Annotated in this window: 48 protein-coding genes and 1 pseudogene (1 of these 49 only partly in view); 40 read left to right on the top strand and 9 right to left on the bottom strand. The window is 63.6% G+C overall.

What is annotated here, in order from left to right:
• Positions 1 to 146: the beginning of a carbon-nitrogen hydrolase gene (locus tag BTW08_RS04225; RefSeq protein ID WP_075561271.1), read on the bottom strand. The gene continues 754 nt to the left of window position 1, outside the view; the window shows 146 of its 900 coding nt (coding positions 1-146); it begins with the start codon at positions 144 to 146; the stop codon falls past the left edge of the window.
• A gap of 9 nt (positions 147 to 155) precedes the next feature.
• On the bottom strand, positions 156 to 1,208 hold the full coding sequence (locus tag BTW08_RS04230) for an agmatine deiminase family protein (RefSeq protein ID WP_075561272.1): 1,053 nt from the start codon (positions 1,206 to 1,208) through the stop codon (positions 156 to 158).
• 265 nt (positions 1,209 to 1,473) lie between these two features.
• Here BTW08_RS04230 and BTW08_RS04235 point away from each other — a divergent pair, with 265 nt between their 5' ends.
• Positions 1,474 to 2,715: a lipoprotein-releasing ABC transporter permease subunit gene (locus BTW08_RS04235; protein ID WP_075561273.1), complete on the top strand. Its 1,242-nt coding sequence runs from the start codon at positions 1,474 to 1,476 to the stop codon at positions 2,713 to 2,715.
• Positions 2,708 to 3,433: an ATP-binding cassette domain-containing protein gene (locus tag BTW08_RS04240; RefSeq protein ID WP_075561274.1), complete on the top strand. Its 726-nt coding sequence runs from the start codon at positions 2,708 to 2,710 to the stop codon at positions 3,431 to 3,433. Before BTW08_RS04235 ends, BTW08_RS04240 begins: the two co-directional genes overlap by 8 nt.
• Before the next feature lie 161 nt (positions 3,434 to 3,594).
• On the opposite strand, the gene BTW08_RS04245 is transcribed toward BTW08_RS04240, so the two are convergent.
• Complete coding sequence (locus BTW08_RS04245; protein ID WP_075561275.1) at positions 3,595 to 4,125, bottom strand: DUF2062 domain-containing protein; 531 nt, start codon at positions 4,123 to 4,125, stop codon at positions 3,595 to 3,597.
• Positions 4,126 to 4,224: 99 nt separating this feature from the next.
• Here BTW08_RS04245 and BTW08_RS04250 point away from each other — a divergent pair, with 99 nt between their 5' ends.
• The 7 genes from BTW08_RS04250 to murB all read left to right on the top strand — a co-directional run bounded on the left by BTW08_RS04250 (position 4,225) and on the right by murB (position 12,166).
• Positions 4,225 to 6,612: a DNA internalization-related competence protein ComEC/Rec2 gene (locus tag BTW08_RS04250; RefSeq protein ID WP_246837635.1), complete on the top strand. Its 2,388-nt coding sequence runs from the start codon at positions 4,225 to 4,227 to the stop codon at positions 6,610 to 6,612.
• A gap of 118 nt (positions 6,613 to 6,730) precedes the next feature.
• Entirely contained in the window at positions 6,731 to 8,470 is a 1,740-nt protein-coding gene (msbA, locus tag BTW08_RS04255) for a lipid A export permease/ATP-binding protein MsbA (protein WP_075561277.1), read from the top strand.
• Positions 8,467 to 9,486, top strand: coding sequence for a tetraacyldisaccharide 4'-kinase (lpxK, locus tag BTW08_RS04260; protein WP_075561278.1), 1,020 nt, complete (start codon positions 8,467 to 8,469; stop codon positions 9,484 to 9,486). The genes msbA and lpxK overlap by 4 nt, the downstream gene beginning before the upstream one ends.
• A gap of 145 nt (positions 9,487 to 9,631) precedes the next feature.
• On the top strand, positions 9,632 to 9,832 hold the full coding sequence (locus tag BTW08_RS04265) for a Trm112 family protein (RefSeq protein WP_075561279.1): 201 nt from the start codon (positions 9,632 to 9,634) through the stop codon (positions 9,830 to 9,832).
• Positions 9,829 to 10,602: a 3-deoxy-manno-octulosonate cytidylyltransferase gene (gene kdsB / locus BTW08_RS04270; protein WP_075561280.1), complete on the top strand. Its 774-nt coding sequence runs from the start codon at positions 9,829 to 9,831 to the stop codon at positions 10,600 to 10,602. Before BTW08_RS04265 ends, kdsB begins: the two co-directional genes overlap by 4 nt.
• On the top strand, positions 10,599 to 11,093 hold the full coding sequence (locus tag BTW08_RS04275) for a low molecular weight protein-tyrosine-phosphatase (protein ID WP_075561281.1): 495 nt from the start codon (positions 10,599 to 10,601) through the stop codon (positions 11,091 to 11,093). Before kdsB ends, BTW08_RS04275 begins: the two co-directional genes overlap by 4 nt.
• The gene (murB, locus tag BTW08_RS04280; RefSeq protein WP_075561282.1) at positions 11,093 to 12,166 is read left to right on the top strand and encodes a UDP-N-acetylmuramate dehydrogenase; all 1,074 of its coding nucleotides are present in this window, start codon (positions 11,093 to 11,095) and stop codon (positions 12,164 to 12,166) included. The genes BTW08_RS04275 and murB overlap by 1 nt, the downstream gene beginning before the upstream one ends.
• A gap of 237 nt (positions 12,167 to 12,403) precedes the next feature.
• Here the strand turns inward: murB and rne are convergent, their stop codons facing one another.
• Positions 12,404 to 16,057 (bottom strand): ribonuclease E, encoded by a 3,654-nt coding sequence (gene rne, locus BTW08_RS04285; protein WP_075561283.1) that lies wholly within the window; start codon positions 16,055 to 16,057, stop codon positions 12,404 to 12,406.
• Between the two features lie 787 nt (positions 16,058 to 16,844).
• Here rne and BTW08_RS04290 point away from each other — a divergent pair.
• Genes BTW08_RS04290 through sppA form a run of 3 tightly spaced genes read left to right on the top strand, consistent with a single transcriptional unit; the run spans position 16,845 to position 19,617 of the window.
• A complete protein-coding gene (locus tag BTW08_RS04290; protein ID WP_075561284.1) occupies positions 16,845 to 17,792 on the top strand; it encodes an RluA family pseudouridine synthase in 948 nt (315 codons plus the stop codon).
• A 1-nt stretch (position 17,793) separates the two neighbouring features.
• Complete coding sequence (locus BTW08_RS04295; RefSeq protein ID WP_075561327.1) at positions 17,794 to 18,495, top strand: HAD-IA family hydrolase; 702 nt, start codon at positions 17,794 to 17,796, stop codon at positions 18,493 to 18,495.
• 48 nt (positions 18,496 to 18,543) lie between these two features.
• Complete coding sequence (gene sppA / locus BTW08_RS04300; RefSeq protein WP_075561285.1) at positions 18,544 to 19,617, top strand: signal peptide peptidase SppA; 1,074 nt, start codon at positions 18,544 to 18,546, stop codon at positions 19,615 to 19,617.
• On the opposite strand, the gene BTW08_RS04305 is transcribed toward sppA, so the two are convergent.
• Entirely contained in the window at positions 19,605 to 20,213 is a 609-nt protein-coding gene (locus tag BTW08_RS04305; RefSeq protein ID WP_075561286.1) for a Maf family protein, read from the bottom strand. The genes sppA and BTW08_RS04305 overlap by 13 nt on opposite strands.
• Before the next feature lie 291 nt (positions 20,214 to 20,504).
• On the opposite strand from BTW08_RS04305, the gene BTW08_RS04310 reads away from it, so the two are divergent.
• The 15 genes from BTW08_RS04310 (at position 20,505) to BTW08_RS04380 (ending at position 34,257) form a co-directional block, all read left to right on the top strand.
• Entirely contained in the window at positions 20,505 to 21,032 is a 528-nt protein-coding gene (locus BTW08_RS04310; RefSeq protein ID WP_075561287.1) for a YceD family protein, read from the top strand.
• Positions 21,033 to 21,063: 31 nt separating this feature from the next.
• On the top strand, positions 21,064 to 21,234 hold the full coding sequence (gene rpmF / locus BTW08_RS04315) for a 50S ribosomal protein L32 (RefSeq protein WP_075561288.1): 171 nt from the start codon (positions 21,064 to 21,066) through the stop codon (positions 21,232 to 21,234).
• Between the two features lie 26 nt (positions 21,235 to 21,260).
• On the top strand, positions 21,261 to 22,379 hold the full coding sequence (gene plsX / locus BTW08_RS04320; protein ID WP_075561289.1) for a phosphate acyltransferase PlsX: 1,119 nt from the start codon (positions 21,261 to 21,263) through the stop codon (positions 22,377 to 22,379).
• A 5-nt stretch (positions 22,380 to 22,384) separates the two neighbouring features.
• Complete coding sequence (gene fabD / locus BTW08_RS04325; protein ID WP_075561290.1) at positions 22,385 to 23,353, top strand: ACP S-malonyltransferase; 969 nt, start codon at positions 22,385 to 22,387, stop codon at positions 23,351 to 23,353.
• A 1-nt stretch (position 23,354) separates the two neighbouring features.
• The gene (fabG, locus tag BTW08_RS04330) at positions 23,355 to 24,098 is read left to right on the top strand and encodes a 3-oxoacyl-ACP reductase FabG (RefSeq protein ID WP_139313573.1); all 744 of its coding nucleotides are present in this window, start codon (positions 23,355 to 23,357) and stop codon (positions 24,096 to 24,098) included.
• A 96-nt stretch (positions 24,099 to 24,194) separates the two neighbouring features.
• Positions 24,195 to 24,428 carry an acyl carrier protein gene (gene acpP, locus BTW08_RS04335; protein WP_075561292.1) on the top strand — a complete coding sequence of 78 codons (234 nt, stop codon included), beginning with the start codon at positions 24,195 to 24,197 and terminating at the stop codon, positions 24,426 to 24,428.
• A gap of 468 nt (positions 24,429 to 24,896) precedes the next feature.
• Positions 24,897 to 26,135, top strand: coding sequence for a beta-ketoacyl-ACP synthase II (gene fabF, locus BTW08_RS04340; RefSeq protein ID WP_075561293.1), 1,239 nt, complete (start codon positions 24,897 to 24,899; stop codon positions 26,133 to 26,135).
• 6 nt (positions 26,136 to 26,141) lie between these two features.
• Entirely contained in the window at positions 26,142 to 26,948 is an 807-nt protein-coding gene (pabC, locus tag BTW08_RS04345; RefSeq protein ID WP_075561294.1) for an aminodeoxychorismate lyase, read from the top strand.
• 57 nt (positions 26,949 to 27,005) lie between these two features.
• Positions 27,006 to 28,010: an endolytic transglycosylase MltG gene (gene mltG / locus BTW08_RS04350; protein WP_075561295.1), complete on the top strand. Its 1,005-nt coding sequence runs from the start codon at positions 27,006 to 27,008 to the stop codon at positions 28,008 to 28,010.
• Between the two features lie 54 nt (positions 28,011 to 28,064).
• On the top strand, positions 28,065 to 28,721 hold the full coding sequence (gene tmk, locus BTW08_RS04355) for a dTMP kinase (protein ID WP_075561296.1): 657 nt from the start codon (positions 28,065 to 28,067) through the stop codon (positions 28,719 to 28,721).
• A complete protein-coding gene (locus tag BTW08_RS04360) occupies positions 28,712 to 29,695 on the top strand; it encodes a DNA polymerase III subunit delta' (RefSeq protein WP_075561297.1) in 984 nt (327 codons plus the stop codon). The genes tmk and BTW08_RS04360 overlap by 10 nt, the downstream gene beginning before the upstream one ends.
• A 62-nt stretch (positions 29,696 to 29,757) precedes the next feature.
• Complete coding sequence (locus tag BTW08_RS04365; protein ID WP_075561298.1) at positions 29,758 to 30,579, top strand: TatD family hydrolase; 822 nt, start codon at positions 29,758 to 29,760, stop codon at positions 30,577 to 30,579.
• A gap of 43 nt (positions 30,580 to 30,622) precedes the next feature.
• Positions 30,623 to 31,156 (top strand): DUF1285 domain-containing protein, encoded by a 534-nt coding sequence (locus BTW08_RS04370; protein WP_075561299.1) that lies wholly within the window; start codon positions 30,623 to 30,625, stop codon positions 31,154 to 31,156.
• Positions 31,153 to 33,435, top strand: coding sequence for an ATP-dependent helicase (locus BTW08_RS04375; RefSeq protein WP_246837636.1), 2,283 nt, complete (start codon positions 31,153 to 31,155; stop codon positions 33,433 to 33,435). Before BTW08_RS04370 ends, BTW08_RS04375 begins: the two co-directional genes overlap by 4 nt.
• 3 nt (positions 33,436 to 33,438) lie before the next feature.
• Positions 33,439 to 34,257 (top strand): sulfurtransferase, encoded by an 819-nt coding sequence (locus BTW08_RS04380; RefSeq protein ID WP_075561300.1) that lies wholly within the window; start codon positions 33,439 to 33,441, stop codon positions 34,255 to 34,257.
• Positions 34,258 to 34,295: 38 nt separating this feature from the next.
• Here the strand turns inward: BTW08_RS04380 and BTW08_RS04385 are convergent, their stop codons facing one another.
• Positions 34,296 to 35,966 carry an electron transfer flavoprotein-ubiquinone oxidoreductase gene (locus tag BTW08_RS04385; protein ID WP_075561329.1) on the bottom strand — a complete coding sequence of 557 codons (1,671 nt, stop codon included), beginning with the start codon at positions 35,964 to 35,966 and terminating at the stop codon, positions 34,296 to 34,298.
• Between the two features lie 432 nt (positions 35,967 to 36,398).
• Between BTW08_RS04385 and BTW08_RS04390 the strand changes: the two genes are divergently transcribed.
• The 8 genes from BTW08_RS04390 (at position 36,399) to BTW08_RS04425 (ending at position 43,548) form a co-directional block, all read left to right on the top strand.
• Positions 36,399 to 37,160, top strand: coding sequence for an electron transfer flavoprotein subunit beta/FixA family protein (locus BTW08_RS04390; protein ID WP_075561301.1), 762 nt, complete (start codon positions 36,399 to 36,401; stop codon positions 37,158 to 37,160).
• A gap of 14 nt (positions 37,161 to 37,174) precedes the next feature.
• Positions 37,175 to 38,101, top strand: a complete 927-nt coding sequence (locus BTW08_RS04395) for an FAD-binding protein (protein WP_075561302.1) — start codon at positions 37,175 to 37,177, stop codon at positions 38,099 to 38,101.
• A gap of 297 nt (positions 38,102 to 38,398) precedes the next feature.
• Positions 38,399 to 39,238 (top strand): DUF3450 domain-containing protein, encoded by an 840-nt coding sequence (locus tag BTW08_RS04400; protein WP_246837637.1) that lies wholly within the window; start codon positions 38,399 to 38,401, stop codon positions 39,236 to 39,238.
• Entirely contained in the window at positions 39,235 to 40,638 is a 1,404-nt protein-coding gene (locus BTW08_RS04405; protein ID WP_075561303.1) for a MotA/TolQ/ExbB proton channel family protein, read from the top strand. The genes BTW08_RS04400 and BTW08_RS04405 overlap by 4 nt, the downstream gene beginning before the upstream one ends.
• Positions 40,622 to 41,155: a MotA/TolQ/ExbB proton channel family protein gene (locus BTW08_RS04410; RefSeq protein ID WP_110691896.1), complete on the top strand. Its 534-nt coding sequence runs from the start codon at positions 40,622 to 40,624 to the stop codon at positions 41,153 to 41,155. Before BTW08_RS04405 ends, BTW08_RS04410 begins: the two co-directional genes overlap by 17 nt.
• Entirely contained in the window at positions 41,148 to 41,555 is a 408-nt protein-coding gene (locus BTW08_RS04415; RefSeq protein WP_075561304.1) for a biopolymer transporter ExbD, read from the top strand. The genes BTW08_RS04410 and BTW08_RS04415 overlap by 8 nt, the downstream gene beginning before the upstream one ends.
• A complete protein-coding gene (locus BTW08_RS04420) occupies positions 41,555 to 42,337 on the top strand; it encodes an energy transducer TonB (RefSeq protein ID WP_075561305.1) in 783 nt (260 codons plus the stop codon). Before BTW08_RS04415 ends, BTW08_RS04420 begins: the two co-directional genes overlap by 1 nt.
• A gap of 2 nt (positions 42,338 to 42,339) precedes the next feature.
• A complete protein-coding gene (locus tag BTW08_RS04425; RefSeq protein WP_083627674.1) occupies positions 42,340 to 43,548 on the top strand; it encodes a hypothetical protein in 1,209 nt (402 codons plus the stop codon).
• A 131-nt stretch (positions 43,549 to 43,679) separates the two neighbouring features.
• Here BTW08_RS04425 and xthA read toward each other — a convergent pair whose 3' ends face one another.
• Positions 43,680 to 44,498 carry an exodeoxyribonuclease III gene (xthA, locus tag BTW08_RS04430; protein WP_075561306.1) on the bottom strand — a complete coding sequence of 273 codons (819 nt, stop codon included), beginning with the start codon at positions 44,496 to 44,498 and terminating at the stop codon, positions 43,680 to 43,682.
• The gene (locus tag BTW08_RS04435; RefSeq protein WP_075561307.1) at positions 44,498 to 44,749 is read right to left on the bottom strand and encodes a hypothetical protein; all 252 of its coding nucleotides are present in this window, start codon (positions 44,747 to 44,749) and stop codon (positions 44,498 to 44,500) included. The genes xthA and BTW08_RS04435 overlap by 1 nt, the downstream gene beginning before the upstream one ends.
• 515 nt (positions 44,750 to 45,264) lie before the next feature.
• Between BTW08_RS04435 and rhlB the strand changes: the two genes are divergently transcribed.
• Both rhlB and dinG read left to right on the top strand, forming a co-directional pair.
• Positions 45,265 to 46,554: an ATP-dependent RNA helicase RhlB gene (gene rhlB, locus BTW08_RS04440; protein ID WP_075561308.1), complete on the top strand. Its 1,290-nt coding sequence runs from the start codon at positions 45,265 to 45,267 to the stop codon at positions 46,552 to 46,554.
• Positions 46,555 to 46,673: 119 nt separating this feature from the next.
• Positions 46,674 to 48,827 carry an ATP-dependent DNA helicase DinG gene (gene dinG, locus BTW08_RS04445; RefSeq protein ID WP_075561309.1) on the top strand — a complete coding sequence of 718 codons (2,154 nt, stop codon included), beginning with the start codon at positions 46,674 to 46,676 and terminating at the stop codon, positions 48,825 to 48,827.
• A 108-nt stretch (positions 48,828 to 48,935) separates the two neighbouring features.
• Here dinG and BTW08_RS04450 read toward each other — a convergent pair whose 3' ends face one another.
• The gene (locus BTW08_RS04450; protein ID WP_075561310.1) at positions 48,936 to 50,018 is read right to left on the bottom strand and encodes a 3-deoxy-7-phosphoheptulonate synthase; all 1,083 of its coding nucleotides are present in this window, start codon (positions 50,016 to 50,018) and stop codon (positions 48,936 to 48,938) included.
• A 360-nt stretch (positions 50,019 to 50,378) separates the two neighbouring features.
• On the opposite strand from BTW08_RS04450, the gene rpoE reads away from it, so the two are divergent.
• The 3 genes and pseudogenes from rpoE to BTW08_RS04465 all read left to right on the top strand — a co-directional run.
• On the top strand, positions 50,379 to 50,984 hold the full coding sequence (gene rpoE / locus BTW08_RS04455) for an RNA polymerase sigma factor RpoE (protein WP_075561311.1): 606 nt from the start codon (positions 50,379 to 50,381) through the stop codon (positions 50,982 to 50,984).
• A 375-nt stretch (positions 50,985 to 51,359) separates the two neighbouring features.
• A complete protein-coding gene (locus BTW08_RS04460) occupies positions 51,360 to 52,148 on the top strand; it encodes a sigma-E factor negative regulatory protein (RefSeq protein WP_075561312.1) in 789 nt (262 codons plus the stop codon).
• Positions 52,148 to 52,543, top strand: a pseudogene (locus BTW08_RS04465) (hypothetical protein); the annotation flags it as partial. The gene BTW08_RS04460 and the pseudogene BTW08_RS04465, both read left to right, overlap by 1 nt.

The raw sequence follows: 52,543 nt of genomic DNA on the forward strand, positions 1-52,543 counted from the left end.
TGGGTAGCGTGCAGTTCCTGCAGCAGTACCAGTTCGGCGCCCTGGGCGGCGAGCTCGCGGATACCGGCTTCGCTGGCTTCGAGGCTACGCTGTTTTTCCGGCCAGGCCTGCTGTTGTACCAGACCGACCTTGAGTGTCTTGGACATCGTCTCTCCTTAATCCTGGAACGGCGCGGGGTTCAGCGCACCGCGCGGCAGCTGCATGGTCAGGCAATGGAGGCTGCCATGCTGACGAATGACGGCGCGGCAGTCGATCGGTATCACCTCGCGATCCGGGAAGGCGCTGGCGAGTACCTGCAGCGCCCGGAAATCGGCCGCGTCAGCGTAGGTGGGCACGAGCACGGCGCCGTTGATGATGAGAAAGTTGGCATAGGTCGCCGGCAGCCGATGGCCGTCGTCCGGATCGAAACACGCCCGGGGCCAAGGCAGTGGCAGCAGGCGGTAGGGCGAACCATCCTCGCGCCGGAAAGCCTTGAGTTCGGCTTCCATCGCGCAGAGCGCCTCGTAATGCGGGTCCCGAGGGTCGTCGCAACGAACGTAGGCGATCGTCGCCGGATCGCAGAACCGCGCCAGCGTGTCGATGTGGCTATCGGTATCGTCGCCCTCCAGATGGCCGTGCTCGAGCCACAGCACACGGGATATACCCAGTCGTTGTGCGAGGTGGTCTTCGATGGCCTCGCGGTCCAGGCTCGGGTTGCGATTGGGATTGAGCAGGCAGGCGCTGGTGGTGAGCAGCGTACCTTCGCCATCGGTGTCGATGGCGCCCCCTTCGAGTATCAAGTCCTGAGAGACTACCGGCGCGGCGAAGACCTGCTGCGCGGCGAGTGCCCGGGTCAGGGCATCGTCGCGCGCGGCGGCGAACTTGCCGCCCCAGCCGGTGAAGACGTAGTCGAGCAGTTCGATCGAGCCGTTGCGCTCGATGGCGATCGGGCCATGATCCCGCGCCCAGGTATCATCGCTTGCCACCACCACCAGATGGCGCCGCTCGGCCTCGACACCGAGCGCTTGAAAACGCGCGCTCAGACGTTCGTGCTGCGCTTCGTCGTGCACGCCGATCAGCACCGGCTGATAGCGGGTGATCGCCACGACCATCGCTTCAAGCGTCGCCTCGATATGCTCGAGCAGCGGCGCCCAGTCACTGGTCGGGGTCGGCCAGGTCAGTTGAATGGCGTCTTGCGGGTGCCATTCGGGGAACAGACGCAGGGTCATGGTGTCTCCATTGCGCATAAGGGCCGGTGTGCGCCAGGGCCGATGGCGAGGACGCGGCATTGTAGGGCCTGGTTGCGGCAATGCAAGCCAGCGTTCGGTGCCGTTCTACAGCGGTTTCGAGGCCCGCCCGTCGCCGATTTCCGTTGGTCGCCAGTGTAGCGTGGCTCTGCCGGCTGGCAAGCAGCGAGTGACCCGGCAAACTAGCGTTTTCGGGAATCGCCAAAAACCCGTAACATGAGCCGCTGCTGACAAGGAACCAAACCTGATGCTCGACCGTTTACCCTTTCTGGTGGGCCTGCGATACGTCCGGGCCAAACGACGTAATCACTTCATATCCTTCATTTCACTGACCTCGATGCTGGGTCTGGCTCTGGGCGTGGCCGTACTGATACTGGTGCTATCGGTCATGAACGGCTTCGACCACGAGCTGCGGACTCGCGTGCTGGGGATGGTGCCGCATACCCGTATCGAACAGCAGGGCGGCATGCAGGACTGGAAAGCGCTGGCCGAGAAGGTCGATCAGCACAAGGACGTGATCGCCTCGGCACCCTACGTGCAGCAGCAGGGCATGTTCTCGGCGAGCGGGCGTACCCAGGGCGCCATGGTCACCGGGGTGCAGCCGGAGTACGAACGCCATGTCTCGATTATCGACCAGCACATGCAGGCGGGCACGCTCGATGAGCTTTCTCCCGGCAGCTGGCATGTGGTGCTGGGTTCGCTGCTGGCGCGCAACCTGGGTGTCGGCGTGGGCGATCGCGTGACGCTGCTGGTGCCGGAAGCCTCGATCACGCCGGGTGGCGTCTTCCCGCGCTTGAAGCGCTTTACTGTCAGCGGGATCTTCAAGGTCGGTGCCGATCTGGACGCCAATCTGGCGTATGCCAACATCGAGGACATGCAGACGCTGGCGCGCCTCGGCGACAAGGTCGACGGACTGCGTCTGGAGCTCGACGATCTGTTCAAGGCGGGGCCGGTGACCCGGGATATCGTCTCGAATCTGGGGTCGGGCTACCGGGGAATGGACTGGACCTATACCCACGGCAATCTGTTTCAGGCGATCCAGATGGAAAAGCACATGATCGGCCTGTTGCTGATGGTGATCGTGGCGGTGGCGGCGTTCAATATCGTCTCGACGCTGGTGATGGTGGTCACCGACAAGCATGCGGATATCGCCATCCTGCGCACGATCGGCGCCAAGCCGAAATCGATCATGGGCATCTTCGTGGTTCAGGGGCTGGCGATCGGCATCATCGGAATCGTGATCGGCGTCGTTGCCGGGGTGATTCTGGCGCTGACGGTATCCGATATCATTGCCTGGGTGCAGGCGGTCACCGGGATTCAGTTCCTCGATCCCAACGTCTATTTCATCAGCTATCTGCCGTCGCGGCTCGAGATGAGCGATCTGGGTGTCATCATCTCCAGTGCGTTCGGGCTGACCTTCCTGTCGACGCTCTATCCGGCCTGGCGAGCGGCGCGTATCCAGCCGGCCGAGGTGCTGCGTTATGAGTGAAGTCAAATTCCGGTCATCGTCCGCCAGCGGAGACAACGTCATGCTCGACTGCCGCCAGCTCACGCGAACCTACAGCGAAGGGCCGCAGGATCTCACGGTGCTGGACCATCTGGATATGCAGGTGCGGGCGGGAGAGCGGGTAGCCGTCGTCGGCAGCTCCGGTTCCGGCAAGACCACGCTGCTCAATCTGCTGGGCGGCCTCGACCGTCCCAGCGGCGGCGAGGTCATCATCGGCGGGCAGTCGCTGGCCGGGCTGGGTGAGGCGGCGCTGGGCAGTTTCCGCAACCGCTATATCGGTTTCGTCTACCAGTTCCACCATCTGCTGGCGGAGTTCACCGCGGCGGAGAACGTCGCTCTGCCGCTGATCATTCGCGGCCAGAGCCGCAAGGTCGCCGTCGACAAGGCCCAGCAGCTGCTGGATCGCGTCGGGATGGCACCGCGGGGCGCGCACAAGCCGGGTGAACTGTCTGGCGGCGAGCGCCAGCGCGTCGCCATCGCCAGAGCGCTGGTCACCGATCCGAGCCTGGTGCTGATGGATGAGCCGACGGGCAACCTTGACCAGACCACCGCAGGCAACATTCTGGCGATGATGGACGAACTGGCAGCGACCACCGACTGCGCCTTCGTGGTAGTCACCCATGACATGTCGTTGGCGGCCCATCAGGATCGCATGATGCGTCTCGACAAGGGTCAGTTGACCGCTGTCGACGCGGTGTGAACCAGCGCCGATAATTTCGACAGCCGCTAAAGCTGACGCCGCCCTGGACGATCAACAGTCCAGGGCGGCATTTTTTTGCGTTCCCGCCATGCGTCGAAATGGTGCTCGACAGGAAGAAGGCAGAGGAGCCGTGGCTCGGGGGAAGGTCGAACTCGATGAAATCACGGTTTCTGGCGGCGCTGGCGTCGTTTCGCCCGGCGGCGCCAGCTGCGGGAGATCTGTAAGCGCCAGATCAGCCGTACCAGCACGTTGCTGGCGATGGCCAGCACCAGGCCGACGACGACCGAGCCGACGGCCAGCGGCAGAATGATGTTGGCCATCTGTTCGGCAATCCACATCGTGGTGATGTGGTCCGGTACCTGGCGCGCCGGGTAGTTCAGGATCCAGGCCCCGACCCGGTAATTGAAGTAGAACACCACCGGCATCGTCAGCGGGTTGGTCAACCAGACCAGACTGACGGACAGCGGGAGATTGCCGCGAAAGCAGTAGGCACCGAAAGCGGCCAGCAGCATCTGACAGGGGATCGGCAGCATGGCCGCGAACAGACCGACCATGCAGGCGTTGGCAACGCTGCGACGCGAGAGTATCCACATCGCCGGATCGTCCAGCATGGGTTGCATGAAACGCAGAGAGCGAGTGCGCTGCAGCCTCTCCTGGCTGGGAATGTAGCGTTGTAACCATCGACGAGACATGAGGCCGCTCGCTGAACGAAGAAGGCCCATTATCCATACAACTCCAAGGCCCCGCCATGTTAAGTCCGTCGTTAGATCGCCATCCCGAGACTTCACTCGTTGGCGGCCGCTAATGTTCGGCGCTTGATCGAAGCGCTACCGGGACGCCTGGGCTGGGGGATGCCGCTGGCCATGGCGGCGATAGGCGGGTCTTTCCTGGGCTCACGTCTCGGTTCTCCCGTCGGCCATCCTGGCGGTGATGCCAGCACTTTAGGGTGGAGCGTGTACGGCGGCGCCGTCCTACTGTTGGCAATCTCGGCATGGCGACGTTCGCTATGGGCGGGCGCCGTGATGCTGGCACTGCTGGCCTGTGCTCATGGCGTTGGCCAGCAGCGTGAGGGAGTGTTGCCATCGGCACTTGCCGGGCACGAATTCACGCTGTCCGGTCGAATTCAGACGCTGGACGTCGATGCGCGGCGGGCCCGCTTTCGATTCCAGATCGATGACTGTCGCCCCCGAAGGGCTGGTGACAGCTGTCCCGATAGTCACAGGGTCAGGCTCTCGTGGTACGGCGCCCCCGAACTCGAGCGGGGAGAGCGTTGGGAGCTCACCGCGCGGCTACGCCAGCCGATAGGGTTCGCCAATCCCGAGACGTTCGATTATGGGGCCTGGCTGTGGCGCGAGGGCATCCAGGCGCTCGGCTATGTTCGCGACGATGCGCCGCGACGACTCTCCGGGGCGCCATTTTCCCTTCGTCAGTCGGCGCTCGCGCGGCTGGACGCGGTGGACATCTCCCCGCTTGGCAAACGCTGGCTGAGCGCCTTGACCCTGGGCGCCGGTGACCGCCTTGACGATGATGACTGGCAACTGCTGAATGCCACCGGGACGACGCATCTGATGGTCATCTCCGGCCTGCATATCGGACTGATTGCCGCGCTGTTTCTGTGGCTTCTGAGGCGGCTGTCGCGCTGGCTTCAACCCCTGGCCTGGCGGATGACGATCTGGCCCTGGCTGGGCGCCGGCGCGGCCGCTTTTGCCTATGCGGGCCTTGCCGGCTTCGAGCCGCCCGCCGTACGCGCCGCGATCATGGTCGCGGTGGGATTGTGGGCGGCGAGCGGGCGTCATGCGCCGGGGTGGTGGCAAGCCTGGTGGCTGGCCTTGGCACTGGTGGTGATCTGTGACCCTCTGGCGCCGTGGCGACCTGGACTGTGGCTCTCGTTCGCCGCGGTGGCGGTGCTGATCCTGGCCTGGTCGGGGCGCCCAAGGCCTATCGGGTGGCGAGGTGGCGGCATCGCGCTGCTTCGCAGTCAGTGGCTGCTGGCACCGATCATGGCTGCTGCGGTCCTGCTTGCTTTCGGACGCCTGTCGCCGTTGGCGCCGGTGATCAACCTGTTTGCCGTTCCGCTGGTCGGTAGCGTCATGGTACCGCTCGGCTTTCTGGGATGGCTGTTCGCGCCCTGGCCGACCCTGGCCAGCTGGGCCTGGTGGCCTTTCGATCACCTTGCCAACATCCTGGCGTTCCTGCTGGCCGGCGCGTCCGATCTCCTGCCGCTATGGACGCCCGACTCCTGGTGGCGATGGCCGGTCTCTCTCGCCCTGCTGCTGTGGGGCATGATCTGGCTGCTGCCGGGCGTGGAGCGTACGACGCGGCTATGGGGTTGCCTGCTGCTGGCGCTGCTCGTATCGCTGCTTCACCGCCCTGAACTGGATGAGGGTCAGTTGATCGTCACCGTCTACGACGTCGGTCAGGGCCAGCTGGTCCAGCTCGAGACCCGGGATCGCCGAGTACTGATGGATACCGGTCCTCGTTTTGCGTCGGGCTTCATGCCGGCAGCGCTGCTTTGGTCGCCGGGGCAACGATTCGACGACGTGATCGTCACCCACAGCGATACCGATCACGCGGGCGGTATCGCCGCGCTACGCCAGGACCATCGCGTCGAGCACTGGTGGGCGCCTCGGGGAAACGAGCTGGCGCTACCGTCGCGTCCTTGCGAGGCGGGCGACGAGTGGCATGATGGCAGCGTCACCTGGCGGTTTCTGTCGCCACCAGCGGGTGACGTCGCGGCGAATCGCAACGATCGATCCTGCGTATTGCTGGTGACCTCGGGCGAGCGGCGGGTATTGATTACCGGCGATGCCAGCGCGGATCGCGAACGCGCGTTCGCGGGGGCGTTGACGCAGGGGCCGCTGGGCGCGCGGCCCGTCGACGTGCTGGTGGCAGGCCATCACGGCAGTGCAACGAGTTCATCCCGGGCGTTGATCGCCGCCGCCCATCCTGACGACGTGATCTTCAGCAGCGGGCGCGGTAATCCGTTCGGCCATCCGGCGCCAGCGGTCGTGCAGCGCTTCATCGATGCCGGCAGTCGAGTCTGGAATACCGCCTACGACGGCGCCGTGCGGATCACGCTGTCGTCCTCCGGCGTCGTGGTTCATGCCCAGCGGCATCCGGGATGGTCGCGGCGGTCGGCTGTCGACCGCGAGCATGTTGGGGTAGAATCCAGCCCCTGAATGCGCCCGAGCCGCGTGGCGGAACCGCATGGCCGCGAGCGTCCGCCCGGCCTTGCGCTGTCTGGCTGTCGCTACGCCCGCGTCGGGTCTCGGTCTTTCCCAGTCGAACGGAGTCAACGTGTCACAAGCTTCCAGTTGGGAACTCTATCGACGTCTTCTCGAATACGTCCGCGTCGAGTGGCGCTCATTCGCCCTGGCGGTGGTCGGCTACGCGATCTATGCGGCCTCTAGCACCGCATTGGCAGAGATGATGAAGCGGCTGATCGACGGCATACAGAATCCCGACGCCTCGTTTCGCCTTTTTTTGCCGCTGTTCGTGATCGTGATGTTCGCTGCCCGCGGTGTGGGTACCTTTCTTGGCACTTACTTTATGAGCAACGTGTCTCGAAACGTCGTGCACCGGCTGCGCTGCAACGTCTTCAATCACATGTTGCATATGCCGGGACGATTCTTCGACATGCACTCCAGCGGACACCTGATTTCGCGAGTGACCTATCACGTCGAGCAGGTCACCGGAGCGGCCACCAATGCGGTGACCACCATCCTGCGAGAAGGCCTGTTCGTGATCGGCCTGATTGGCTATCTGTTCTGGACCAACTGGCTGCTGACACTAATCTTCATGGGCGTCACGCCGCTGATCGGACTGGTAGTGCGCTACACCAGCAAGCGCTTCCGCAAGATTTCCGGACGCATTCAGAACTCGATGGGCGAGGTGACGCATGTCGCGTCCGAGGCCCTGAGCGGCTACCGAGTGGTGCGCACTCACGGTGCGGAAGAGTACGAGAAGAAACGCTTCGAGGCGGCAAGCAACTACAACCGCGAGCAGAGCATCAAGGAGGCGATGACCAAGGCGACCAGTACGCCGATCATCCAGCTGCTGGTGGCACTGGCACTCGCCGGGCTCGTGTGGCTGGCGATGGCGCCGGAGCTGATGAACGCGATGACGCCAGGCGAATTCGTGGCATTCATCACCGCGGCATCGCTGATGGCCAAGCCAATCCGATCGCTGACCGACGTCAACAGCATCATCCAGAAAGGGCTGTCGGCATCCCAGGAGCTGTTCGGTCTGCTGAGCCAGCCGACGGAGCGCGACGAAGGGACGCGCCTGCCCCAGCGGCTGGCAGGGGGCGTGCGCTTTGAAGATGTGCGGTTTGCCTACGGCGACGACCAGCCCGAGGTGCTCAAGGGTATCGACCTCGAGGTCCCGGCCGGGCAGATGGTGGCCATCGTGGGGCGTTCGGGAAGCGGGAAGTCGACGCTGATGGGGCTTTTGCCGAGATTCTATCGGCCTACCGCGGGCCGCATTCTGGTCGATGATATCGATATTCAGGAGTATCAGTTGTCACCGTTGCGCCAGCAGATCGCGCTGGTCTCTCAGCAAGTCACGCTGTTCAACACCACCATCGCCGACAACATCGCCTACGGCGTGCCCGAGGCCGGCCGGGAACAGGTCGAGTCCGCGGCGCGAGCGGCCTACGCCCATGAGTTCATCGAGCAGCTGCCGAACGGCTACGACACTGTGGTCGGCGATAACGGTGTCATGCTCTCCGGCGGCCAGCGCCAGCGCCTGGCAATTGCCCGCGCCATCTTCAAGGATGCACCGGTGCTGATTCTGGACGAGGCGACCTCGGCGCTGGATACCGAATCCGAGCGTTACATTCAGCGCGCGCTGGAGGTCGTGTGCCGCGGTCGTACCACGTTCGTCATCGCTCACCGGCTGTCGACCATCGAGCGCGCCGATCGCATCGTGGTCATGGAGCAGGGTAATCTGATCGAGAACGGCACGCACGCCGAGCTGCTGGCCAAGGGCGGCGCTTATGCCTCGCTCTATCAGCTGCAGTTCCAGGAGCAGGCGTGACGCCGATCGAGCGCGCCTGGTATCGGGGGGCGCGCTGGCTGAGTCTGCTCGGCCCGCTCGAGGCCCTTTACCGCCGTATGGTGACGCGACGACGCGAGGCCTACCGCTCCGGCCGCCGAGAGGTATGGCAGCCGCCGGTACCGGTGGTCGTGGTGGGCAATCTATCGGTCGGCGGCACGGGCAAATCACCGTTGGTGGCCTGGTTGGTGCGCTGGCTCGAGGCGGACGGCTGGCGGCCGGGCATCGTGTCGCGAGGCTACGGTGGCAAGGCCGGCGCCTATCCGCTGTCGGTCTCTTCAGAGACGCCGGTCGTGCAGAGCGGTGACGAACCGCTGATGCTGGCTCAGCAGACCGGGGCGCCCGTGGCCGTCGATCCCGATCGTCCAAAAGCGGCGCGCTGGCTTCTCGAGCATGCTCGTTGCGATATCCTGATTGCCGACGATGGCCTGCAGCACTACGCGCTGGGAAGGGCGCTGGAACTGGTGGTGATCGACGGGAAGCGAGGGTTCGGAAACCGTCACTGTCTTCCGCGGGGGCCGCTGCGCGAGCCGCTTGAGCGTCTGACGGAGGTCGACGCGCTGATCGGTAACGGCGGGTTCCAATCGCTGTCGGCTGCCGACGCAAAAGGCGTTCCGCGGTTCACGATGACGATTTCGCCCAAGGTCTGGCGTCACCTGAGCAGTGGTGCCCGCTACCCCGTCGACTCGGCGCCTTTTGCGCTGGATACCCCCGTCGCGGCGGTGGCCGGCATCGGTCACCCGCAACGCTTTTTTACCACTCTCGATGCTTTGGGAATTCCTCATACGGAGCATGCCTTCGGCGACCATCACCGCTTTTCGGCCACCGATCTGCCTGCTGCGCCGACGATCGTGGTCATGACGGCCAAGGATGCGGTGAAGTGTGCCGGTTTCGCGGATGACCGCTGCTGGGTGCTGGATGTCGAGGCGTCGCCGGAAGCCGCGTTCGTCGATTGGTGGCGTGCGCGGGTCGAGCAGTGGAGGCCGCGCTCGCAGTAGGGCGTCTCGCTCCGGCTTCGTTCTGCGCGGATTTCGTTCTGCTCTAGAATAACAGCGGTGATGGCGCGATCATGGCGCCAGACTGTCGCGTCGGTTCATCGGACGCATCAATGGCATAAATAGGAATTGTCGAGGAGAAGTGGCCATGGATAAGGAATTGATAGCGATGCTGATCTGTCCGGTCAGTCACAGCGAACTGACTTATGATCGCGAGCGCAAGGAGCTCAAGAGCTCGGTCAGCGGGCTGGCCTATCCGGTTCGAGACGGCATCCCCGTGATGCTGGAGAACGAAGCTCGGGTCATGCCCACCGAGGAAAAACTCGGCAAGGCAGCGCCGGCGCCATGAGTGATTTCGTCGTCGTGATTCCGGCTCGCTACGGCTCCAGCCGGCTTCCGGGCAAGCCGCTGATGGAGATCGATGGCTTGCCGATGGTTCAGCATGTCTGGCTGCGGGCCAAGGAAAGTGGCGCGTCCCGGATCGTGATCGCCACCGACGACGTCCGGATCGAGCGCGCCGCCCAGGCTTTTGGGGCCGAAGTGGTGATGACGCGTAGCGATCACCCCTCCGGCACCGATCGGCTGGCTGAAGTCGCCGAAGCGTTGCAGCTGGCGGCGGAGACCATCGTGGTCAATGTCCAGGGTGACGAGCCACTGCTGCCCGCCAGCGCGATCGACCGCGTGGCCGAGCGACTGGCTTCCGATGCGCAGGCCTCCATTTCGACGCTCGCCGAACCGATCCATGATGTCGATACGCTGTTCAATCCCAACGTGGTCAAGGTCGTTACCGATCTGACGGGGCGCGCGCTCTATTTCTCGCGGGCGCCGATCCCGTGGGATCGCAATGCCTGGAAAACGCAGCCGCCGACCCTGCTCGAGACCGATGCGTGGCTACGCCATATCGGCCTTTACGCTTATCGCGTCGGCTTTCTGGCCGACTACGTCAGCTGGCTGCCGGCCCCGCTCGAACAGCTCGAACAGCTCGAACAGCTACGGGCGCTTCAGCACGGCCATCTCATTCAGGTGGCGACCGTCTCCTCGTCGCTGCCTGGCGGCGTCGACACGCTGGAGGACCTGGAACGCGTACGCCGACATTTTCTACAGCGGAGCGAGGCATGAATCAGTCGCGATTCGAATGGCGAATTCTGTTCGTGTGCATGGGCAACATCTGCCGCTCACCGACGGCGGAAGGCATGCTGAGAAAGCGTCTCGATGAGGCGGGGCTCGCGGATCGCGTCGAGGTCGACTCCTGTGGAACGGGCGACTGGCACGTCGGCGCTCCCCCGGACAGTCGCGCCATCCAGGCCGCCGCCGATCGAGGTGTCGATCTTGGCGGCCTCCGCGGGCGCCAGCTGGCCCTCGAGGACTTCACCTATTTCGACGAGATTCTGGTGATGGATGCCGACAATCTCGAGCGGGTACTCGATCGGGAACCGGCCGGCAGTCGTGCGCAGGTGGCCCGCCTGCTTCACTATGCCGGCCAGCCGGGTCAGGATGTGCCGGATCCCTATTTCGGCGGCGAGGCGGGCTTCCAGCAAGTGCTGGATCAACTGGAGCTCGGGGTGGAAGGGCTGCTGGCCTCGTTGCGGCAACGTCTGGGCATGGCCTGATGTCGACAGGGCTGGACGTGGCTGACGGGCTCGCGATCGATCGTGATCTCTCCCACGCCAATACGCTGGCGTTGCCGAGCCGGGCGGAGCGCTTCTGGCACGCCCGCTCCGAATCGGATGTCGTCGACGGGTTGCAACTGGCCAATGCACACGGCTGGCCGATCACGGTCCTGGGTGGCGGCAGCAACCTGCTGTTGCCGCCGGCGGTCGGCGGACTCACGTTGCGGGCGGATATCGAGGGTGTGACGTTTCGCCAGGGGCTCGGCGACACGGTCCACGTGGAGGTCGGAGCCGGCGTCGGCTGGCATGCGCTGGTCGAGGCCTGCGTCGCGCGTGAACTGTGGGGAATCGAGAATCTGGCGCTGATCCCCGGTCTGGCCGGTGCCGCTCCGATCCAGAACATCGGTGCGTACGGCGTCGAGCTGGCCGACGTGATCGACTGGGTCGAGCTGGTGGATCGGCGTGATGCCCGTGTGCAGCGGCTGGATCGAGACGCCTGCGGTCTGGGCTACCGCGACAGCGTGTTCAAACGGGAATTGGCCGATCAGGTCGTCATCACGCGGCTGGGACTGACGCTGTCGACGCGCCCGCGTCCGCAGCTCGATTACGGAATCCTGCGGGAGCGCGTGTCGGCTTCGCCGAGTGCGCGGGACGTGTTCGAGGCGGTCTGCGCCATCCGCCGGGAGAAACTTCCCGATCCGATTCGGACGCCCAACGCGGGCAGCTTCTTCAAGAATCCGCTGGTCACCGCGGCGGTCGCTGCCCGGTTACTGGAGCAGTCGCCGTCCATGCCGCACTATCCGCAGCCCGATGGGCAGGTCAAACTGGCCGCCGGTTGGCTGATCGATCAGTGCGGGCTGAAAGGGCACCGTGAGGGCGCCTTCGGCGTACATGATCGTCAGGCTCTGGTGCTGGTTCACTTCGGGGGCGGGACGCTCGAAGGGTTGCTGGCATTCGCTGACACGCTGGTCGCTGCCGTTCAGGCGCGTTTCGGCGTGGTGCTCGAGCGCGAGCCTCGTTGTGTCGAGGCACCTGGCATCGACACTTCAAAGAGCGAAGCGTCGGATGGGTAGCGGCTGATTCGATTCCAGACCACGAATAGTCAGCCGACAGTGGCGAACCGTTGGTCAAACTTAACGGTGGATCGAACCGTCAAGGGCATACCGCAAAGGGCAGTGGATCGAACCGGCGCTAGTAACCCGAAACGGCAACCAGAGCCGTTAACCAAGAGCCAGCAGCCAAATCAGTAGACAAGAAAAAGCCCAGACAACTGTCTGGGCTTTTCGTTTGTGGGACGTCGCGTCGGCCGATCAGCTGTCGCTCTGACCGCCTTCACGACGACGCTTTTCACGCGGGTCGTTGTGAGCCCGACGCCGTGGCCGGCTCGGCTCACCATCGCTTTCGGCAGTGGTGGTCGTGGCCTGGCCCGTGGCCTGGTTTGTTGACTCCGTCGTTGACTCGGCCTTCTGCGCTTCCGACGTCGGCACTGCCGATGTCTTGTCGCTGGACTCGACGCTGGCGGGTTCCGGCGAATGCTCACTGACGTCGCTTGGGCGAGTCTGCTCGGCCGTCGCGTGCTCCGCCTTCGGTGCGACTTCGGTCTGCGGGGCAGGCGTCGCTTCCGGCGTTACGCTCTCCGCCATCGGCTCGGTCTTGGCATCCTGCGTGGCAGAAGGCTTGTCGGTCATCGGCGAAGAGGCGATACCGGCGGCGGGCGACGATGCCTGGTCAGCGGCCAACGTTTCGTCGCTGGAGACATCAGCCGTTGACGCCTTCACCGATGACGAAGCGGCGGCGGCGGGCGTGGCGCTCGGGGTCGCCTCATCGCTGATCGGCGTCTCGTTGATCGAGGACTCGCTGACTGGCGCTTCGGCGGGACGCTCGGCAGACGCGGCGGTCGCTTCGACGACCTGGCTTTCCTCGACCGATGGTTCGGCCGGTTTCGGCGTCGGTTGAGCCACGTCCGCGGCAGCAGGCGCCGAGCTGTCCACGTCGGTCTGACGGCCGCTTCTATCGTCCTGAGACGGAGTAGACGGTACATCAGGCTTCTTGACGCTATCGTCGGTCGCCGTTGCAGGCGTTGAAGTCGGCTTGTCCTGCTCCGCCTTCTTCGGCGCTGTCTCGGACTTGTCCACCTTCGCTTTGCCCGTTTTCGCCTCGGCGGCTTTGACTTCAGAGCTGCTGGTTTCGGAGGCCCCGGCTTCCGCCGGCTTCGCTTCAGACCGCTTGGCTTCGGACTGCTTGGCTTCGGACGGCTTGGTTTCAGACGGCTTGGTTTCAGACGGCTTGGCTGCGGTCGCTGGCGTATCAACCGATCCGGTCTCGGAGGGCTTGGTGCTTTCGCCAGTCTGAGGGGCAGTCGTTACGCTATCGGCATCAGCATCGATAGCCGTTGTCGCTGCGTCCGTTTCCTGGGCTGTCGCCGTCTGCAGCCGCTGCTGCTCTTCGGCCGCCTTCGGGTTCAGGGCGTGCTTGCGTGAGCGGTTACGCGGATTGTTGCGCGTCCGCTTCGGCTTGCTGTCGACGTTCTCTTTCGAAGCGCTCTCGTTCGAAGCGCTTTGGGTCGCGACGGTCTCTTTGGCTACGGACGGCGTATCGGCAGCGTCGGAACGTGACGGCTTGTTATTGCCGGGCTGGCTAACGCTGTCAGACTTGGTCGGTTCCTGACTGGCGTCATTCCCGGCCTTGTCCGCCTTGCCGTTACGATTGTCCTGACGCGGCTGACGGTTCTGGCTCTGACGATTGTCGCCACGCGAATCACTGCCGTTCTGACGATCATCCTGGCCTCGACGGCGACGATTATTGCCCTGACGGTTGCCGTTATCGCCTCGCGCATTGTTGTCGCCACGAGAACCGCCGTCGCTACGAGAACCGCTGTCGCCGCGAGAACTGCTGTCGCTGCCGTTACGCGGGCCGCCGTCGTTACGCGCATTGCTGTCCGCGGAACGCGCGTTGCCATCGTTACGCTTGGCGCCGGCGTCGCTACGCTGACTGTTGCGCTGAGACGAGGAGCGTGACGAACGCGAGTTGCCGGAACCGTTGCCCCCGCCATTGCCGTTGCGGGATTCACCTGTCGACGAATTGCCGTTGCCACTGTCTTGACCACGTTGGCTGGGCGTCGTGCTCGGCTGCGGCACTTCTTCATCGGCCCGCCGGCGTCCGAACAGCCCTCGGAAGAGCTGCATCAGTCCGCCGTTGGCATGGGACTGCTGAGCTGCGGCGGGTGTCGCCGGCTTGGCGCTGGACGAATTGGCCTGGCCGGGCTGACGCGCCTGACCGGAGCCGGTGCTGGAGCTAGGTTCTGCTGCGGGCGCCGGCGCGGGTTTTTCAGGTTCCTGATGCAGCGAGTCCGGCGCGGGGGCCGTGTGCTGAACGGTCTGTACCGCGGCCTGGGTGCGCTGGATCGGTTTGGCGAGCGTCGTCTCCGGTTCCTTGAGCAACTCGCTGTCGACGGAGATCTCGAAACTCGACTTGATTTCGTCGCCATCTTCGGAGACATGGTCGTCGCGGAAGCGCAGCACCTCGTAGTGCGGCGTATCCATCTCGGGGTTCGGCAGCAGCAGCACCTTGACACCCTGGCGACGCTCGACGTCGGAGAGCACGTTGCGCTTTTCATTGAGCAGATAGGTCGCCACCGGTACCGGCAGAATGGCGCGAATCTGGGCGCTGCGTTCCTTCATCGCCTCTTCTTCGATCAGGCGCAGGATCGACAGAGCGATCGAGCGCACGTCGCGAATGGTGCCCTGGCCGTCACAGCGCGGGCAGACGACACCGCTGGTTTCGCCGAGAGAAGGGCGCAGACGCTGGCGCGACATTTCCATCAGACCGAAACGGGAGATTCGACCGATCTGGACGCGAGCGCGATCGAGCTTGAGCGCATCGCGCACCCGATTCTCGACATCGCGCTGATTGCGCGCCGGTGACATGTCGATGAAGTCGATGACCACCAGCCCGCCGATGTCGCGCAGACGCAGCTGGCGGGCGATCTCGTCGGCCGCTTCCAGATTGGTCTGCAGCGCGGTCTCTTCGATATCGGCGCCGCGGGTGGCACGTGCCGAGTTGATGTCGATCGAAACCAGAGCTTCGGTGTGGTCGATGACCACCGAGCCGCCGGAGGGCAGCTTGACCTCACGCTGGTACGCCGTCTCGATCTGGGACTCGATCTGAAAGCGCGAGAACAGCGGTACATCGTCAGTGTAGAGCTTGATCTTCTGCTGGTAGGAGGGCATCACCTGGCGGATGAAGCTCAGGGCCTCCTCGTGCACGTCCTTGCTGTCGATCAGGACTTCGCCGATGTCCTGACGCAGGTAGTCGCGCATGGCGCGAATGATGACGTTGGACTCGCGATAGATCAAAAACGGGGCAGGGCGCTTGACCGCTTCGGTGGTGATCGCTTCCCACACCTGCACGAGGTAGTCGAGATCCCACTGCAGTTCTTCCGGCGAACGGCCGATACCCGCGGTGCGCACGATCACGCCCATCTTGTCGGGCAGGGTCAATTGACCCATGGCTTCCTTGAGCTGGCTGCGCTCTTCACCTTCGATGCGGCGAGAGATACCGCCCGCGCGAGGGTTGTTGGGCATCAGTACCAGAAAGCGCCCGGCCAGGCTGACGAAGGTGGTCAGCGCCGCGCCCTTGTTACCGCGCTCTTCTTTGTCCACCTGGACGATGACTTCCTGGCCTTCCTTCAGGACTTCCTTGATGTTCGGTCGACCTGACGGATCCTTGGAGAAGTATTCGCGGGAGATTTCCTTGAGCGGCAGAAAACCGTGACGCTCGGCACCGAAGTCGACGAAAGCGGCCTCGAGGCTGGGTTCGACCCGGGTGATCTTGCCCCGGTAGATGTTGGCCTTTTTCTGTTCCCGAGCACCGGATTCGATGTCCAGATCGTAAAGGCGTTGTCCTTCGACGAGTGCGACACGCAGCTCTTCCGGCTGTGTCGCATTGATGAGCATTCTTTTCATACGGTCTCGCTAATTGAGCGTGCCGGTGGAAGGCGTGCTGCAATTGGCGACGACGAACCGCTAGCGGTCGTGCTGTGCTCGCGCACATGGATGAAGCGACCCGGCAGGATAGACCAGCGTGGCGTGTACCGTAACGAACTCAGCGTGAAACACGTGCGAGAACCGCGTCCGGGACTCGAGGGAAATCTGCGAAAATCGCGTATCGCAGGGCCTGAAACGGCCATCGATACGCGTTCCGGTCGACGCTCGTCGGGCCCAGTGGCGTGCCTGTTCGTTACTATCTACATCGTTGCTTTCAAGACCTGCTTTTTTACGGGTGCTACACGAACATGGGTTGAGTACGAAACGGTGGCAGGACATGTCACGGTGCGCTTTCGTCGACGCATCCGGTCCTGCAGACTGCCGTCTATATCACTTGGCATTGTTCGGTTCGGCGACGCCTTCCACTGGTACCTGTGGATTTCCCGCGAGCAGAACGCTGTGGGTAACAGTCGTGCTCTCGATTCGGGGCCTGGCGTTCCAAACGTGTTTTGATCATTCCAGCAGCCGTGAGCGGTTGGCTTCATTAACTCTCTGGAAGATCGAGACATTTATTCACTTTGGCCAGCATAGTCAGTGGCTGGCGCCTGAATGGGCATTCGCCCATCGAGTGAGTTCGCAATATAACAGTAATGCCGAGGCAGCGGCAATTGAGCTCGCGCTGCCGGTTCCGTGCGTTAGAATGGCCGCCGCAGCGGCGTGGAAGGCGCCGCTGCGTTTCCGAGTCGCGCCATCCAGGGAGTCGAGCATGGCCGAAGGCCAGGAAGTTCAGTTTATCGAGGTCAGCGAGTCGCAGCAGGGGCAGCGCATCGACAATTTCTTGCGTACCCGGCTCAAGGGTGCGCCGAAATCGCTGATCTACCGTATCGTTCGCAAGGGCGAAGTGCGGGTCAACAAGAAACGGATCAAGGCGGACTATCGCGTCCAGGCCGGCGATCTGGTGCGGGTGCCGCCATTGCGGCTGGCCCCCGAGAGTGCGGTCAAGGAGGCCAGCGAGGGTCTGCGCAATCTGCTGGCCGGCAGCGTCGTCATCGAAGGCCCGGACTGGCTGGTCATCAACAAGCCGTCCGGGTTGGCGGTGCACGGGGGGAGCGGTGTCAAGATCGGATTGATCGAGGCGCTGCGTCAGGTGCGCGAGGATCTGGATTTTCTCGAGCTGGTGCATCGACTTGATCGGGATACCTCCGGCTGCCTGCTGCTGGCCAAGAATCGGGACTCGCTCCTCTCTCTCAATACCGCGTTGCGCGAGCGTCGGGTGGATAAAGGCTATCTGGCGCTGGTGCAGGGCCGGTGGCCGGCGCGGCGCGACTATGTCAGCGCGCGGCTGGATCGCTACGATGCCGGCAACGGTGAGCGCCGTGTCCGGGTGGACGATAACGGCAAGGTCTCGCGGACCCGATTCGCGGTGCGTGAAACCTTTCCCAAAGTGACGCTGATCGAGGCGGAGCCGGTCACCGGCCGAACTCACCAGATTCGGGTGCACGCCGCCCACGCCGGTCACGCCCTGCTGGGCGACGACAAGTATGGCACCGCGGAAGGCGGTTACCTGGCGCGATCGCTGGGTCTCGACCGGCTGTTTCTGCATGCCTTGACGCTGACGTTCCCCGATCCCAAGAGCGGGCGTCCCGTGCAGGTAAGGGCGCCGCTGGAGCCGGGGCTGGAAAAGGTGCTGGAGCGTGCTCGCCGTGGCCAGTGAGATGACGAAGGCAGAGGCAAGCGCCGATCGTCGGGGGCTGGCAGTCCCTCGCTGTCGTTACCGGTTGGTCATCTTCGACTGGGACGGCACTCTGATGGACTCGGCGGAGCGGATCGTTGCCTGCATGCAGACGGCCGCGCGGGAGCTGCAGTGGGGCGTGCCGAGTGCCGCCGCGGTACGCGATATCATCGGCCTGGGGCTGCCCGAGGCGATGGACCGGCTCTTCCCGGGGATCACCTCCGACGAGCAGGATCGCCTACGCGAGACCTACGGTCATCAGTTCCGTCTGGCCGATCGTATCCCGGCGCCATTTTTCCCCGGCGTCGTCCAGGGGATCGAACGCCTGCGGCTGGACCCGACTTGCCGCTTGGCGGTGGCCACCGGGAAGAGTCGTCGAGGTCTGGATCGCGCTCTGAATCACGACGCCTGCGGCGAGTGGTTCGTTGCCAGCCGGACCGCCGATCTCACACGTTCGAAACCGCATCCGCAGATGCTCGAAGAGTTGCTGGTCGAATGTGAAGTGACGGCGGAGGAGGCGGTGATGATTGGCGATACCGAATATGATCTGGAAATGGCCCGGGCGATCGGCATGGATCGTGTCGCGGTGACCTATGGGGTGCACGAGCGGGAGCGCCTGTTACGCAGTGAGCCGCGTCTCGTTGCCGAGGACTTCCCCTCTCTCGTCGAATGGCTGTTGGACTGACGGTTCGTGGGCAGACCCTGAGTGTTGAAAATCAGCAAGGAGAGGGTGGTGAGCGACGATAGACGCGATGACTGGACCCGAGGGCCTGAGCTGACACGGGAAAACGCCGAGCGGCAAAAGGCGGCGCACTCTGGTGACGGCGAATCAATCGGTGCTGATAGCGATCCCGATACGGTGCGCTTGGCTGAAGTGCGGATGATGGATCGTTGGATCGGCGGGGTGCTGGCCGAGCAGCGGCGTTCCCGGCGCTGGAAAATTTTCTTCCGCCTGCTGTTCGCACTGCTCGTGATTGCCGGGCTCTGCCTTAGCGCCTATACCCTGTTCCTGGCCCAGGGCGACGGGATGTCGGCCGGCAAGCGCCATCTTGGCGTCGTCGATGTCAGCGGGCCCATCGATGCGAACGGTCAGGCCAACGCCGAGCGCATCATCGAAGGCCTGCAGCAGGCGTGGCAGGATCCGGGCGCGGATGCAGTGGTGCTGCATATCAATAGCCCCGGAGGCAGTCCGGTGCAGTCGCAGCGTGTCTACGACGAGATTCGCTATCTGCAAGAGCAGGGCGACAAGCCGATTCTGGCGGTGATCGAGGATATCGGTGCCAGCGGCGCCTACTATATGGCGTCGGCGGCAGACCGCATCTACGCCTCGCCGGCGAGTCTGGTCGGATCCATCGGCGTCATCAGTGCGGGCTTCGGCCTGGAGGGCGCGATCGACAAGGTCGGCGTGAAGCGACGTGTTTTCACGGCAGGCGAGAACAAGGCGTTCATGGATCCGTTCTCCGAGATTCCCCCGTCGCAGCGGGCGTTCTGGCAGTCGGTCCTGAATACCACGCATCGCCAGTTCATCGATGCGGTCAAGGCCGGGCGCGGAGATCGTCTCAGCGACGATCCCGAGCTGTTTTCCGGGCTGATCTGGACCGGCGAGCAGGCGAAGTCGCTGGGCCTGATCGATGACATCAGCAATCTCGAGCAGCTGTCGAGAGCGCGTCTCGGGGAAGTGAGTCTCAGAGATTACACGCCGTCGCTGGATCCCTGGTCGCTGGTCTCCAACAAGCTCACCAGCGCGGCGGCCCACTGGCTGGGACTGAGTAGCCCCGCATCGCCGGTGCGCTATCAGCTACCTTGACCGTTTCCCTGATGGGTTGCCAACGGATTCATGCCTGCCTCTCTCAGTAGCTCGCACAGCTTGATGAGAGGTAGGCCGATCAGGGTGTTGGGATCATCGCCTTCGAAACGTTCGAACAGGGCAATGCCCAGGCCCTCCATGCGAAAGCTTCCCGAGCTGTCGTAGGGGCGGTCGCGCGATACGTAGCTCTCGATCTCGGCGTCGCTCAGTTCCCGGAATCGAACGTGATAAGTCTCGTGAACGACCCGATGGCGCCCCGCCCCGGTGTCGATCAGCGCAAGGCCGGTCATGAAGCTTACCCGGTGGCCCGAGAATCGGCGCAGGTTGGCGCAGGCGGTCTCGAAGTCGCCGGGTTTGCCCAGGATGTCGCCGTCGAACAGCGCCAGCTGGTCGGAGCCGATGACGAGATGATCGGGATAGTCTGCAGACACCGCCTGCGCTTTTGAGAGCGCGAGGCGGTGAGCCAGAGTGACGGCGTCTTCTCCCTCGCGTCGGCTCTCGTCGATCTCGGGGGCGGCCCATTGGTAGGGAATTTCCAGGCGATCCAGCAGCTGTCGCCGGTAGCGGGAGCTTGAGGCAAGTACCAGTCGAGACATGGACATCCTTATCTTGTCGGTCAGTGAAAGCCGGTCTTTTCGGGCAGTGACGCCGGCAGTTCGAGTACGGTATGTGGCATGGCCCGTGTGAGACTCGAGTCAGAACCCGTCGGAGCCTGGCCCGATGCCGGTTCGAGCCGGGGTTCTTGAACATGGCCCTGAGCCTGGTTTTCGAGCTCGGCTTTTGAGCCTGAATTTAAACACGGGTTTTAAGCCTGCCTTTTAAACAATAGGATAGCGCGATCCAAGCGCTTTGACAGGGACCCGGCAAATCCCTATGATGTCGCGCCTATGTTGACCAGACGACTTCCCCCGACCGTCGAGCCCTACCGGGCAGCGGCAAACCAAGAAACCATCGAGGGTCTCGTTGACCTCGAGAAATTGACGCGCCTGAAAGACGAGATTGGGCCGCAGCAGGGCAGTGCAATCGTCAAGCTGCAGTTCGATGTCGATACGCAGCGTCGTCATCTCATCGATGGGGAGCTGGAGGCGGATCTCATGGTCCCTTGCAGGCGCTGCCTGCAGCCCATGCCGGTGTCCGTTACGAGCCACTTCAAGCTCGCGGTCGTCAGCGATGACGCCTTGGCGGCGGAAGTGCCCAGCGACTATGAGCCGGTGCTGGTCAACAACGAACAGCTGGACCTGCTGGGGGCGGTGGAGGATGAGTTGATTCTCGGCCTGCCCCAAGTGGTCTATCACGATGAAGCCGATTGCGCGGTTTCTCGTGAGCAGATGAGCAGCGGTGACGCTTCGATCGAAAAAGCGGCCCGCCCTGACAATCCCTTCGACGTCCTCAAGTCGTTGAAGGGAAAAATTTGAACCTGAAAGACATTGACGTTGGAGTCATATCATGGCCGTTCAAAAAAACCGTAAGACCCGTTCCAAGCGTGGCATGCGTCGCGCTCACGATGCCCTGACCTCACCGGCTCTGTCCAAGGATCCGGAAACCGGTACTACGCACCTTCGTCACCACGTGGCGCCGGACGGTTATTACCGTGGCCGCAAGGTCGTCGAAGTTTAACGAAACCTCAGGCGTTTCGTCAGGCAGTGCGCATCGCCATCGATGCCATGGGCGGGGACTTCGGTCCCCGCGCCACTATTGGCGGATTGCTGTTGGCGCTGGCCCGTCATCCCGAGCTGGAGCCGCTGGTCTTCGGGCCGCGAGAAGAGCTCGAAACGCTGATCGGGGAGCTGGCTCGTGCCCCGCAGGAAGCTGCCAGCGTCAAGCGCATCACGATCGTCGACGCGCCACGGGTGGTGCTGCAATCCACTCCGCCCATGGAAGTTTACGAGGATCCGACGGCAACCAGCCTCTACGGCATGCTGGAAGCGGTGCGCGAGCAGCGGGCTGTCGCCGGCATTACCTGCGGCAATACCGGCGCGCTGGTCGCGCTGGCTCGGCGTGAGCTGGGCAGTGTTCCGGGTATCTCGCGCCCGGCGATCAGTTCGGCAGTGCCGACCCGCAAGGGTGGGCGCTGCTATCTGCTCGATCTCGGTGCCAGCGTCGACGTCCATGCCCGGCATCTGGTCGATTTCGCCCACATGGGGGCGCTGATGGCGCGTGTGGTCGATGGCGTGGCGGTGCCGCGCGTCGCGCTGCTCAACATGGGTGTCGAGGCGAACAAGGGTGTCGCTCGCGTGCGCGAGGCGGATGCTCTGTTGAGAGCGCGGGGCAGTAGCGACTTCGAATATATCGGCTATCTCGAAGGAGATGGAATCTTCTCCGGGCAGGCCGATGTCGTCGTCTGCGACGGCTTCGTCGGTAACGCCGTGCTCAAGGCAAGCGAGGGGGTGGCTCAGATGCTGCTCAAGCGGTTGCAGGCGAACTTCGACTCTCACTGGTCGACGCGTCTGGTCACGATGCTGGCACGACCCGCGCTGATGCGTTTCAAGGCGCAGCTCGACCCCGTGCGTCATAATGGCGCGAGCCTGCTCGGGCTCAATCGTATCGTGGTCAAAAGCCACGGCAACGCCGGGGCGCAGGCTTTTGCCTTTGCCATCGATCGCGCAGTGCGTGAAGTGGAAGTCGGGCTGCCGGAGCATTTTCGCGCTGCATGGTCTCAGGACGCAGCGACGCCCGTTATCTCGTCGACCGTCAGCGACGGCCGAGTGGATAGCGGGTCTCGTGATTCGACGAGATCCGACGATTCATCACTTCAAGGGTGAGCGCGATGACGCAATCACTGGCTTTGGTCTTTCCGGGGCAGGGCTCGCAGCAGATCGGCATGCTGCGAGAGCTGGCCGAACGTTACAGTGTCGTACGCACGACCTTCGATGAAGCATCGGAGGCATTGGGCTACGACCTCTGGCATGTCGTCCAGGAAGGACCCGAAGAAGAGCTCAACTCGACGGCTTGTACGCAACCTGCGCTGCTGACTTCGAGCGTCGCGATCTGGCGTGTCTGGCAGGAGCTCGAGGGGCCTCGCCCTGGCATGATGGCGGGGCACAGCCTGGGCGAGTACAGCGCGATGGTCTGTTCCGGCGCACTCGGCTTTGCCGAAGGCGTGCGACTGGTTCGCCTGCGTGGCGAAGCGATGCAGCAGGCGGTGCCGGCCGGCGTCGGGGCGATGGCGGCGATTCTGGGGCTGGACGATGCCACGGTCGAAATGGCCTGTCGCGACGCCGCTCAGTCGGAAGTGGTCTCTGCGGTCAATTACAACTCTCCCGGGCAAGTCGTGATCGCAGGCAACCAGCGCGCCGTCGATCGCGCCATTGCCCTTTGCCAGGAAGCGGGAGCCAAACGGGCTCTGCCGTTGCCGGTCTCGGTGCCGTCTCACTGCGCACTGATGCAGCCTGCCGCCGAGCGGGTCGATGCCGCCATGGCAGAGCTTGAGTTCAAGCTGCCGCGTTACGCTGTCTACCAAAACGTCAACGCAAAGGTTGCCGAGACCACTGAGGTGCTGCAGCAGCGACTGGTCGAGCAGCTTTACCAGCCGGTCCGCTGGACCGACTGCGTCAACGCGATGTTCGAGGATGGCGCCTCCGTCTTCATCGAGTGCGGGCCGGGGAAAGTGCTGACCGGCTTGAACAAACGCATTCAGCGTCAGGCGAGAGGGATCGCGGTCAACGATCCCGATACCTTGTCTTCGGCGCTCGAGCTGGCGCGTGATGCGCTGGACGTCCAAGAGCCCAAGGGGTGAAATCATGACCGAACGTAGAGTGGCGCTGGTCACCGGAGCGAGCCGGGGTATCGGCCGTGCCGTGGCGCGCGAGTTGGGGCGTCAGGGGCGCATCGTCGTGGCCACGGCCACCAGCGAAGCCGGCGCTGCCAGAATCGACGACGATCTCAAGGCCGAGGGTATCGAAGGGTTGGGTCTGGCGCTGGACGTGACCGATCAGAACAGTGTCGATGCGGTGTTCAAGCGTATTACCGATGCCTTCGGTGCGCCGACCATTCTGGTCAACAACGCCGGCATTACCCGCGACAATCTCTTGATGCGGATGAAGGAAGACGAGTGGGACGCGGTACTCGATACCAATCTCAAGTCGGTCTATCGTGTCTCCAAGGCTGGCCTCAAGGGGATGACGCGAGCTCGCTTCGGCCGTATCGTCAATGTCAGCTCCGTCGTCGCGATGATGGGGAATCTGGGACAGGTCAACTATGCTGCTGCCAAGGCGGGTATGGAAGGCTTCACCCGGGCCCTAGCACGCGAAGTGTCGTCGCGGGCGATCACGGTCAATGCCGTGGCGCCGGGCTTCATCGATACGGATATGACGCAGTCTCTACCGGAAGCGCAGCGTGATGCGCTTCTGAAACAGATTCCGTTGGCGCGACTGGGCCAGCCGGAGGAGATCGCCGCCGCGATTGCTTTTCTCGCCAGCGATGCAGCCGGGTATATTACCGGGGAAACGCTGCAGGTTAACGGTGGCATGAACATGCGGTAATCCTCCCGCGACGCGGGTTGCGTCGTCTGGGGGCGGTCTATAAACTACCCGCAGCTTTTTAGCTGGCGGATTCGTACCACTAGGAGTAACGACATAATGAGCACCATCGAAGAGCGCGTGAAGAAGGTTGTTGCCGAACGCCTGAACGTCAAGGAAGAGGACATCCAGAACTCCTCATCCTTCACCGAAGACCTCGGCGCGGATTCGCTGGATACCGTCGAACTGGTGATGGCGCTCGAAGAGGAATTCGACACCGAAATTCCCGACGAAGAAGCTGAAAAGATCACGACCGTTCAGGAAGCGATCGATTACATCGTCTCTCATCAGTAAGCCTGTCGTCTCCCGCTGAGGCGAGAGAAGCCAAGCTGCTAGATAGTATCGATGACAGTATCGATGTTCGGAAAGCCGCTCTCAATGAGAGCGGCTTTCTGCATTCTGAATGACCCACACGGGAAGCGCTGTCATGAAACGGGATATGAAACGGGAGTGCTCCACCCGGTGGTCAGGCATCGTGGCCGGAAGGCCCGGGTGGAAGGCCGGCCAGGATAGAAGGCTTGGCGGCGGCTTGGCGATGAGTTGGTGTTCCAAATCAGGGTGGCGGAAATTGAAGGGCTCGAGTGCCCGCGAGGTGTCATGCCAAAGTCCCGGCTTACGACGCCCATCTCTCGGGTTGTTCAGGTATAATTCGCGCCAGTCGGGCCGAGGTCGAGGTGGCAATCCGGCGGGACGATGACAGTCGAAGGATCGTCCTTCATGAGCCGCGCCTAAATGGCCATCAGGAAGTTCGGAGGAGATTAGATGCCGCGCAGAAGAGTGGTGGTGACCGGAATGGGGCTGGTAACGCCAGTCGGCAACACGGTCGAGGAGAGCTGGAAAAGCCTTCTTTCAGGGACGAGTGGCATCACGCCGATCGAGCATTTCGACACGACCGGTTTCAATACGCGGTTCGGTGGTGCGATCAAGAATTTCGATATCGGCGAGTATCTCAATCCCAAGGATGCTCGCAAGATGGACCTGTTCATTCAGTACGGAGTGGCCGCGGCCACGCAGGCGTTGCGTCATTCCGGAATCGAATGTACCGAGGCCAACGCCCATCGCATCGGGGTTGCCATCGGCTCGGGTATCGGTGGTCTTCCGATGATCGAGCGTAACCACGACTCTCTGCGCAAGGGCGGCGCGCGCCGGATCTCGCCGTTTTTTGTGCCGGGGTCGATCATCAACATGATCTCCGGCAGCCTGGCCATTCAGCATGGCTTCAAGGGCCCGAACATCGCCATCACGACTGCCTGTACGACGGGCACGCACAACATCGGCTACAGCGCTCGCACGATCGCCTATGGTGATGCCGACGTGATGTTCTGCGGCGGAGCCGAAATGGCGACCACGCCGCTGGGTCTTGGCGGATTCTCGGCTGCCAGAGCGCTTTCCACCCGCAACGACGATCCGCAGGCCGCTAGCCGTCCCTGGGATCGCGATCGCGACGGCTTCGTGCTGTCCGACGGGGCCGGGGTGATGGTGCTCGAGGAGTACGAACATGCCAAACGCCGTGGCGCGACCATTCATGCGGAGCTGACCGGCTTCGGCATGAGCGATGACGCCTTCCACATGACCTCGCCGCCGGAAGATGGCAGCGGCGCGGCGGCGGCGATGGCCAACGCGATTCGCGACGCCGGCATCGATTCCTCGGCCATCGATTACATCAATGCGCATGGCACCTCCACCTCGGCTGGCGACGTGGCGGAAAGTCGTGCGGTCGAGCAGGTCATGGGGGATCGCGCTCGTCAGGTGGCGGTCAGTTCGACCAAGTCGATGGTTGGGCACCTGTTGGGGGCTGCCGGTGCCGTCGAGGCGATCTTCTGCGTGCTGGCGATTCGCGATCAGGTCGCGCCGCCGACCATCAATCTCGACAACCCGGATGAGAACTGCGTGCTGGATTACGTGCCCCACACCGCACGCGATATGCCGATTCGCACGACACTGTCGAACTCCTTCGGGTTCGGCGGGACCAATGGTTCACTGATCTTTACTCAGGTCTAGTCGGCGATGCGCGACGCAACACTGCCGATCGACGATCGCGGTCTGGCCTATGGCGACGGTCTGTTCGAAACGGTACTGGTTCGGGATGGACAGCCGTTGCTGTGGGACTACCACATGGCGCGTCTCGAGCGGGGGATCGATCGGCTGGCCTTGCCGCGGCCGGACTTCGCCGCGTTCCATGCGCTACCGGCGCAATGCGGGCCGGGTCTTCGGGTTCTCAAGCTGATATTGACGCGAGGTAGCGGTGGCCGGGGTTATCGCCCGCCTGAAGCGCCCGACCTGCGGTGGCGCTGGAAGGATTCGCCCTTCAAGCCGTCGCCCGGACGCTGGTTCGAAGGCGTCGCGGTACGCTGTTGCGAGCTTCGCCTGGGCATTCAGCCGCGGCTGGCCGGTATCAAGCATCTGGCCCGACTGGAAAACGTGCTGGCGCGACAGGAGTGGCAGGACGACGCGATCGCCGAAGGGTTGCTCTGTGATAGCCAGGGCCATCTGGTCGAAGCCACGGCGATGAATCTGGTCTGGCGTCGGGCGGGGCGGCTCGAGACACCGTTGCTCGATCGTTGCGGTGTCGACGGTACGCTGTTGAGCGCGCTGGACGAGGTCGTCGATCTCGATCGGGTACGCGTCGGGCTCGATACCTTGCTGACGGCTGACGCCGCTTGGCTGATCAACAGCGTTCAGGGCGTGTGGCCCATTCGCCGGCTCGATGATAGCGCCGGCAACGCGCTCAAGCAGTGGTCGCTCGAATCGAACGATACTTTCCGTCACGCTGCCCATCGGCAGTTGGGTTATCCGCTGAACCCCGGCGATTGACGCCCGTATCATGCCCAAAAGTCGCCTCTGCGCGGCTTCCGGCGATTAAGGAACAACATGCGTGTCCTCAAAATTCTGATCGTGCTGCTGGTGGTGGCGACGATTGCGGTCTTTGGCGGGTTTCACTACTGGCAGAAACAGCTCGATGCACCGATCGCGATCGACCAATCGACGATCTACGAGGTGCCTCGCGGCGCCGCTTACACCCAGGTCGTGCATGACCTCGCGAGCCGCGGCATCATCGATGCGGCGTGGCCCTATCAGCTGCTCGCGCGCATCGCGCCCCAGGCTACCCAGGGGTTACGTGCCGGGGAGTTCGAACTCGAGCCAGGGATGAACGGCCGTCAGCTCATCGCCCATCTCTCCAGCGATCAGGTCGTGACCTATCGGCTGACGATTCCGGAAGGCTGGACCTTCAAGCAGATGCGCCGCCTGCTGGATCAGGCACCCAAGCTCGATCACCGTACCCAGGACATGAGTGACGACGAGGTGATGGCGGCGCTGGGACATGCAAAGACTCACCCCGAAGGCCAGTTCTTTCCCGACACCTATCGCTATCACAAGGGGGTGACGGATACCGAGATTCTTCGCCGCGCCTACGATCGTATGCAGCAGACCCTGGCCAGCGTCTGGGACGAGCGCGATGAGGGTCTGCCCATCGACTCACCCTACCAGGCGCTGATTCTCGCCTCGCTAATCGAACGGGAAACCGGCGTACCCGACGAGCGCGAAGAGATCGCCGGCGTGTTCGTGCGCCGCCTACAGAAGGGGATGCGGCTGCAGACCGATCCTACTGTCATCTACGGCATGGGTGACAGCTACATCGGCAACATCACTCGCGCCGATCTTCAGCGCCAGAACGCCTACAATACCTACGTCATCGAAGGCCTACCGCCGACGCCGATCGCGATGCCGGGGTTGGGCTCGTTGAAAGCGGCCGTTCACCCGGCAGAGGGCGATTCGCTCTATTTCGTGGCGAAAGGCGATGGCTCGCACCAGTTTTCCAGGACGCTTCAGGAGCACAATGCTGCCGTCCGCCGTTACATTCTGAATCGCGATTGAGATCGCGGCGCCAGCAGATCCACGACCCCGACCACAGCGACGAGACGACAGCGCATGAGTGCAGGCGATATCGAACAGCGGAGCGGCCGCTTCATCACGTTGGAAGGCGGCGAGGGCGTCGGCAAGACGACCAACGTCACCTTCGTCTGTGACTGGCTGACGGCGCGAGGGATCGAGGTGGTGCGTACCCGCGAGCCCGGCGGCACGCCCGGCGCCGAAGCGATCCGCGAACTGCTGCTGGACCCGACGCGTGAAGAGGCCTGGAGCGACGACGCCGAGCTGCTGCTGGTCTTCGCGGCTCGCGCCCAGCATCTCGCCGAGCGTATCCGCCCGGCGCTCGACCGGGGCGCCTGGGTCGTCTGTGATCGTTTCACTGACGCCACTTTTGCCTACCAGGGCGGGGGCCGCGGGGTGGATCTCGAGCGCATTCGCACCCTGGAAACACTGGTCCAGAACGGCTTGCAGCCCGATCTCACGCTGCTGCTCGATGTTCCACTGAGCGTCGCCGCGCAGCGTGTGGCAGGACGTGGCGCGCAGCTGGACCGTTTCGAGCGCGAGCGGGATACGTTCTTCGAAGCCGTGCGCGCTACCTATCGGTCGCGGGCCGAAGCCGACGCGCGCTTCGCGATTATCGACGCCTCGCCCTCGTTGGAGCGCGTCCAGTGCGCCATCGCACAGTCTCTGGAACAGAGGGTGGCGCCATGGCTATGACGCCACTGCCGTGGCAGCACGATCGCTGGCGTAAGCTGATCGAGCTCCAGGATAGCGGTCGTCTCCCGCATGCCTTGCTGCTGTCGGGGCCGCGCGGTATTGGCAAGCAGCCGCTGGTCGAGGCGTTGATCGCACGCACCCTGTGCCGGGCGCCGGGCGACGTCGCCTGCGGCGAATGTCACGGTTGCCGGATGCTGGGAGCGGGCTATCATCCCGACCTTCTCAGCGTGGGGCTGGTGGAAAAATCCCGTCAGATACGCGTCGATGCGATTCGCAAGGTCAACGGTTTCGTCGCCCAGACGGCGCAGCAAGGCGGCTATCGCGTGATCCGGATCGAACCGGCCGAGGCGATGAATGTCGCCGCCTCGAACGCGCTGCTGAAAAGCCTAGAGGAGCCGGGCGAGCGGACCCTGTTCATTCTGGTCTCCGATACCCCCTCGCGGCTGTTGCCGACGATTCGCTCGCGCTGTCAGCACTGGAACCTGGTGGCGCCGCGGCCGGAGGAGGCCGAACCCTGGCTGCGAGATCGTCTGGGCGACGGCGGCGAAGCGCGTTTCTGGCTGCGTGTCGCCGGCGGCTTGCCGCTGCTGGCCGAAGAGCTGGCCGGCGCCGACGCTCGCCAGCTGCGCCAGGATATGCGCGAACTCTTCGATGCGCTGGTCCGCGGCGGGGAGCCTGTCGGTGAAGCCGCAAGGCTCGATGCGCAGTCACTCGATCGCATACTATGGTATGGCATCGGCTGGCTCGAAGATCTGATTCGCCTCGGCCTGTCGGGCGATCCGCAGCAGGTGCGCAACAGCGATTTGCTGCCGCTCTATCGTCAGGCGGCCAAGAACGCCCGGGTCCGCGACTGGTTCCGACTGCTCGATTACGCCCGCGAGCAGCGCCGTCTGGTGGCGGCCGGTGGCAATCCGAATCCGCAGCTGGTGCTCGAAGCCTGGCTGGTTCGGTGGTCGGCCCTGCTGCGATCCTGAGCGCGCCGACGTCGTCGATCTTGCCGCCGGCACCCTCGTCATTACCCACTCTGGAAATTTGCATGTTCGTCGATTCTCACTGCCATCTCGATCGCCTCGACCTGACGCCCTACGACGGCGACCTCGATCTGGCGCTGGAGGCCGCCCGGGCCCGCGGCGTCCATCGCTTTCTGGCGATCTCGACTTCGCTGGATGGCGCCCCGAACCTGGCCGAGATCGCGAGACGTCATGACGATGTCGATATCAGCATCGGTCTGCATCCGCTTCACGAGGTGGCTGTAGAATCCGGTGGAGTGGAGCCCGACAGCAAGACGATTCAGGAGTGCGCGGACCGTTACGGTGCGGTGGCCATCGGCGAGACCGGGCTCGACTTCCACTACGACAGCGTGCCGCGGGACGTTCAGCGTCGACGATTCGTTGCCCATCTGGAGGCCGCGCACGAACTCGAACTGCCGGTGGTCGTTCATACTCGCGAGGCACGGGACGAGACCCTGGCGCTGATCCGCGAATACATCGATCCCAAGGTGGGCGGCGTACTTCACTGCTTTACCGAGGATCTCGACATGGCGCGGGAGGCGGTGAGATCTGGGTTTTATATCTCGCTGTCGGGGATCGTGACGTTCGCCAGTGCCGAGGCGCTGCGAGACGTCGCACGCCAGGTGCCGCTGGACCGGCTGTTGATCGAGACCGATAGCCCGTTTCTCGCCCCCGTTCCCCATCGCGGCAAGCCCAACGAGCCGCAGTGGGTGGTCGAGGTCGCCGAATGCATCGCGCGGGAGCGGGGTATTACCGCCGACGAAGTGGCGATGCAGACCCGCGCCAACTTCTATCGGCTATTCTCCGCCACTGCGCCTGACGCTCAGCGTGACAATCCATTCGGGTGACGGAGTTTCATCCACGTGAAGACGTCATGATCCGGAGGCCACGATGAAACTCGATACACTGTTCCAGCAGTTCGACGGGCAAACCATACCGCCGCTCGAGCAGTGGGATCCGCCTTCGTGCGGCGACATGGATCTGGTGATCATGGCCAACGGTGACTGGGTGCACGAGGGCACGCCGATCCGGCGCCCGGCGCTGGTCAGCTTGCTGAGCCGCGTGCTTCGGCGCGAAGCCGACGGCGACTATTTCCTGGTGACGCCGGGGGAGAAGCTGCGCATCCGTGTCGAGGATCTACCGCTGCTGGTGACGGACGCCGACCCCGTGGGGGCGGACTGGATGGCGACAACCGCCTGTGGGGATCGTGTGGTGCTGGATGGCGCCCATCGATTGTCGCTGTCGCTGACACCGGGCGGGGAGTCCTTACCCGCGCTGCCCATTCGTCACGGGCTGCAGGCCCGCCTGCACCGCAATCTGTTCTATCGCTGGGTCGAAACCGCCGAGCAGGATGGCGACGAGATCGGGCTGTGGAGCGGTGGCATCTGGCACTGTCTCGGCCGCACCGACGACGTGACGCCATGAGCGATTCGATGAGCGCGGCGACTCCCGCCGCCGCACCCAACGACGAGTTGACGGCGGAACAGCGTGCGGTGATCGGCCATCTCGAGGGGCATGCCCGCGTGGCTGCCGTCGCCGGGGCCGGCAAGACCACGACCCTGGTCCGGCGCGTACTTCATCTGCTCGCCGGCGGTGAAAACCCGCGGCGCATTCTGGTATTGATGTTCAACCGTGCGGCGCGCGACGACTTTCGCGCCAAGCTGGCGCGGGAGGCGCCCGCGGGTGTCGCTTTACCGGAAGTGCGCACTTTTCACTCGATCGGCCATCGCTTGACCCAGAGCCTGACCCGCTGGGGCTATCTACCGCCGCGTCAACTGCTGCAGGCGGAATGGCAGCGGGAGCGTCTATTGCGTCAGGCGGTGATGCAGAGTCTGGAATCGACCGACAGCGAAACCCGCGAGGCGGCACTCGATGCGGACCGACTCGAGGCTTTCGGTCAGTTCTGTGATCTGGTCAAGGCCGAGGTCGCCACGCCGTCCGAGCTGTTCGAGAAGCTCGGCTACACCGGCAGCGAACGCCACTTCATCGATGCCTTCGATGTGGCCGAGTCGTTGCTGGAATCTGCCGGACAGATGACCTATGCGGATCTGCTCTATCGTCCGCTGCGATGTCTCGAGGCGCACGCGGAGGCGCGTCGCCGCGTCGAGGGATTTCTCGGCCACGTCATCGTCGATGAGTACCAGGACATCAATGAAGCCCAGCTGCGGCTGCTCAAGTTACTGTCCGGCGATGCGGCACAGGTGATGGCAGTCGGCGACGCCAATCAGTGCATCTATGAATGGCGGGGCGCGCGGCCCGACGCGATGCTGGCGCGCTTCGATGGTCTGTTCGGTCGGGCCAGCGAGTATCCGCTTTCTTACACGTTTCGCCACGGCCATGCCTTGGCGCTGGCGGCCAATCATGCCATTCGCGGCAATCGCCAGCGCTGGGATCAGCTCTGTCTGGCGGCGCCCGGCAATCCATTGACTCGATTACAGGCGGGCGCCGGGGCCGCCAAGCTGCTCGAGGCGCTGCAGCGCTGGCATGCCGATGGCCGGCGCAGTGACGAAGCCTGCGTACTGGTCCGCAGCTGGTCGTTGTCGGTCTCGGTGCAACTTCAGCTGCTGCGGGCCGGCATACCGTTCCGTCTCGCTCAGGAAGAGCGCTTCGTGTTCCGGCTGCCGTTGGTACAGGCGCTGGCGGGCTATCTCCAGCTGGCGCGTGAACCTCGGCGGCTACACGATCCGGGCCATCTGGTTCTGCTGTTCTCCCAGCCCACGACCTTCGTCGCCCAGGATCGCGTGCGCCGTCTGGTCGAGGAATTGGCCCGGACTCAGCAGTGGCCTGCTCGCGATGCGCCGGTGCTGGCGGGTCTCAAACCCGGCCAGCGTCGCCATCTCAAGCGGCGTTGGCAGCTGCTCTGCGAGCTTCCCAAGTTGGCGACGTGGCCGCCGGCCAAGCTGCTCGAGCATGTCGTCGATGCCATCGACGCCGAAAAGATCCTGCGGCGCTCGGCCGCACGGCGGGAGAAGGGCGACGACGACGTTCGACTGCTGGATGTGTTGATCGAACAGGCCGGCGAGTTGGCCAACGACCCCGAGGCGTTCATCGAGCTGCTGCGCAATCCGGTAGAGAACCGGCCGGATGGCGTGCTGATCAGTACCGTTCACGGTGCCAAGGGCCTCGAGTGGCCGCTGGTTGTCGTATGGGGGCTCAATGAAGAGGATTTTCCCCATTTCAGTCGCGACAATCCGCTCTCGCCGGAACGGCTGGAAGAGGAGCGACGGCTCTACTATGTCGCCATCACCCGCGCCCGGGAGCACTTGCTGCTGATCCATGACGGTGGCGATCATCGGCCGAGCCGCTTCCTCGAGGAGACCGCGCTGGAGGATTGCTCCCGCGTCGACCGGGCGATCCAGGCCGGTGCCGAAACCGCCGTCGCGGTGCGCGAGCCGGAGATGATCGGGACTTATCTGACGCGCATCGGCCTGGAGCGCGGCGGTCAGTGGGTGACACTCGAGGCCCGGGAGTCGCCGACGCCGACTCTCGACCCCGGCAGAGGCGCCGCCGTCGAGAGCGGCACCAACGCGTCGTGGCAGGTCGGAGATCGCTTGCAGCACGCAAACTTCGGCGAGGGCGAAATACTAGTGGTCGAGGGCAACGCCGCCAACCCGGTGATCGATGTGCGTTTCGAGACGGCCGGCCGGCGGCGTCTGATCGCGACCCGAGCGCCAGTGACCAAATTGTCCGGAAACGGGAGATGAACCATGAATGCATCCGTTCTTGTCACACCAGAAGCGCTGCGCGATAGCCTCGCCGGTGAGAGACCACCGCTGGTTCTGGACTGCCGCGTTTTTCGCGGCGATGAAAAGCCCGGAGATCGCCGCTACCTTCCTCAAAGTCTGTCTCTGGATCTCGAGCGAGATCTATCGGCGGATCCGGGCGAGGGTGGTCGACATCCGTTGCCTTCCCAGAGTGATTTCACGGCAACACTTCAAGCCTTGGGCGTCACGCCGGAGCGTCCGGTCGTTGTTTATGATGACAGTGGCGGGCAGCTGGCCGCCGCTCGGGCCTGGTGGATGATCGCTTGCTGGGCAGGTCATCCCGACGCTCATCTATTGGATGGCGGGCTTGCTGGCTGGCAAATGATTGGTGGCGAACTGGTGAAAGTCCCTGTCGAGCCCGCAAATCAGAGCCGCTGGACTCCGTCATTCAACGATGACGTGCTGGTTTCAGTAGAAGTGCTTTTAGAGCAGGGTGGCCAGTTGGTGGATGCCAGAGCCGCGACACGTTTTCGAGGGGACGAAGAGCCTTTGGATTCGATTGCGGGTCACATTCCGGGAGCCATGTGCCGTCCCTGCACGCAAAACCTTGAGACCTCCGGTCGTTTCAAGAGTCCTGGCCAGCTAGCCGACGAGCTTCCGAAAGGAGAGGCTCTGACGGCGTACTGTGGCTCGGGCGTTACCGCTTGCCACAACATCCTCTCCTACGCCGTCGCGGGTTTGCCGCTGCCTCGGCTTTATGCCGGTTCCTGGAGCGAGTGGATTCGCGACCCGGCACGGCCGATCGCGACCGGCGATGCCTGACACCGCCGGTCACGGAAGCGTGCGTTCGCTGTGACGGACTACATATTCGGGTAGTTGGGCCCGCCGCCACCCTCGGGTGCTACCCAGGTAATGTTCTGGGACGGATCCTTGATGTCGCAGGTCTTGCAGTGAATGCAGTTCTGGAAGTTGATCCGGAACTGCGGCTCGCCCGCTTCCTCGACCACTTCGTAGACCCCGACCGGGCAGTAACGCTGCGCGGGTTCCGCGTATTCCGGCAGATTCTTCGCGATCGGAATGGCCTGATCGCTCAGCTTCAGGTGGCAGGGCTGGTTCTCGTCGTGGTTGGTATTCGACAGAAAGACCGACGAGGGCTTGTCGAACGACAGCTTGCCGTCGGGTTTGGGGTAGTCGATCGGCGCCGACTCTGATGCCTTCTTCAACTGATGATCCGGTGTGGTATCGCGCTGTAGCGGTAGCTTGCCGCCGAGCCACTGATCGACGAAGTTGAATGCGCCGCCGCCCACGGTACCGAACTTGTGAATGGCCGGGCCGAAGCTGCGACTGGCCTGCAGTTCCTGCCACGCCCAGCTCGACTCCCAGGCGTTGGTGAAATCGCTGAGTTCCTTGCCGCCTTCATCACCGGCGGCGATTGCCGCGAATACCGTTTCGGCGGCGATCAGTCCCGACTTCATCGCGGTATGAATACCCTTGATCTTGGCGAAGTTGAGCGTGCCGGCATCGCAGCCCAACAGCAGGGCGCCGGGCATCGTCATCTTGGGCAGGCAGTTGGCGCCGCCCTTGGTGATCGCGCGTGCGCCGTAGGCGACGCGTTTCCCGCCCTCGAGATGACGCTTCAGCAGCGGATGGTGCTTCATGCGCTGGAATTCATCGAACGGCGAGAGATAAGGATTGCGGTACGCCAGGTCGACGATCAGTCCTACCATCACCTGCTGGTCATCGCCGTGATAGAGAAACCAGCCGCCGTGGCTGTCGCCGCCATGGTCCTTGTCATCCAGGGGCCAGCCGGAACCGTGCAGCACCAGCCCCGGCTCGTGCTGCTCGGCGGGGACGTCCCAGAGCTCCTTGAAGCCGATGGCGTAATGCTGGGGATCGCGACCCGCGTCGAGCTCGAAGCGTGAGATCAACTGTTTGCCGATATGCCCCCTCGCCCCCTCGCAGAACAGCGTGTACTTGGCGCGCAGCTCCATGCCGGGCATGTAATTGGCGGTTTCGCTGCCGTCGGCGGCGACGCCCATGTCTCCGGTGAGAATGCCGCGAACGACGCCCGCGTCATCGACGATCGCTTCCTGCGCGGCGAAGCCGGGGAAGATCTCGACGCCCAGCGCTTCGGCCTGCTCGCCCAGCCAGCGGCACAGGTTGCCGGCGCTGATGACGTAGTTTTGATCCCTGGCACCGGTCGAACCGGCGTGGCCGGTATTGTGCATCGACTTGGGCACCAGCGCATTGGGCAGTTTCTGCGCCTTGGCGGTGTCCTTCAGCAGGTAGAGCTCATCGCGCAGCACCGGCGTATTCAGCGGCGCGCCCCGCTCGGCCCAATCGGGGAATAGCTCGGTCAGGGCGCGCGGCTCGAATACGGCGCCGGATAGGATATGGGCCCCGACTTCCGAACCCTTCTCGACCACGCAGACCGAAAGCTCTTGCCCGGTCTCGTTAGCCTGCTGCATCAGACGACATGCCGCCGACAGACCGCTGGGGCCTGCACCCACGATCACGACGTCGAAATCCATGGATTCACGTTCCAAACCCGATCTCCTTGCTGGCTAGCGGGCGCTGGCGAATACGGTAGCCGTGCACGCCCGCTCGGTCTGTTTCGTCGACGGCTGCTGCCACCGTTTTTTATAGCCTAACGTCAGTCAGGTGCCTCATGTTATGCCTGAGTGCGCTTTTCTTATGCGAAGGTGCTGCTTCGGCAGTACCCCGTTGATGCGCTATCATCGCATTTTCGCCCGTCGATGTCCCCGGCGATGCACCATGCTGGAGCGGAAGACGGGCCCCGAGTTGACCTTGGCCGACGTCGACGTGATTCTATATGCGCCGACGTTTTTGCTGTCTGGCATCACGTCAAAAGGGTGGTCGTGACATATCGATCACCGACGTCGACCAGCGCCCGCCGGGTCGGTCTATCAATAGCCTGCGAGGACAACCATGCGAGGCCACTCATGAAAGTACTCGTCGCGGTCAAACGCGTCATCGATTACAACGTCAAGATCCGGGTCAAGGCGGATCACTCCGACGTCGATCTGACCAACGTCAAGATGGCCATGAATCCGTTCTGCGAAATCGCGGTGGAAGAGGCCGTTCGTCTGAAAGAGAAAGGCGTCGCCTCGGAAATCGTTGCCGTCACGGTGGGCCCCAAGGCCGCTCAGGAACAGCTGCGCACGGCGCTGGCGCTGGGTGCCGATCGCGCCATTCACGTCGAGACCGACGAACGTGTCGAGTCGTTGACGGTGGCCAAGCTGCTCAAGGGTGTGGTCGACGAAGAGAAGCCCGATCTGGTGATCCTGGGTAAGCAGGCGATCGATACCGACAACAACCAGACCGGCCAGATGCTGGCGGCGTTGACCGATATGGGGCAGGGCACCTTTGCCTCCGAGGTCGCTTTCGGCGAGGGCGTCGAAGCCGGTGAAGTTCGCGTCACTCGCGAGATCGACGGCGGCCTGCAGACCGTCGCGCTCAAGCTGCCTGCCGTGGTGACGACCGACCTGCGCCTGAACGAGCCGCGCTACGCCAAGCTGCCGGATATCATGAAGGCCAAGAAGAAGCCGCTGGAAACCAAGACACCGGAAGCGCTGGGTGTGGCCGTGTCTAGCGGGCTCACGCTGCTCAAGGTCGAGACGCCTGCCGAGCGCAAGGGCGGCGTCAAGGTAGGCTCCGTGGATGAGCTGATCGACAAACTCAAGAATGAAGCCAAAGTGCTTTGATAGGAGCTGATCGCATGAGCATTCTGGTTCTGGCCGAACACCACAACGGCCAACTGGCCGCCGGCACCGCGCATGTCGTCGGTGCCGCGCGAGCCATCGGTGGCGACATCGATCTTCTGGTCGCGGGTGAGAACGTTGGCGGTGTCGCGGAAGCTGCCGCCAGACTCGACGGCGTCGCCCGCGTGCGGGTGGCCGACAATCCGGCGTACGCCCACCAGCTGCCCGAGCCGCTGGCGGATTTGCTGGTCGCGCTGGCCGATGAATACAGCCACGTACTGGCCGCGGCTTCGACCGAGGGCAAGAACGTGCTGCCGCGATTGGCCGCGCTCAAGGATGTCTCGCAGATTTCCGAGATTCTGGGCGTCGAGAGCGCCGATACCTTCACGCGTCCGATTTACGCCGGCAACGCCATCGCCACGGTGCAGTCGAGCGATCCGCTCAAGGTGATCACCGTGCGCACCACGGCATTCGATGCGGTGAGCGAAGGAGGCGCAGCGTCCATCGAAGCGCTCGATTACATTGCCGACAGCGCGCGTTCGCGTTTTATCGGCGAAGAGCTTGCCCAGAGCGAGCGTCCGGAGCTGGGCGGTGCTCGAGTCGTGATTTCCGGCGGCCGTGGCATGGGTAATGGCGACAATTTCAAACTGCTCGACGGAATCGCCGACAAGCTGGGCGCTGCCGTCGGCGCGTCGCGGGCGGCGGTCGATGCCGGTTTCGTGCCCAACGATATGCAGGTCGGCCAGACCGGCAAGATCGTCGCTCCCGACCTCTACATTGCCGTGGGTATCAGCGGCGCGATTCAGCACCTGGCGGGGATGAAGGACTCCAAGGTGATCGTGGCGATCAACAAGGACGACGACGCGCCGATCTTCCAGGTCGCGGATTACGGTCTGGTGGGTGATCTGTTCGAGATCCTGCCCGAGCTGGAACAGAAGCTTTAGGGGCTGTTGCTGTTCGCGCCTGCAAGCCGCGTTCGACCCAACCGGTGCCTGAGGGCACCGGTTTTTTTATGGCGGTGTCTTTTTTAAGGCGGTGTCTTGTTGATGAGAGGCGTCGACCCGGCGACATGCTCGCCAGCGAAATCATGGGCGATAACGCCGAGAAAACGAGACGATATCATGCGGATTGATAATTGTTCTTGTTTGTATTAGCGTATCGCATCGAATTCAGCGGCGTTACATCGCCGGTCCGGTGATGCTCGTCACCGGCTGCTGACTGCTCATACGCAAGGAGATAGCGTGGTGCATGATTTCTCGCGCAGGCGAGGCCAGAGGCGTCTGTTGGCGTTCTGCCTCGCCGCCATGAGCCTGGCCGCGGCCGGCCCGGCATCGGCTCAGGACTCGCTCAGCCAGTCCAGCATCCAGGCTCAGCAGACCCAGGCCGAACTTCAAAGCCGTATCGATGAAGCTGACGACGCCACGCGCGACGCGCTGGAGCGTCTGCGTCAGGCCAACCAGCAGGCCGACCGACTGGAGAGTTACAACGCCGAGCTGGCGCCGATCGTCGACAACCAGGCCAAGCGAATCGCTTCCGAGCAAAAGGCACTGGCGCAGATTTCGGTGACGCGTGAAGCGTTGCCGGGGGAGCTGCGCCAGATGGTCGAGCAGTTGCGCGCAATGATCGAGGCGGATATGCCGTTCCTGCGCGACGAGCGTCTGGCACGCGTCGACGATCTGGAGCAGATGCTGGCCCGCGACGACGACTCCCAGGCGGACAAGTTGCAGCGAATCTTTTCCGTGTGGCGCACCGAGCTCGACTACGGCCGCGAGATGGATCAGTGGAGCGGTTCGCTCGACGGTTCCCAGTCCGAAGCGGCAAGCCAGGGTAGCCAAATGGCGCGGGAAGTCGACTATCTGCGTGTAGGACGCACTGGCTGGTACTACGTCACGCCGGACGACCGCGCGGGCGGTGTCTGGAGCGTGGCCAACGGCGAGTGGGAAGCGCTCGACGGCGATCAGATCGACGAGGTTCGCCGCGGCATCCGCATCGCTCAGGATCAGAGCGCGCCAGCGCTGCTGAACCTGCCGGCCTCACTGACCGTCGAGAACGGTCGGGCATCGACGGAGGACCAATCATGAAGCGTCACGCATGGTGGTTGGCAGTGCCTCTCGTCGCCACGCTTCTCACCCCGAGTATTGCCGTTGCCCAGTCCAACGCAGGAAGCGACACGACGCCGTCGATGCAGCAGGTGCTTCAATCCTTTCGCGCCGACAGCCAGGCCGCCGAACAGCGCGACAGCCAGCGGCTCGAGACGTTGCTGGACGACCGCCAGGCGCTGCAGCAGGCCGTTTCCGATGCCGAGCAGCGGCTGCAGCAGGCTCAGGCCCGACGCCAACAGCTGGACGATCGTCAGTCCGCGCAGCAACAGCAGCTGGCGGAACTCCAGCAGCAGCGATCGGATCAGGCCGGGGATATCGGCGAGATTTCCGGCATCGTCAAGCAGCAGGCCGGCGAGTTGCGAGATGCTCTCGGCGAGAGCTGGCTGACCGTGGGCGGTGACGCTCGACTGCCGCCGCGGCTGGACGATCATGGGCTGGTCGATCGACAGACGTTCGATCAGGTACGTCAGGCTCTCGCCGGCCTGGTCGCGGAAAGCGGCCGTGGCGTGCGCTTTCAGGCGCCGGTAGCGGGCAAGGATGGCGATGTCGCCGAGCGCGAGGTAGTGCGCCTGGGTGACACCATCGCCTTCAGCAACGGCGAACTGCTGCAACGCATCGGCGAGGACGGAAGGCTGGCGGTGTACCCGGTAACGCCCGGCGATGCCCGGCAGTCGTTACAGGCCTTTCAGCAAGGTGATGGCAACCAGATCGTGGTCGATCCCACCGATGGCGACGTTCTCGACGCGCTCTCCCGGCAGCCCAGTCTGTGGCAGCGCTTTCAGCAGGGCGGCTATGTCGGCTACGTGATCGTCGCGCTGGGGATCGTCGGTCTGCTGATAGCCCTGGCGCAGTATGTCTATCTCGTGATCGTCAGTGGCCGGATGCGCCGCCAGATGCAGGCGCCGGATACGCTGCAAGACGACAACCCGCTGGGCCGGGTGCTCAAGCGCTTCGCAGCACTGGGGCGCGATCATGCGCCGGAAGCACTGGAGGCTCGGCTCGACGAAGCTCTGCTGGCGGAGCAGCCTCGGCTGGAGCGCGGTCAGCCGATCGTCAAGCTGATCGCCGCAGTGGCGCCGCTGCTGGGTCTGCTGGGTACCGTGACCGGGATGATCGTCACTTTCCAGTCGATCACCGTGTTCGGCACCGGCGATCCGCAGTTGATGGCGGGCGGGATCAGTCAGGCGCTGGTCACCACCGTGCTGGGCCTGATCACGGCCGTGCCGCTGCTGTTCGTCAATACCGCCTTGAGCAGCCGTAGCCGGCGGTTGATCGGTCTGCTGGAAGGCCGGGCCAGCGCCGTGCTCGCCGAGCATCTCGAAGCCGAGACCGCTGCTGCCGCCCACGCCGAGGAGCGCCGTCATGGTGCCCACGCTTGAGCCGATCCGCTGGCTGATCAGTTCCGGCGGCGAAGTGCTGGTATTGATCATGCTGGTGGCAATGGCGTTGTTCGCGATTTCGCTGGAGCGATTGTTCTACTGGCGATTCACCCATCGGCGTGCGCGCCGGGTGCTGATCGACGCCTGGATCCGGCGCCGTGATCACTCGAGCTGGAGCGCGCTGACGCTGCGCGAAGTCTGGACGCGCGAACTGATCGCGCGGCTGCGTCTGCCACTGCCTTGGCTCAAGTTGCTGATCGCTCTCTGCCCGCTGCTGGGACTACTGGGAACGGTGACCGGGATGATTCAGGTTTTCGACAGCCTGGCGCTGACCGAAAGTAGCCAGGCACGGGCCATGGCCGACGGCGTCGCCCAGGCTACGTTGCCGACGTTGTGCGGCATGGCCGTCGCCGTGGTCGGTCTGCTTTTCGTCACTCGTCTGGAACAGATCATTCGGCGCGAGGATCAGCGGTTGCACGACCGTATGGCCCGCGCCGTGGAGGACTCACATGCGTAGGCGCCGGTTGCGGGAAGCCAGTGACGACTCGACCGGTATCGATCTCACGCCGATGCTGGATGTCGTCTTCATCATGCTGATCTTCTTCATCGTCACCACCAGCTTCATCAAGGAGAGTGGCGTCGAGATCGAGCGGCCCGATTCGAGCGAGGCCACGGCGCGGCAGGATACGCAAGTGCTGGTCGCCATCACCGGCGATGGCGCGGTATGGGTCGACGGCGAGGCGGTGGATGCCCACCGCATCGGCGCCCGTGTCGCCCAGCTAATATCCGGTGACGGTAGCGTCGTCGTCCAGGCCGACAAGAACTCGACCACGGGCCTGCTGATTCAGGTCATGGATCGTATTCACCAGGCCGGCGTCGACAACGTGGCCGTTGCCGCCAATCGGGATGCCGGTTGATGCGTAGAGTGGCCGGACTCGCGGGTGGCGCGCTGCTGACGCTGCTGGTGTTCTATCTGCTGGCGCTGCTGGTCGCGCCGCCGGAGCCGGATCGCACCCAGATCGTGACGCCCACCTCGATCTCGATGGTCGATGCGCCGGAGCAGGCGCAGGCACAGCCATCTCCGACCTCGCCGGCATTGCCGACGCCGCCCAGTGCGCCGCCACCGCCGCCCGCGGCGGCCCCCGTTCCGGCGGCGGAAACGCCCAGCCCGGTGGCGATCCCGGAGCCCGAGACGCCGCCGATGGAGACGCCGGATGCGACTCTGGACGCGTCGCTACCCGAGTTGAGCGAGACGCGGCCGGAGCCCCAGCCTGAGCCGGAACCTCAGCCAGAGCCGAAGGCGCAACCGCAACCCGAGCCGCAGCCTACGCAGCAAACCGTGGCGGAAGCGGCGCCACAGCCGCAATCCGAGCCGTCGCAGACGGAGCCCGCGCCGCAGCAGCCGCCGAAAGGCACGCAGGCCTCGCCCCGCGATGTCGGCCAGCTCCAGCCCACCAGCCGGGTCAATCCGTCCTATCCCATGCGTGCACGCCGGCGTGGCATGGAGGGCTACGTCGAGGTGAGTTTCATCATCCAGCCTGACGGGCGTGTCGATACCGGTAGCCTGCGGGTGATCGATGCCGATCCCGCCAATGTCTTCGATCGTGCCGTCGAGGAAGCCGTGTCGCAATGGCAGTTCCCGCCGGCCGATGACGTCAGGCGCGCGACGCAGCGCATCCAGTTCCAGTTGGAGGGCTGAGGATGAGTTCGACGGTGGTCCGTGATCTGCGCAAGCGATGCCTGACACTGATGGCCGCGGGCCTGATCGGCTTCGGCGGCGTTCCGTCGGCCCAGGCGGAAGGGCCGGCGCTGCGTCCGGACATGATTCAGACGCTGCACTCGATGCAGTCGCAGCTCGAGGCCGGCGACGATGCTGCCGTGGCCTCGCGTGCCGCGGCTTCGGCCTCGCGGCTGCAAGGAGGGAATGCCGCCGACCGCTGGGCGCGCGCGCTGTTCCTGCAGTTGGCCGCGTCGGCCAATGCCCGGCAGGGCAACGATAGCCTGGCGGCGGATCAGTTGGCCGAGGCGCGCGGCACCGACGAGGTTCCCGATGCCCGCCGGCTGGCCTGGTTGCGCCAGGAAGCACAGCTTCGGCTGAGTGCCGGTCAGACGGAACAAGGCGCGGATCGACTGACGCAGTGGGTCGAACGAAGCGGCGGCGACGACACCTCTCGTTGGCTGCTGGTACAGGCGCGGGCCTCGCTGAGGGAGTGGTCGGCCGCGGCCAATTCGCTCGATCGCCTCCGCGAATCCGGCGCCGAGGGGTGGAGCTCCTCACAGCAGCAATTGGCGAGCACGGTCTACCAGCAGACAGGTCGGTTCGACGACGCTTTGGCGCTGCTCGGCGACGATGCGAGTTCGCCGGACGTCTGGCGACGAGCGGCGGGGCTGGCGCAACAGGCGGGAGGTGACGGCCGCGCTGCCGCGATCTGGGAGAGCGGCTGGCGTCGTGGGGCGTTGACCTCGCGCGACGATCTGCTGCAGCTGGCCAAATTGCATATCGCCGGGGGGACGCCGGCACGAGCCGCCGAGTATCTGCAGCGCTGGCTGGATGACGGCCGGCTGGAATCCAGCCCCGCGACGCTGCGCTTGACCGCCCAGGCCTGGACTGCGGCTCGCGATCATGCTCAGGCGCTGACGGCGTGGCGCAAGCTTGCCGAACGGAGCGGTCGCGCAGAAGATTGGCAGCAACTCGCCGAGCTCGCCTACGTTTGGGGCGAATGGCAAACGACGCTGGATGCGTTCTCGGCATTGAGAGAGGTAGGCGGCGACATGTCCGGGCGGGATTGGCTGCTGCAAGGCATCGCCACGGTGCAGCTGGACGATCAGGACGCGGCACGCGATGCGTTCCGCCGGGCCAAAGCCGCGGGTGTCGATCAGGCGCAGCAGTGGCTGGATTCGCTGGGTTAGGGAGTGTGCCCTCTCGAGCAGGCCACGAACCGCAACGGCGACGTCTGGGATTCCCAGGCGTCGCCGTTTTGGTTCAGCGAGTTCGTGGCGTCGCTGTGCTTGTCGATCGACTCGGCTTGGGCCAAATCACCTCAATCCAGCGCGAACTCGGTCCACACCGGGGCATGGTCGGAAGGCCGTTCCATGGCGCGCAGGTCGTAGTCGATACCCGAGTGGCGCGTGGCGCGGGCCAGCGGTTTGGTAACCAGGATGTAGTCGATGCGCAGGCCGCGCTTGGGTTCGCGATCGAAGCCCTTGGAGCGGTAGTCGAACCAGCTGAAAGTGTCGCTGTCATCGGGGTGGCAGCGTCGATAGCTATCTTCGAGACCCCACGCCTTGAGACGTTCGAGCCATTCCCGCTCTTCCGGCTGAAAGCTGGTCTTGCCCTCGCGTAGCCAGCGCTTGCGGTTATCTTCACCGATCCCGATGTCGATATCGGCCGGCGAGATATTGAAATCCCCCATGATCGCCACGCGCTCGGAAGGCTCGTGCTGCGTCTCCAGCAAAGCATTGAGCCCGGCGTAGAACGCCCGCTTGTTGGGGTACTTGGTCGGGTGCGCGATATTCTCGCCCTGAGGGAAGTAGCCGTTCCAGACCGTCAATGGCGCACCGTCTTCCATCTTCAGCGTCACCCCGATCAGCCGACGCTGCGCTTCCTCGCCGTCATCGGGCAGCCCGTAATGCACGGATTCCGGTGCCACTCTGGTCAGCATTGCCACACCGTAATGGCCCTTCTGGCCGTGGAAATGGACGTGATAGCCCATCGCTTCGACTGCCTCGCGTGGGAATTCGCTGTCCTGGACCTTGGTTTCCTGAAGACCGATGACGTCCGGCGCGTGAGTCTCGATCAAGGCGGCGAGCTGGTGCAGCCGGGCGCGGATACCGTTGATGTTGAAGGAAACCAGGCGCATCAGTCGGAGTCCCCATTCTTCGAAGCGTCGCTGTCGGTTTTGGAGGCGTGCAGCGGTAGCGGCGGGGCACTCTGGCGCTGACGCTTGCGCTCGGCCTGGAGTTTTCGCTGCTGAGTCTTCTTGTCGACGTAACGGCGGGACGGGGCCACCGCGTCGGGGTTGTCATGGCGCCAGCGGCGGTAGTCCTTGCGCTTTCCGGTACGAATCGTCACCTTGTCGGCCAGCGACTTGGTCTTCTTTCTGCGAGTCATGCGCGCGACCTATAGCGGTTTCCATCGAACGATTTCCATCGACAGTCTCGACAACGCAACGCCGAGACATGGCGTCGCGAAATGAGACATCGGGACATTACCGCGTATTCTAACAGCCAGCGATGCAGGTGCCAGCGCTTAACGACCGCGCTCGCCGCCCCCTCGACGTTCGATAGCGCCCGAGCGCCTGACAAGCCGGCGATTGGCAGGGCGACGAGACGTTGGTCGGCTGGGTGAGGAGACGTTGATCGACTGGGCTCGCGACGTTAGCGGGCTGGGCTGATATAATGCCCCCGGCTCGCGCTGGGCTCAGCCCCTGCGAAGTCGTCAATCGTCGCGTCGAGGTATCGTCTAGAAGCACTGCTTGGCATTAGATGTCTAGCACTACCTAACCTAGAAGTACCCTCCTGGAGGGCGTGAACGCCTGTCCCGCCGCGCCGATATCGGCGTCGTCGAACAGGGCGCCAGCCGTCGCGAGTCAAACCGTCAATCGATTTCGGACATTCGTCATTACTATGAGTGAGTCTGACAACACCCAGCCCCCGGCAGAGAATCGCAGACCCAAGCGGCGTCGGCGCAAGCCACGCAAATCCCAGTCCCGTAACGCTTCCGGCTGGTCGCTGAAGCAGTTTCAGGTCGAGCCTGTTGCCGGGCGCTGGCGGTTCCATGACTTCGACCTGCCGACGCCGCTGATGCGGGCGATCCAGGCCGAGGGCTTCGAGTACTGCACGCCGATTCAGGCCGAAGCGCTGATGCACACGCTGCTCGGCGGCGATGTGGTCGGCAAGGCGCAGACCGGAACCGGCAAGACGGCCGCGTTCCTGATCTCCATGCTGGCCTATTTTCTCGAAGAGGAGGCGCCGGACGGCCAGAAGCCGGGGACGCCGCGCGCGCTGATCGTCGCGCCGACCCGCGAACTGGCCCTGCAGATCGAAAAGGATGCCAAGGCGCTGGCGCGGTTCACGTCGCTGAACGTGGCGAGCGTCGTCGGTGGCATGGACTACCAGAAGCAGCGCGATCAGTTGAGCAAGAATCTGGACGTGCTGGTGGCAACGCCGGGCCGACTGCTCGATTTCCAGCAGAAGCGGGATATCGACCTGTCTCAGGTGGAAGTGCTGGTGCTGGATGAAGCCGACCGGATGCTGTCGATGGGCTTCATTCCCGACGTCAAGCGCATCATTCGCTACACGCCCAAGCCAGTGGAGCGTCAGACCTTCCTGTTCTCGGCGACCTTCACGCCGGACATCCTCGGTCTTTCCGAGCAGTGGACCCAGAACCCGGCTCACGTCGAGATCGAGGTGACCCACGACAACGCGGCCAACATCGATCAGCGTGTCTATCTGGTCAGTGACAGTGACAAGCGCAAGCTGCTGTTCAATCTGGTCAACCAGGAGGCGATGGAGCGGGTCATCGTGTTCGCCAACCGTCGCGATCTCGTCCGTGAGCTGGATCAGCTACTGCGTGAACAGGGTATCAATGTGGCGATGCTTTCCGGCGACGTGCCGCAGAGTCAGCGCATCAAGACGCTGGAGCGTTTCCGTGAAGGTGAAGTGAACGTGCTGGTGGCGACCGATGTCGCCGGGCGTGGCATCCACATCGAAGATGTCAGCCACGTGATCAACTTCACGCTGCCGGAAGACCCGGAAGACTACGTTCATCGTATCGGCCGTACCGGACGGGCCGGCGCCCAGGGCGTATCGATCAGTTTCGTCGGCGAGGAAGATGCGTTCTCATTGCCCGAGATCGAGAACTACATCAACGGCAAGCTGCCCTGCGAGCATCCGCCCGAATCGATGCGGCCTTGAGCCGATGCCGCCCTGAGCGGCTGACATCCAGGGCGGCGCAGATCCCTTTGGCTGTTCTCCGGTAATCGCCCACCTCGGTGGGCGATCCTTTCCCGATACCATTCCGCTCCGGAACGCGCATGCTCGACGAACCCCTCAAGCAACAGATTCAAGAGGCTTACCGGCGCGTGCTCGAGGGGCTGGAGCTCACGCCGCGCTACGGTCAGCGCCTGATGATCGCGGAAATCGCGCGGACGCTGGCGTCCATCGAGCAGGACGAGCAAGGTCGGAGAACCTCCCACGAGCACGTCTGTGTGCTGGAAGCCGGCACCGGAACCGGCAAGACGCTCGCCTATCTATTGTCGGCACTGCCCGTGGCCAAGGCCCGCGGCAAGCGTCTTGTCATCGCCACCGCCACGGTGGCGCTCCAGGAGCAGGTTCTGAATCAGGATCTGCCGATGCTCAAGGCGCACAGCGGCCTCGACTTCGAATACGCGCTGGCCAAGGGGCGGGGGCGTTACCTCTGCGTGGCCAAGCTGGACCAGGCGCTGGAAGGGGCCGAACCCAATCCGACGCTGTCGCTGTTCGAGCAGACTATCGCCACGGATGCCGGGGGAGATTTCCCTCAGCTGATTCAGGAGATGGCCGATACCTATGCGTCGGGGAACTGGGAAGGGGACCGTGACAGCTGGCCGGTCGCCATCGACGATCGCGACTGGCGGCGGCTGACGGTGGATCATCGTCAATGTACCAATCGCCGCTGCGGTCATTTCGGCGCCTGCGCCTATTTTCGTTCGCGCCGGCATCTCGAGCAGGCCGATATCATCGTTGCCAACCATGATCTGGTGCTGGCAGATCTGGCGCTGGGCGGCGGCATGGTGTTGCCATCGCCCAAGGACTGCATCTACGTCTTCGATGAAGGACACCATCTGCCGGACAAGGCGCTGGATCATTTCTATCATCGCTTCGGGATCAACGCCACGCTGCGCTGGTTGCGAACGTTGAAGAAATCGCTGACCGAATTGAACACCGCGCTGGGCGCTCAGCCCACCTTGGCACGACTGCTGGCCAGCTTTCCCGAGCGGATAGCGGCGCTGGAGCCCCGGCTCGGCGACGCCTATGCCATGGGTCATCAGATCGCCGGGCTGAGTGCCGGTGCCGGCGATGAAACGCAGAACTTCCGCTTCCCCAACGGCCGCGCTCCCGAGCCGCTGGTCGAGCTCGCTCAGCAACTGGTCATACCGTTCGCCGAACTCTCGCGGGATCTGGAGACGATGAGCGACATCCTGCGCGAGAGCCTCGATCCGGATAAATCCACCGGGCTCCCGCGGGAGCAGGCGGAACCCTGGCTGCCATTGACGGCGCTGCTCCACGGCCGCGCCCTCGAGGCGCACGCGCTGTGGTCGGCCATGGCCAAGCCCGATCCGGCCGGACAGGCGCCACAGGCGCGCTGGTTGACGTTCCAGAGTTTCGGCGGTGAGCCGGAGCTTACGTTTTCCGCCAGTCCGGTATCGGCGGCGGAGACGTTGGCGCGTCATCTCTGGGGGAGCTGCTACGGGGCGGTGGTCACTTCGGCGACACTGACGGCGCTCAACCGCTTCGAACGCCTGCAGGAGCGCGCCGGACTGGCCAATCGCTACCGCTATCAGCGCCTGCCGAGTCCGTTCGACTACTCCCGTGCGACGCTCAGCGTGCCGCGCGAGGCGGTCGAACCTGGCGATGCCATGGCCCACGACCGCTCCATTGTGCAGTTCATCGAAGGCCTGGCCGACGACGAAGCGGTGCTAGTGCTGTTTTCGTCGCGCAAACAGCTGCGCAGCGTGGCGGATGCGCTACCGGAGCCGTGGGCATCGCGGCTGCTTTCCCAGGATCGACTGCCCAAACGTGAACTGCTGGAGCGTCACCGCGTCGCCGTCGATGCCGAAAAGGGGAGTCTGATCTTTGGCCTGGCGAGCTTTGCCGAGGGCATCGATCTACCCGGTCGTTACCTGACCCACGTGGTGATTACCCGGCTGCCGTTCTCGGTGCCGGACGATCCCGTCGGTGCGACGCTCGCCGAATGGATCGAAAGCCAGGGCGGCAATCCGTTCATGCGAATTTCGGTGCCGGATGCGTCGATCAAGCTGGTGCAGGCGTGTGGACGATTGATTCGTAAGGAGGACGATAGCGGGCGTATCTCGTTGCTGGACCGGCGCGTGCTGACGCGCCGCTACGGCAAGGCGTTGCTGGATGCGCTGCCGCCGTTCCGACGCCAGATCGAGGGCGTCGACATGGGAGACCCGGTCAGGTCCTGAATCTCGATGTCGCGTCATGTCGTCTCGAATGAAAAAACGCCCGATGCTGGTTCGCAGCATCGGGCGTTTTTCTGGATCGTGTTCGCTTTGGCGGGATTCGCTTACGAATCAGTCCTCGTCCTGCTGGCGCGCCTTGAGCGGTGACTTCAACTGCTCTGCCATCTGGGTCAGTGTGCGTTCGGTGGTCGGCCAGTCGATGCAGGCGTCGGTGATCGAGACGCCATATTCGAGCTGACTGCGATCTTCCGGAACCTTCTGGCTACCCCAGCCGATGTTCGACTCGATCATCAGGCCGATGACCGAACGGTTGCCATCGAGAATCTGATGGGTCACGTTTTCCATGACCAGCGGCTGCAGCGCCGGGTCCTTGTTGGAATTGGCGTGAGAGCAGTCGACCATGAGATTGGCCTTCAGGCCGGCCTTGTGCAGCTCCTGCTCGGCCAGCGTGACGCTGACGCTGTCGTAGTTGGGCTTGCCGTTGCCGCCGCGCAGCACTACATGGCCATAGGCGTTGCCGCGAGTGCGAATTACGGCAACCTGGCCGGACTGGTCGATACCCAGGAAGTTGTGCGGGCTGGCCACCGACTGCAAGGCGTTGACTGCCACATCCAGGCTGCCATCGGTGCCGTTCTTGAACCCGACGGGCCCGGACAGGCCGGAGGCCATCTCGCGATGAGTCTGGGATTCCGTGGTGCGTGCGCCCACGGCCGACCAGCTGATGCAGTCCTGCAGATATTGCGGCGAGATCGGGTCCAGCGCCTCGGTGGCCAGCGGCAGCCCGATCTCGGCCAGATCCACCAGCAGACGACGAGCGATGTGCAGGCCCTCTTCGATCTCGAACGAGTCGTTAAGGTGCGGGTCGTTGATCAAGCCTTTCCAGCCGACCGTGGTGCGGGGCTTCTCGAAGTAGACGCGCATCACGATATAGAGGCTGTCGCTGACGGCATCGGCAAGCTTGCGAAGACGTCTGGCGTAGTCGCGAGCGGCATCCGGGTCGTGGATCGAACACGGGCCGATGACTACCAGCAGACGTGGATCTTCACGATCCAGAATACGCTGGATGGTCTGGCGCCCTTCGATGACCGTGCGCTCGGCGGATTCCGTGAGCGGAATGTTCTGCTTCAACGCTTCCGGGGTAATCAGGACATCCTGGGAAAGAACGTTGAGATTGTTGACCTGCTGTTCCGACATGCTGGGGCCCGTTGACTCTGATTAGTGACTGCGCGTGAAGCGCGTACTATGGAGGCTGCGAGGTGTAAAAATCAACTTTCGGGCTGTCGTCGAGCCGCGAGACCGGGTCGAATTTCAGGAAATCGAGCCCGGAATGATAGTTTGATGGGGCAGGATAAAACCCAAACGCCGGGGCAGCTTCGCGTGCTAATCCAGCGTTTCTGTTATAAGTTGCACGCCTGTCATTGAATCGCGAGCTCGAGGGCTCCAGGTTGGATCATGAGCGTATTGTTTCCTAGTCACCACACTTGTCACCGCCGCGCTGTCACTCGACTTCCGCTTCCGCCGTTTTCCGTCCCCCACTGTACGGGGAGGGTCTGAATGGGTGTCCGAGAGACCGACCAACAGCTCGTCGAACGCGCGCAGAAAGGAGATAGCCGAGCTTTCGATCTCCTGGTCAAGAAGTATCAGCACAAGATCCTCGGCTTGATCAGCCGTTATGTTCAGGATCATTCCGAAGTTCAGGACGTTGCCCAGGAAGCTTTCATCAAGGCCTATCGTGCGTTGGGAAGCTTCCGCGCCGAGAGTGCCTTCTATACCTGGATGTATCGAATCGCCATCAATACGGCGAAGAATTATCTGGTATCGCGGGGGCGTCGTCCGCCCGGCAGCGATCTCGACATCAGTGATGCCGAAATCGTCGATCAGAGTGGACGACTATCGGATATCGAATCCCCTGAGGCGGCGATTGCCCGTGACCAGCTCGAAGCGGCGGTGTTCGAGGCGATCGATAAGCTGCCCGACGATCTGCGTACCGCGATCACCCTGCGTGAGTTCGATGGGCTCTCCTACGAAGATATCGCCACGATCATGGAGTGCCCGGTGGGTACCGTGCGCTCGCGGATATTTCGGGCCCGTGAAGCCGTCGATAAACATATCGAGCCGCTGCTGGAACATGGTACCGGCAATGCGGTCAATGATTCGTGAATGATGTAGAGGTGCTCATGCGCGGATGGTTCGGCGGGAGGCGCGTCGCGTCCGGTGAGGGATTCATCGGTCTTCGTTGGAAGTTGGCGACGGTCAGCGAATGAAAGATGAATCGAAAATGAACTGTCGTCAATTTTTGTCGTCGTAGTAAGGGCAGATGATAGCCAAGGCAGGGCAGATGATAGCCAAGGCAGCGCAGGTGATGGCCAAGGCGTCGTCGACCGGGGCTCCCGGTCACGATGAGCCGGTGACACAGAGGTTGAGCTTGCGTGTCTCGAAAGGCGCAGATCGAGCTGACGGCCTCCCAATGTCATTCTGAACGTTGCCGTCATTCAACACGTGGCGAGCCGCAAGGCCGAGTGTGAGGGTGTAATCATGAAACAGGTGCACGAGTCTTTTTCCGCACTGATGGATAACGAAGCCGATGAATTCGACCTGAGACGAGTTCTCAAGACGATGGGTACGGCCTCGCAAGAGGGCGACACCTGGCGTCGATATCATCTGGCTCGAAGCATGATGCGACGTGAGCGCGATGCGATCGTCGACATCGATATTTCCCGCGATGTGATGGCTGCCATTGCCGACGAGCCGCAGCCGATTCGGGAATCCGGTAGCGAACCGACGAAGCGCCATTCGTTCTCGATGATGAGTGGAGCCGCCGTTGCGGCCGCGGTATCGCTGATGGTGATCACCGGCGTTCAGGTCTACAACAGTCAGTTTGGCGGTGGCACCACGGCCTCGCCGGACGTCGCGTCCAGCAGTGGAGCGGCTTCGTCGGCAGGGGCACAGCCTTCGCTGGCCTCGGAAGAGATGTCAGGCGGGCAGGGTGGTGCGATGCAGGCTTCCATGCAGGCGCCCATCTCCAATGGCCTGCCGTATGCGCTGGGTGGCGCTGGCAGCTTTGGCAGTGGCAATCTGGGTAACGGCGGTAACAGCGGGTTGATGACCGTCGGCGAGCAGGTCATGCAGCCGATGTTCATGTCCCCCAGCACGCGCCAGTCGCCCAATATCGACAGAGAGCAGGCGCAGACACTGCAGTCCTATCTCGAGCGTCATTCTGTCGGGGCCGCCTACAGCACCGGCGACAACTGGATGCCATTGCTGCGCACGCCGGGTGGCCTGTCCGCCCAGATCGACGGCGCCGGAGCCACGGACGCGCGTTGATGTTCCGGATCTCCCCTCGGGCCCCTTGGGCCGCGGTATTCGCCGTAGTGGCAGCGTCGGCTGCCATGCCGGCGTCATCGCTTGCCGATGATAGAACCGGCCAGGAAACCTTCGACTGCGGTAATCTTGGCGCGGGTAGCGACAGTGATGTCTCCCCCGATGCGTTGTTTCAGCGCAGTCTCTGGGCCAGCCACTGCTACAACTTCGGAGCGCGTGCCGTCCGCATCAGCTTCGATGGTGTCAGAACGCTGGCGCTGACCCACAGCGTCGAAGACGGGGTCGAGACCGAGTCCGCCAGATTCCTTGATGGCCCGCCCATCGCTGTGGAAAAGCGAGGCAGCGTAGGCCAGGGCTCGAAAAAGAGCGCCCTGGGCTTCTCGGCCGGCGTCGCACCC

It is taken from the genome of Salinicola sp. MH3R3-1, assembly GCF_001937155.1.
Lineage (GTDB): Bacteria > Pseudomonadota > Gammaproteobacteria > Pseudomonadales > Halomonadaceae > Salinicola > Salinicola halophyticus.

Excerpts from the sequence above, each read along its gene's own strand:
- BTW08_RS04230 (WP_075561272.1), bottom strand. The coding sequence starts at position 1,208 with ATGACCCTGCGTCTGTTCCCCGAATGGCACCCGCAAGACGCCATTCAA.
- BTW08_RS04235 (WP_075561273.1), top strand. The coding sequence starts at position 1,474 with ATGCTCGACCGTTTACCCTTTCTGGTGGGCCTGCGATACGTCCGGGCC.
- BTW08_RS04240 (WP_075561274.1), top strand. The coding sequence starts at position 2,708 with ATGAGTGAAGTCAAATTCCGGTCATCGTCCGCCAGCGGAGACAACGTC.
- BTW08_RS04245 (WP_075561275.1), bottom strand. The coding sequence starts at position 4,125 with ATGTCTCGTCGATGGTTACAACGCTACATTCCCAGCCAGGAGAGGCTG.
- BTW08_RS04265 (WP_075561279.1), top strand. The coding sequence starts at position 9,632 with ATGGATAAGGAATTGATAGCGATGCTGATCTGTCCGGTCAGTCACAGC.
- kdsB (WP_075561280.1), top strand. The coding sequence starts at position 9,829 with ATGAGTGATTTCGTCGTCGTGATTCCGGCTCGCTACGGCTCCAGCCGG.
- BTW08_RS04275 (WP_075561281.1), top strand. The coding sequence starts at position 10,599 with ATGAATCAGTCGCGATTCGAATGGCGAATTCTGTTCGTGTGCATGGGC.
- murB (WP_075561282.1), top strand. The coding sequence starts at position 11,093 with ATGTCGACAGGGCTGGACGTGGCTGACGGGCTCGCGATCGATCGTGAT.
- rne (WP_075561283.1), bottom strand. The coding sequence starts at position 16,057 with ATGAAAAGAATGCTCATCAATGCGACACAGCCGGAAGAGCTGCGTGTC.
- BTW08_RS04290 (WP_075561284.1), top strand. The coding sequence starts at position 16,845 with ATGGCCGAAGGCCAGGAAGTTCAGTTTATCGAGGTCAGCGAGTCGCAG.
- BTW08_RS04295 (WP_075561327.1), top strand. The coding sequence starts at position 17,794 with ATGACGAAGGCAGAGGCAAGCGCCGATCGTCGGGGGCTGGCAGTCCCT.
- BTW08_RS04305 (WP_075561286.1), bottom strand. The coding sequence starts at position 20,213 with ATGTCTCGACTGGTACTTGCCTCAAGCTCCCGCTACCGGCGACAGCTG.
- BTW08_RS04310 (WP_075561287.1), top strand. The coding sequence starts at position 20,505 with ATGTTGACCAGACGACTTCCCCCGACCGTCGAGCCCTACCGGGCAGCG.
- rpmF (WP_075561288.1), top strand. The coding sequence starts at position 21,064 with ATGGCCGTTCAAAAAAACCGTAAGACCCGTTCCAAGCGTGGCATGCGT.
- fabD (WP_075561290.1), top strand. The coding sequence starts at position 22,385 with ATGACGCAATCACTGGCTTTGGTCTTTCCGGGGCAGGGCTCGCAGCAG.
- acpP (WP_075561292.1), top strand. The coding sequence starts at position 24,195 with ATGAGCACCATCGAAGAGCGCGTGAAGAAGGTTGTTGCCGAACGCCTG.
- fabF (WP_075561293.1), top strand. The coding sequence starts at position 24,897 with ATGCCGCGCAGAAGAGTGGTGGTGACCGGAATGGGGCTGGTAACGCCA.
- pabC (WP_075561294.1), top strand. The coding sequence starts at position 26,142 with ATGCGCGACGCAACACTGCCGATCGACGATCGCGGTCTGGCCTATGGC.
- mltG (WP_075561295.1), top strand. The coding sequence starts at position 27,006 with ATGCGTGTCCTCAAAATTCTGATCGTGCTGCTGGTGGTGGCGACGATT.
- tmk (WP_075561296.1), top strand. The coding sequence starts at position 28,065 with ATGAGTGCAGGCGATATCGAACAGCGGAGCGGCCGCTTCATCACGTTG.
- BTW08_RS04360 (WP_075561297.1), top strand. The coding sequence starts at position 28,712 with ATGGCTATGACGCCACTGCCGTGGCAGCACGATCGCTGGCGTAAGCTG.
- BTW08_RS04365 (WP_075561298.1), top strand. The coding sequence starts at position 29,758 with ATGTTCGTCGATTCTCACTGCCATCTCGATCGCCTCGACCTGACGCCC.
- BTW08_RS04370 (WP_075561299.1), top strand. The coding sequence starts at position 30,623 with ATGAAACTCGATACACTGTTCCAGCAGTTCGACGGGCAAACCATACCG.
- BTW08_RS04375 (WP_246837636.1), top strand. The coding sequence starts at position 31,153 with ATGAGCGATTCGATGAGCGCGGCGACTCCCGCCGCCGCACCCAACGAC.
- BTW08_RS04380 (WP_075561300.1), top strand. The coding sequence starts at position 33,439 with ATGAATGCATCCGTTCTTGTCACACCAGAAGCGCTGCGCGATAGCCTC.
- BTW08_RS04385 (WP_075561329.1), bottom strand. The coding sequence starts at position 35,966 with ATGGATTTCGACGTCGTGATCGTGGGTGCAGGCCCCAGCGGTCTGTCG.
- BTW08_RS04390 (WP_075561301.1), top strand. The coding sequence starts at position 36,399 with ATGAAAGTACTCGTCGCGGTCAAACGCGTCATCGATTACAACGTCAAG.
- BTW08_RS04395 (WP_075561302.1), top strand. The coding sequence starts at position 37,175 with ATGAGCATTCTGGTTCTGGCCGAACACCACAACGGCCAACTGGCCGCC.
- BTW08_RS04405 (WP_075561303.1), top strand. The coding sequence starts at position 39,235 with ATGAAGCGTCACGCATGGTGGTTGGCAGTGCCTCTCGTCGCCACGCTT.
- BTW08_RS04410 (WP_110691896.1), top strand. The coding sequence starts at position 40,622 with ATGGTGCCCACGCTTGAGCCGATCCGCTGGCTGATCAGTTCCGGCGGC.
- BTW08_RS04415 (WP_075561304.1), top strand. The coding sequence starts at position 41,148 with ATGCGTAGGCGCCGGTTGCGGGAAGCCAGTGACGACTCGACCGGTATC.
- BTW08_RS04420 (WP_075561305.1), top strand. The coding sequence starts at position 41,555 with ATGCGTAGAGTGGCCGGACTCGCGGGTGGCGCGCTGCTGACGCTGCTG.
- BTW08_RS04425 (WP_083627674.1), top strand. The coding sequence starts at position 42,340 with ATGAGTTCGACGGTGGTCCGTGATCTGCGCAAGCGATGCCTGACACTG.
- xthA (WP_075561306.1), bottom strand. The coding sequence starts at position 44,498 with ATGCGCCTGGTTTCCTTCAACATCAACGGTATCCGCGCCCGGCTGCAC.
- BTW08_RS04435 (WP_075561307.1), bottom strand. The coding sequence starts at position 44,749 with ATGACTCGCAGAAAGAAGACCAAGTCGCTGGCCGACAAGGTGACGATT.
- rhlB (WP_075561308.1), top strand. The coding sequence starts at position 45,265 with ATGAGTGAGTCTGACAACACCCAGCCCCCGGCAGAGAATCGCAGACCC.
- dinG (WP_075561309.1), top strand. The coding sequence starts at position 46,674 with ATGCTCGACGAACCCCTCAAGCAACAGATTCAAGAGGCTTACCGGCGC.
- BTW08_RS04450 (WP_075561310.1), bottom strand. The coding sequence starts at position 50,018 with ATGTCGGAACAGCAGGTCAACAATCTCAACGTTCTTTCCCAGGATGTC.
- rpoE (WP_075561311.1), top strand. The coding sequence starts at position 50,379 with ATGGGTGTCCGAGAGACCGACCAACAGCTCGTCGAACGCGCGCAGAAA.
- BTW08_RS04460 (WP_075561312.1), top strand. The coding sequence starts at position 51,360 with ATGAAACAGGTGCACGAGTCTTTTTCCGCACTGATGGATAACGAAGCC.